This is a genomic window from Streptomyces sp. NPDC007901 (assembly GCF_042959465.1).
In the GTDB taxonomy this organism is placed as follows: Bacteria; Actinomycetota; Actinomycetes; order Streptomycetales; family Streptomycetaceae; genus Streptomyces.
Genome location: NZ_JBIBKW010000028.1, coordinates 1 through 57,445 on the forward strand (window position 1 = coordinate 1; position 57,445 = coordinate 57,445).

The 57,445-nt window shown below is 68.4% G+C and carries 49 protein-coding genes (1 of these 49 cut by a window edge); 18 read left to right on the top strand and 31 right to left on the bottom strand.

The features are described 5' to 3' along the window. On the bottom strand, positions 1 to 292 hold a 292-nt coding region (locus tag ACFZDK_RS48570), incomplete at its 3' end, for an FAD-dependent monooxygenase (protein WP_390983770.1). 203 nt (positions 293 to 495) lie between these two features. Beyond that, positions 496 to 657, bottom strand: coding sequence for an FAD-dependent monooxygenase (locus ACFZDK_RS48575; protein ID WP_390034269.1), 162 nt, complete (start codon positions 655 to 657; stop codon positions 496 to 498). 111 nt (positions 658 to 768) lie between these two features. Between ACFZDK_RS48575 and ACFZDK_RS48580 the strand changes: the two genes are divergently transcribed. Together ACFZDK_RS48580 and ACFZDK_RS48585 are read left to right on the top strand one after the other, a co-directional pair. After that, positions 769 to 1,044, top strand: coding sequence for a hypothetical protein (locus tag ACFZDK_RS48580; protein WP_390983772.1), 276 nt, complete (start codon positions 769 to 771; stop codon positions 1,042 to 1,044). Positions 1,045 to 1,085: 41 nt separating this feature from the next. After that, positions 1,086 to 2,003: an LLM class flavin-dependent oxidoreductase gene (locus ACFZDK_RS48585; RefSeq protein WP_390983774.1), complete on the top strand. Its 918-nt coding sequence runs from the start codon at positions 1,086 to 1,088 to the stop codon at positions 2,001 to 2,003. Between the two features lie 31 nt (positions 2,004 to 2,034). Here the strand turns inward: ACFZDK_RS48585 and ACFZDK_RS48590 are convergent, their stop codons facing one another. From ACFZDK_RS48590 to ACFZDK_RS48615, 6 genes are all read right to left on the bottom strand, one after another. Further along, positions 2,035 to 2,667: a CoA transferase subunit B gene (locus ACFZDK_RS48590; protein ID WP_390034272.1), complete on the bottom strand. Its 633-nt coding sequence runs from the start codon at positions 2,665 to 2,667 to the stop codon at positions 2,035 to 2,037. Between the two features lie 132 nt (positions 2,668 to 2,799). Beyond that, entirely contained in the window at positions 2,800 to 3,570 is a 771-nt protein-coding gene (locus ACFZDK_RS48595; protein ID WP_390035163.1) for a CoA transferase subunit A, read from the bottom strand. A 158-nt stretch (positions 3,571 to 3,728) separates the two neighbouring features. After that, positions 3,729 to 4,490 (bottom strand): enoyl-CoA hydratase-related protein, encoded by a 762-nt coding sequence (locus ACFZDK_RS48600; protein ID WP_390983778.1) that lies wholly within the window; start codon positions 4,488 to 4,490, stop codon positions 3,729 to 3,731. 56 nt (positions 4,491 to 4,546) lie between these two features. Next, complete coding sequence (locus ACFZDK_RS48605) at positions 4,547 to 5,833, bottom strand: DUF3500 domain-containing protein (RefSeq protein ID WP_390983780.1); 1,287 nt, start codon at positions 5,831 to 5,833, stop codon at positions 4,547 to 4,549. Positions 5,834 to 5,862: 29 nt separating this feature from the next. Then, a complete protein-coding gene (locus ACFZDK_RS48610; protein ID WP_390983783.1) occupies positions 5,863 to 7,149 on the bottom strand; it encodes an aldolase/citrate lyase family protein in 1,287 nt (428 codons plus the stop codon). Further along, the gene (locus tag ACFZDK_RS48615; RefSeq protein ID WP_390983787.1) at positions 7,146 to 8,108 is read right to left on the bottom strand and encodes a hypothetical protein; all 963 of its coding nucleotides are present in this window, start codon (positions 8,106 to 8,108) and stop codon (positions 7,146 to 7,148) included. Before ACFZDK_RS48615 ends, ACFZDK_RS48610 begins: the two co-directional genes overlap by 4 nt. 82 nt (positions 8,109 to 8,190) lie before the next feature. On the opposite strand from ACFZDK_RS48615, the gene ACFZDK_RS48620 reads away from it, so the two are divergent. The 3 genes from ACFZDK_RS48620 to ACFZDK_RS48630 all read left to right on the top strand — a co-directional run bounded on the left by ACFZDK_RS48620 (position 8,191) and on the right by ACFZDK_RS48630 (position 11,193). Beyond that, entirely contained in the window at positions 8,191 to 8,319 is a 129-nt protein-coding gene (locus ACFZDK_RS48620; protein WP_390983790.1) for a hypothetical protein, read from the top strand. Between the two features lie 184 nt (positions 8,320 to 8,503). Then, positions 8,504 to 10,453: a CocE/NonD family hydrolase gene (locus tag ACFZDK_RS48625; RefSeq protein ID WP_390983793.1), complete on the top strand. Its 1,950-nt coding sequence runs from the start codon at positions 8,504 to 8,506 to the stop codon at positions 10,451 to 10,453. Between the two features lie 197 nt (positions 10,454 to 10,650). After that, positions 10,651 to 11,193, top strand: a complete 543-nt coding sequence (locus ACFZDK_RS48630; protein ID WP_390034278.1) for a cupin domain-containing protein — start codon at positions 10,651 to 10,653, stop codon at positions 11,191 to 11,193. A gap of 193 nt (positions 11,194 to 11,386) precedes the next feature. Here the strand turns inward: ACFZDK_RS48630 and ACFZDK_RS48635 are convergent, their stop codons facing one another. Both ACFZDK_RS48635 and ACFZDK_RS48640 read right to left on the bottom strand, forming a co-directional pair. Further along, entirely contained in the window at positions 11,387 to 12,136 is a 750-nt protein-coding gene (locus tag ACFZDK_RS48635) for a helix-turn-helix transcriptional regulator (RefSeq protein WP_390034279.1), read from the bottom strand. Between the two features lie 629 nt (positions 12,137 to 12,765). After that, positions 12,766 to 13,680: a LysR substrate-binding domain-containing protein gene (locus ACFZDK_RS48640; RefSeq protein WP_390983798.1), complete on the bottom strand. Its 915-nt coding sequence runs from the start codon at positions 13,678 to 13,680 to the stop codon at positions 12,766 to 12,768. 151 nt (positions 13,681 to 13,831) lie between these two features. Here ACFZDK_RS48640 and ACFZDK_RS48645 point away from each other — a divergent pair, with 151 nt between their 5' ends. From ACFZDK_RS48645 to ACFZDK_RS48655, 3 genes are all read left to right on the top strand, one after another. After that, a complete protein-coding gene (locus tag ACFZDK_RS48645; protein ID WP_390983800.1) occupies positions 13,832 to 14,773 on the top strand; it encodes a VOC family protein in 942 nt (313 codons plus the stop codon). A 203-nt stretch (positions 14,774 to 14,976) separates the two neighbouring features. Further along, a complete protein-coding gene (locus ACFZDK_RS48650; protein WP_390983802.1) occupies positions 14,977 to 16,125 on the top strand; it encodes an alpha/beta fold hydrolase in 1,149 nt (382 codons plus the stop codon). 174 nt (positions 16,126 to 16,299) lie between these two features. Next, complete coding sequence (locus tag ACFZDK_RS48655; protein WP_390034283.1) at positions 16,300 to 17,604, top strand: FAD-dependent oxidoreductase; 1,305 nt, start codon at positions 16,300 to 16,302, stop codon at positions 17,602 to 17,604. Positions 17,605 to 17,928: 324 nt separating this feature from the next. Here the strand turns inward: ACFZDK_RS48655 and ACFZDK_RS48660 are convergent, their stop codons facing one another. Next, complete coding sequence (locus tag ACFZDK_RS48660) at positions 17,929 to 18,558, bottom strand: helix-turn-helix transcriptional regulator (RefSeq protein ID WP_390983805.1); 630 nt, start codon at positions 18,556 to 18,558, stop codon at positions 17,929 to 17,931. Positions 18,559 to 19,226: 668 nt separating this feature from the next. On the opposite strand from ACFZDK_RS48660, the gene ACFZDK_RS48665 reads away from it, so the two are divergent. Further along, positions 19,227 to 21,596, top strand: coding sequence for a putative Ig domain-containing protein (locus ACFZDK_RS48665; protein ID WP_390983808.1), 2,370 nt, complete (start codon positions 19,227 to 19,229; stop codon positions 21,594 to 21,596). A gap of 382 nt (positions 21,597 to 21,978) precedes the next feature. On the opposite strand, the gene ACFZDK_RS48670 is transcribed toward ACFZDK_RS48665, so the two are convergent. The 5 genes from ACFZDK_RS48670 to ACFZDK_RS48690 all read right to left on the bottom strand — a co-directional run bounded on the left by ACFZDK_RS48670 (position 21,979) and on the right by ACFZDK_RS48690 (position 27,774). Then, positions 21,979 to 23,001, bottom strand: a complete 1,023-nt coding sequence (locus ACFZDK_RS48670) for a branched-chain amino acid ABC transporter permease (protein ID WP_390983810.1) — start codon at positions 22,999 to 23,001, stop codon at positions 21,979 to 21,981. Next, positions 22,998 to 23,861 carry a branched-chain amino acid ABC transporter permease gene (locus ACFZDK_RS48675; protein WP_330351202.1) on the bottom strand — a complete coding sequence of 288 codons (864 nt, stop codon included), beginning with the start codon at positions 23,859 to 23,861 and terminating at the stop codon, positions 22,998 to 23,000. Before ACFZDK_RS48675 ends, ACFZDK_RS48670 begins: the two co-directional genes overlap by 4 nt. Before the next feature lie 55 nt (positions 23,862 to 23,916). Further along, positions 23,917 to 25,119 carry an ABC transporter substrate-binding protein gene (locus ACFZDK_RS48680; RefSeq protein WP_390983814.1) on the bottom strand — a complete coding sequence of 401 codons (1,203 nt, stop codon included), beginning with the start codon at positions 25,117 to 25,119 and terminating at the stop codon, positions 23,917 to 23,919. Beyond that, the gene (locus ACFZDK_RS48685) at positions 25,116 to 26,663 is read right to left on the bottom strand and encodes an ATP-binding cassette domain-containing protein (protein WP_390034289.1); all 1,548 of its coding nucleotides are present in this window, start codon (positions 26,661 to 26,663) and stop codon (positions 25,116 to 25,118) included. The genes ACFZDK_RS48680 and ACFZDK_RS48685 overlap by 4 nt, the downstream gene beginning before the upstream one ends. 610 nt (positions 26,664 to 27,273) lie before the next feature. Beyond that, a complete protein-coding gene (locus tag ACFZDK_RS48690) occupies positions 27,274 to 27,774 on the bottom strand; it encodes a MarR family transcriptional regulator (protein WP_390983817.1) in 501 nt (166 codons plus the stop codon). Positions 27,775 to 27,919: 145 nt separating this feature from the next. Here ACFZDK_RS48690 and ACFZDK_RS48695 point away from each other — a divergent pair, with 145 nt between their 5' ends. Further along, entirely contained in the window at positions 27,920 to 28,828 is a 909-nt protein-coding gene (locus ACFZDK_RS48695; RefSeq protein ID WP_390983820.1) for an ester cyclase, read from the top strand. Positions 28,829 to 28,893: 65 nt separating this feature from the next. Here the strand turns inward: ACFZDK_RS48695 and ACFZDK_RS48700 are convergent, their stop codons facing one another. Then, positions 28,894 to 29,763, bottom strand: coding sequence for a MarR family transcriptional regulator (locus ACFZDK_RS48700; protein WP_390983822.1), 870 nt, complete (start codon positions 29,761 to 29,763; stop codon positions 28,894 to 28,896). A 183-nt stretch (positions 29,764 to 29,946) separates the two neighbouring features. Here ACFZDK_RS48700 and ACFZDK_RS48705 point away from each other — a divergent pair, with 183 nt between their 5' ends. Continuing rightward, complete coding sequence (locus ACFZDK_RS48705; RefSeq protein WP_390983825.1) at positions 29,947 to 31,104, top strand: ABC transporter substrate-binding protein; 1,158 nt, start codon at positions 29,947 to 29,949, stop codon at positions 31,102 to 31,104. A gap of 315 nt (positions 31,105 to 31,419) precedes the next feature. On the opposite strand, the gene ACFZDK_RS48710 is transcribed toward ACFZDK_RS48705, so the two are convergent. The 6 genes from ACFZDK_RS48710 to ACFZDK_RS48735 form a co-directional block, all read right to left on the bottom strand. Then, a complete protein-coding gene (locus ACFZDK_RS48710; RefSeq protein WP_330351195.1) occupies positions 31,420 to 31,920 on the bottom strand; it encodes a VOC family protein in 501 nt (166 codons plus the stop codon). A gap of 67 nt (positions 31,921 to 31,987) precedes the next feature. Then, entirely contained in the window at positions 31,988 to 33,670 is a 1,683-nt protein-coding gene (locus ACFZDK_RS48715; RefSeq protein ID WP_390983829.1) for a thiamine pyrophosphate-binding protein, read from the bottom strand. Positions 33,671 to 33,708: 38 nt separating this feature from the next. Then, positions 33,709 to 34,473 (bottom strand): SDR family oxidoreductase, encoded by a 765-nt coding sequence (locus tag ACFZDK_RS48720; RefSeq protein ID WP_390983832.1) that lies wholly within the window; start codon positions 34,471 to 34,473, stop codon positions 33,709 to 33,711. Next, positions 34,470 to 35,351 (bottom strand): SDR family NAD(P)-dependent oxidoreductase, encoded by an 882-nt coding sequence (locus ACFZDK_RS48725; RefSeq protein WP_390983836.1) that lies wholly within the window; start codon positions 35,349 to 35,351, stop codon positions 34,470 to 34,472. Before ACFZDK_RS48725 ends, ACFZDK_RS48720 begins: the two co-directional genes overlap by 4 nt. Before the next feature lie 55 nt (positions 35,352 to 35,406). Further along, positions 35,407 to 36,942 carry a carotenoid oxygenase family protein gene (locus ACFZDK_RS48730; protein ID WP_390983839.1) on the bottom strand — a complete coding sequence of 512 codons (1,536 nt, stop codon included), beginning with the start codon at positions 36,940 to 36,942 and terminating at the stop codon, positions 35,407 to 35,409. A gap of 33 nt (positions 36,943 to 36,975) precedes the next feature. Then, entirely contained in the window at positions 36,976 to 38,445 is a 1,470-nt protein-coding gene (locus ACFZDK_RS48735) for an aldehyde dehydrogenase family protein (protein ID WP_390983842.1), read from the bottom strand. 561 nt (positions 38,446 to 39,006) lie between these two features. Here ACFZDK_RS48735 and ACFZDK_RS48740 point away from each other — a divergent pair. The 4 genes from ACFZDK_RS48740 (at position 39,007) to ACFZDK_RS48755 (ending at position 42,927) form a co-directional block, all read left to right on the top strand. After that, on the top strand, positions 39,007 to 39,501 hold the full coding sequence (locus ACFZDK_RS48740) for a VOC family protein (protein WP_390983845.1): 495 nt from the start codon (positions 39,007 to 39,009) through the stop codon (positions 39,499 to 39,501). Between the two features lie 50 nt (positions 39,502 to 39,551). Continuing rightward, positions 39,552 to 41,240: a bifunctional 3-(3-hydroxy-phenyl)propionate/3-hydroxycinnamic acid hydroxylase gene (locus ACFZDK_RS48745; RefSeq protein WP_390983848.1), complete on the top strand. Its 1,689-nt coding sequence runs from the start codon at positions 39,552 to 39,554 to the stop codon at positions 41,238 to 41,240. Further along, positions 41,237 to 42,076: a fumarylacetoacetate hydrolase family protein gene (locus ACFZDK_RS48750; protein WP_390983851.1), complete on the top strand. Its 840-nt coding sequence runs from the start codon at positions 41,237 to 41,239 to the stop codon at positions 42,074 to 42,076. The genes ACFZDK_RS48745 and ACFZDK_RS48750 overlap by 4 nt, the downstream gene beginning before the upstream one ends. A gap of 65 nt (positions 42,077 to 42,141) precedes the next feature. Next, positions 42,142 to 42,927 (top strand): IclR family transcriptional regulator C-terminal domain-containing protein, encoded by a 786-nt coding sequence (locus ACFZDK_RS48755; protein ID WP_390983854.1) that lies wholly within the window; start codon positions 42,142 to 42,144, stop codon positions 42,925 to 42,927. Between the two features lie 706 nt (positions 42,928 to 43,633). Here the strand turns inward: ACFZDK_RS48755 and ACFZDK_RS48760 are convergent. Then, on the bottom strand, positions 43,634 to 44,083 hold the full coding sequence (locus ACFZDK_RS48760; protein WP_390983857.1) for a DUF6069 family protein: 450 nt from the start codon (positions 44,081 to 44,083) through the stop codon (positions 43,634 to 43,636). A gap of 305 nt (positions 44,084 to 44,388) precedes the next feature. Here ACFZDK_RS48760 and ACFZDK_RS48765 point away from each other — a divergent pair, with 305 nt between their 5' ends. The 3 genes from ACFZDK_RS48765 (at position 44,389) to ACFZDK_RS48775 (ending at position 49,625) form a co-directional block, all read left to right on the top strand. Continuing rightward, positions 44,389 to 45,606, top strand: coding sequence for a histidine kinase (locus ACFZDK_RS48765; protein ID WP_390983861.1), 1,218 nt, complete (start codon positions 44,389 to 44,391; stop codon positions 45,604 to 45,606). Next, entirely contained in the window at positions 45,603 to 46,277 is a 675-nt protein-coding gene (locus tag ACFZDK_RS48770; RefSeq protein ID WP_390983864.1) for a response regulator, read from the top strand. Before ACFZDK_RS48765 ends, ACFZDK_RS48770 begins: the two co-directional genes overlap by 4 nt. Positions 46,278 to 46,421: 144 nt before the next feature. Then, positions 46,422 to 49,625, top strand: coding sequence for an efflux RND transporter permease subunit (locus ACFZDK_RS48775; RefSeq protein WP_390983867.1), 3,204 nt, complete (start codon positions 46,422 to 46,424; stop codon positions 49,623 to 49,625). Between the two features lie 360 nt (positions 49,626 to 49,985). On the opposite strand, the gene ACFZDK_RS48780 is transcribed toward ACFZDK_RS48775, so the two are convergent. From ACFZDK_RS48780 to ACFZDK_RS48810, 7 genes are all read right to left on the bottom strand, one after another. Beyond that, positions 49,986 to 50,762 carry an HAD-IA family hydrolase gene (locus tag ACFZDK_RS48780; RefSeq protein ID WP_390983870.1) on the bottom strand — a complete coding sequence of 259 codons (777 nt, stop codon included), beginning with the start codon at positions 50,760 to 50,762 and terminating at the stop codon, positions 49,986 to 49,988. Further along, positions 50,759 to 51,637: a class II fructose-bisphosphate aldolase gene (locus tag ACFZDK_RS48785; RefSeq protein WP_390983872.1), complete on the bottom strand. Its 879-nt coding sequence runs from the start codon at positions 51,635 to 51,637 to the stop codon at positions 50,759 to 50,761. Before ACFZDK_RS48785 ends, ACFZDK_RS48780 begins: the two co-directional genes overlap by 4 nt. A 49-nt stretch (positions 51,638 to 51,686) precedes the next feature. Further along, positions 51,687 to 53,573: a propionyl-CoA synthetase gene (locus ACFZDK_RS48790; protein WP_390034310.1), complete on the bottom strand. Its 1,887-nt coding sequence runs from the start codon at positions 53,571 to 53,573 to the stop codon at positions 51,687 to 51,689. A gap of 39 nt (positions 53,574 to 53,612) precedes the next feature. Then, positions 53,613 to 53,987, bottom strand: coding sequence for a DUF779 domain-containing protein (locus ACFZDK_RS48795; protein WP_390034311.1), 375 nt, complete (start codon positions 53,985 to 53,987; stop codon positions 53,613 to 53,615). Between the two features lie 2 nt (positions 53,988 to 53,989). Continuing rightward, entirely contained in the window at positions 53,990 to 55,513 is a 1,524-nt protein-coding gene (locus ACFZDK_RS48800; RefSeq protein WP_390034312.1) for an aldehyde dehydrogenase family protein, read from the bottom strand. Between the two features lie 87 nt (positions 55,514 to 55,600). Then, on the bottom strand, positions 55,601 to 56,689 hold the full coding sequence (locus tag ACFZDK_RS48805; RefSeq protein ID WP_390983877.1) for a hypothetical protein: 1,089 nt from the start codon (positions 56,687 to 56,689) through the stop codon (positions 55,601 to 55,603). Between the two features lie 49 nt (positions 56,690 to 56,738). Next, on the bottom strand, positions 56,739 to 57,445 hold the end of the coding sequence (locus ACFZDK_RS48810) for an FGGY family carbohydrate kinase (protein WP_390983880.1). It continues 856 nt past the right edge of the window; the window shows 707 of its 1,563 coding nt (coding positions 857-1,563); its start codon lies off the right edge, out of view — the gene reads right to left on this strand; its stop codon occupies positions 56,739 to 56,741.

Below are 57,445 nucleotides of genomic sequence, written 5' to 3' on the forward strand. Positions count from 1 at the left end.
GCCCGAGCAGGGAAGGGGGCTCGATCTCGTGCAGGACCTTTCCGGCGGTATCGCAGTTGCGAATACCCCGCATGGGATAGCCGGCGTCTATGCATTGCTGCGCCAGGCCGATCGTGTCCAGCGCCCGCAGCGCCGGACCCGTCAGACTCAGCCCCCAGCCGACGGCTGGCCAGCCATGCTGCTGTTCGACGACCTCGACCGCATGCCCTCGCCGACACAGCGCGACAGCCGCGGTGAGCCCACCGATACCACCGCCGACGATCAGGACGCTGCGCCGTTGCTGCTTCATCATCTGCTTCCTCGGTAGGTCAGAGGGCCTGAAGCTGCTCGCCGACGTGAGCAGCCCATTCCCCTAGCGGCCGGAACGCGCCGTCCCCCCGGGCGCTTTCCCGTGTTTCGGTGACGAGTTCCTCGGTCGGCCGGGGTGCTTCTGGCGCAAGGCCGGCAGATCCACGGATCGTCGAGGTCGTAGTCCAGCGGCGTGTTCGCACGTGTTTACGGACCGATCCGGGCGTCGAAGTGCACCGCTCGCGGCAGCGGACAGACGTCCGTCGCGTTCTCCACGACGAGCGTGCGCACTCCGACCCGGCCCGCGGTGTTCACGACCATCGCACCGACCGGTCCCAAGCCGACAACAAGAACGTCGTGGGTCTGCATGACTCGAAGAATGCTCCTGCTGAACCACAGACGTCAAGGTTGACATGTTATTTATGACACCATAGGTTCGGCCCTACGCCGCCATCCATGTGCGGCCGAGGGAGCCTGAGCGTGAAGCTCGCCAGTCACATCCGCGACGACGGGGCCACTGTCGCGGTCGTGACCGATTCCGGCCTCGTCCCCCTGACGGATCTGAGCGCCGACGTGCCGACACCCCTGGCCGAGGTCGAATTCCTTCCGGTCGTCCCGGGTCCCCACGCGATCTGGCGCGCGGCGCTGACCTACCCGATCCGCGTGTCTCTCGCGACTCTCGGGCGTGCGAGCACCGGCCCATTCGGCCCCACCTTCACTGAAACCACCTGCGCGGGAGTACCTCCACTGACATGAACACACGGATATCGCGTCCCACAGAGCCCAGGCTGGTCGTCATGCTCAGCGAGTCGTGGACCTTGGCGCAACCGCGCGACCTACGTTCCCTGGTCGACCTGAGTGTCGTGATCGAGCGGGCAGGAGCTCACGGGGTACTTGTCGGCGAGCACGTGGTCATGGGTCCCGATGCCGGACGCAACGGTGTGCCGGCCAACCCTCGGGACTTCTTTCGCAACGGCAACCAGCGCCCCGCCGATGCACACCCGAGCAGCCTTGAGCTGCTCAGCGCCATGGCCGCTGTGACGACCCACCTGGTTCTGCATGCGGTTGCCCTGCTCAGCCCACTGCGCCATCCGCTCGTCCTCGGCAAGCAGTTGGCCACGCTCGACTTGATCTCCCAAGGGCGTCTCGTCTTCATGCCCTCAACGAGCTGGCAGCGGGAGGAGTACGCGGCGCTAGCTGTCGACTTCGAGAAGCGCGGTGAGATCCTCGACGAGCAGCTTGAGGTCTGGCGCGGTGCCTGGCGCGACGACGTCCTCAATCACCGCGGCACCCACTACGAATTCCGCGACGTCTACTTCGAACCCAAGCCCTGGCGACCTGACGGCCCACTGCTGTGGATCGGAGGGTCGCGACTGCACCGGCGAGCGATACGGCGAGCCGTCCGCTACGCCGACGGCGTCTTCCCCGGCAAAGTTCCCACAGACGAAGAGCTCGACCTCCTCTCGTGGGCGCTTGCCCAAGAGGGGCGACGTCTCGAGGACATTGATCTGTGCATGTGGTTGGGAGCGGAAACGCCGTTCCCCGACGACGGCGGCCCGAAACCGTTGGGCCCCGCGCTTGATGCGGCCGCTCCGCATTTCAGCCGGGGCATAGGCACGTTCGTGATGAAGGCATCTCAGTACATAGATCACGTCGATCAGCTCGGGGACCTGGTGGCCGAGGCCCAGACAGGGTTGCGTGAACGTCTCCGGTGACCGACACTGTGCCCGCCGCCGGTGAAGCGGGTCAGCGGCGGAGCAGGTCGGGCTCAGTCTTCTTCCGGAGCTCGTCCTCGGTGACGTCCGGCGCCAGCTCGACGAGTTCCAGGCCGTCCGGGGTGACATCGAGGACGCAGAGGTCCGTGATGACGCGCTGCACGACGCGGCGGCCGGTGTACGGCAACGAGCATTGACGGACGATCTTCTGGGAGCCGTCCTTGGCAAGGTGTGTCATCAGCACGACGACTCGGTCGGCACCATGTACCAGGTCCATCGCCCCACCCATGCCCTTGATCATCTTCCCGGGAATCATCCAGTTCGCGATGTCACCGGACGCCGAGACCTGCATCGCACCCAGGATCGCGACGTCGACCTTGCCTCCGCGGATCATCGCGAACGACGTCGCGGAGTCGAAGAACGACGCTCCGCGGCGTACGGTCACCGTCTCCTTGCTCGCGTTGATCAGGTCGGGGTCCTCGTCGCCCTCGAACGGGTACGTACCGAACCCGAGGATTCCGTTCTCCGACTGCAACACCACCTCGACGTCATCCGGAATGTGGTTCGGTACCAGCGTCGGCAGGCCGACGCCCAGGTTCACATACGATCCGTCACGTAGCTCCGCGGCTGCCCGCGCTGCCATCTGTTCATGCGTCCACGCCACCCGTACAGCTCCTCGTAGTAGTCAGGTTCGGGGCCCAGCCTCGCTCCACGCGCCCACAGGGTGAGGCCGCGCTGCAGGACACCGGCAGATGAAGGGCCGGCAGGGAGGTCCCGTCCCACCTCGGTGAGTCCGTCAACGAACCAGTACGGTCCTCTTCTCGATCCGCTTGTCGGCGGCCTGCTCCGGCGTCAGCGGCACCACCCGCTGCACGAAAATCCCGGGGGTGTGCACGTGGTCGGGGTCGATCTCGCCGGGCTCCACGAGCTCCTCGACCTCAGCGATGGTGACGTGTCCGCACATCGCGGCGGGCGGGTTGAAATTCCGTGCGGAGCTTCGGTAGACGAGGTTGCCATGCCGGTCGCCTTTCCAGGCCCGTACCAGCGCGAAGTCCGCGACAATGGCCTTCTCCAGAACGAACTCGACGTCTCCGTCGCGGGTCTCGAAGACGCTCACCGCCTTCCTCGGCGACTGCTTGACCACGTTGCCGCTCGCGTCATAGCGCCACGGCAGACCGCCGTCCGCGACCTGCGTCCCCACGCCCGTGCGCGTGTAGAACGCAGCGATGCCCGACCCTCCCGCACGCATGCGCTCCGCCAGCGTGCCCTGCGGAGTCAGTTCGACCTCGAGCTCCCCGGCGAGATACTGCCGGGCGAACTCCTTGTTCTCGCCGATGTAGGAGGCGATCACCCGGCGCACCCGGCGCGCCGACAGCAGCCTGCCCAGGCCCCAGTCGTCGACGCCGCCGTTGTTCGACACCAACTCAAGGCCCCTGGTACCCGCATCCAGCACCGCCTGGATCAGCACCGAGGGGATCCCGCACAGTCCGAACCCGCCCACGGCCAGTGTCGCCCCGTCCGGGATGTCCGCCACGGCATCGTCAGCCGACCCCACAACCTTGTTCATCATCTCCTCCTCTTGACTTCGCTCTTCACGCCGGCTCCGCGGTCCGGCCGCGCCACGCTCCGCACAAGCGGACCAGGTGGGCCTGATCCCGAAGGCGGAGAATCCCGTCCCACAGGTTCATCTCGAGGCCGATCCAGGCTGCACAGGCACGCGAGTCGTCACGTCGGCCGCCGGCTCAAGAGGAAGTCGCGAATCGCCTCGACGAAGTCGTTGTAGGCCACCGTGGGTCCGGCAGTCGTCGCATCAGCTCCAGCGGCTACACGTGCCGGCTCGACCTGACTCAGCGCGCTCTTCGCCGCCGAGATCGCACCCGCTGGTGCGGCGGCGATCTGGGTGGCGATCGTCGTCGCCGTCGCGAACGCCGTCCCGGCCGGCACGACACGCGTCACGAGCCCAACGTTGACCGCCTCTTCGGCGGTCAGCAGACGGCCGGTCAGGTAGAGGTCCGCCGCCATCGCCTTCCCTGCCCGACGAGAGACCCTTGCGACGAATGCCTCCGACGCTTGAATCCCGAACCGGGCCACAGGCATTCCGATGCGCGCCGCCTCGGACAGGACGACGAGGTCGCACGCCAGCGCCAGCTGACATCCCGCCCCCGCCGCCATGTCCTCGACGGCCGCGATCACGGGCACCGAGGACCGCTCGATCGCCTGGAAACAGGTCTCCATGTCTCTGAAGGTCTGCTCGACCTCTTCGAAACTCGCGTCCACCCAGTCGTTCATGTCCGAACCGGCGCTGAAGGTGTCACCTCGGCCTCGCACGACGATCGCAGCAACGCCCGGTTCGGTCGGCAACCATGCGACGAGACCCGCCAGAACGTGCCAGTCCCGCGCGCCCAACGCGTTGCGCCGGGTCCCGTCACCGATCTCGATGACCGCGACCTTCCCGTGAAGACCATGGCTGACGCGCTCGGTCGCCACCCTCTCGTTTCCTTTCCGTACGCTTCTACTTGCCGGGTAGTCCCCGCCCGTGCTGGTCAGCGCTCGTGGTGCGCCATGCGGCCACCGTGGTGATGCTCGTAGTGCTGGGCCAGCAGGTTCATGGCGTAGTCGTTGCCGTTCGGCTCCCGGACGATGGTGTGCACGTGGAACCGGGCAGCTTCTTCGTTGCCCAGGAAGACACCGGGGTGGTTGTCGTACTCCACCAGGAGAACAGGCGAGTGCACGCGGTAGTAGAACGGCGCGACATCGTCGTGTCCCCCACGCCAGACGAAATGAGTTTCGTCGAGGTGCCCAACGACCTGGTCCAGCTTGGCGGCGGCGTGCACCTGCGGCATCCGGTCGAGGTAGACGCGCAGCAGGTCGACGAGCAGATCCTTCTGGTCCTTCGTCAAGCGGCTGACTTTGATGCCCTCCGGCGGTAGCACGAGGTTGTCGCACCCCGCACCACCGACGTGCCGGCCGTTCCACGGCCCGGCGAGCTCGGCAGGCAGGTCCTCCGGCAACAGGGTGGCGCTGAGCAGGAACTCCTGCTCCTGGTCGGCCGTGAGCGCTCGCCGGAACTCCAGTCCTCGCTGCGTCTCGTCATCCAGGGCTCGCACACCCTTGTGCGGGCCCGCGACGGCGACCGTGGGCTCGGCGCCGATGAAAACCGGTGCGAAGACAACTTGACTGTCGACGAAGACGCAGTGCAGGTCGAGATGGTGCCCCATCAGCTGCCAGCCCCACGGCGCACCCGAGTCCGGCTCCCCGAACACCGTGAACCAGTAGTTGAACTCCGTCAGGGTGTCGCGATAGTCGTCGACAAGCTCACCCAGTGCCGCGTTCAGTTTCATGGCCGCCCGCACGGACGAGTAGCCCTCGGGGCTCAGGCTCGCCTCGATGACACGAAGCGCGAGGGCGCGCCGCTCGTCGTTGAACCTTTCCAACCGCATGCCCTTCGGTGTCCAGGTCGGCACCGCGTTGGTCCACAGCCTCCACTCCGGCGAGTCCATCGGCAGCTGTCCGATCAGACGCTCGTGCGGCTGCAACGCGTTGAGGTAGGTCATCGCGGCAGCGACAGCAAGGGTGGGGCGCAGGCCGGTGTCGGTGGGCGTGTAGAGGCCTTGTCTCGGCGTGCCGCTCTCGGTGATCCCGACGAATGGCTCGCGGTAGTGCCGTTCACCCGCCGACAGCTCGAACGCCGGCACGGCCGGCAGCAGATCGGCGTAGAGGATCGAGTCCACGATGGGCAGCTCGCCTTTTTGCGTACGCAGCGGGAAGCTCGCTGGGGTCGGGTCCGTCCGGACAGAGTCCGCGAGTTCCTCGACTTGGTGTTCGCTCATGGCGGTTCCTCCGGTGTTCCCGTTCGCGGCTACTCGGTCGGCACCGCAAGCGCGGCGTCCTCGGGCATGAACTGCGGTTGGATGTGGCGGGCTTGGATCAGCCAGCGGCCGTCGACGCGGACAAAGGTGTCTTCGACGTCGGCGACAAGAGCCGGGCTTGTGCGCCGTCGCGGCGCCCGGCCATCTTCTGCGAACAGCAGCAGCGAGGACAGCGCGCGAGCGGAGTTGCCGTCGAAATCGAGCAGATGCAGGTTGGTGACGCAGTGCCGAGAGACCCGCGGGCCGCGGGCACTGCGGTTGGCATAGAGGTTGTCGATCTCCGTCGTTCCCGTCACGGTCGCGCGGGAGATCGTCAGGGTCGCGTCGCCGGTGAAGTACCTCGACACGCCAGAACCATCGGTGGCGTCGATTTCGTACCACACCGCAGTCACCAACGCCATCAACTCGTCGCGGACCACGCGCATCGAGACCGCCGGCGCGGCCGCGCCGCTGGTGCGAGCGTCGCCGGCTGCTGGATACGGCACGTGCGTCTCGTGTTTGTCCTGAGCCGGGGCAGGTGTCTCGGTTGAGTGCCCGGTGCCGCGCACGGCCGCGGCCGCGGCTGTGGCGCCGGCGCGCAGGAAACTGAGATCGGTGCTGATCGTGATCAGGCTGTATCCGCGGGTGAGGCGGTCCGCTGCGTCGGCGCCGCTGTATGCGGCTCCGCCGAGCGCGATCCCCTTGTCACGGCAGATGGCTTCGGCGCTCTCGATCCCGCGGCGCAGGCCGGGATCGTCGAGACCGCCGCCACTGGACACGGCGAGATCCACTTCACCTATGAAGATCATGTCGATGCCGGGCACCGCCGCGATGGAATCGATGGCTGCGAGCGCGGCGCCGCTCTCGACCTGAGCGATGAGTGTGATCTGGTCGCCGCCTCGGAGGTAATCAGCCAGCCCGGCGGTCCCCCACGAGCCGGCCCGCCCGGACGGGCTCGCCCCACGACGCCCCACTGGCGGGAACCTGACGGCCTGGACGGCAGCCTGCGCGCCTGCGACGTCCTCGACGCGGGGCACGACGACGCCGGCTGCTCCCGCGTCCAACACCGGTTGGACGTGGGCGGCGGTCGCTTCAGGGACACGCACGAACGGTCGCAGCCCAGATGCTCGGGCCGACCCGACCATCTGGGAGACGGTCTCGATGTTGAGCGTCGCATGTTCGAGGTCGATGATCACGAAGTCCAGGCCGGCCGTGGCCAGGAGCTCGACGACCTCGACGGCGGGCAGTTTCACCCAGGTACCGATGAGGGGTGTGGTCCTGTTGCGGGCAGTGTTCATGCCGGTGGGCGCTTCTGGGTGTCGTCCGCGGGCACGTCGTCGGCAGCGGCGTAGTCCGCCGCGTTGAGGACCCAGCCCTGGTCGAGGAAGTCACGGCGCGGTGGCGCGAAGATGTCGAGCAGCTGGTGCAGCCCGTCCCCGACGGCCTGGGTCGTGTGGATGAGCGGCGGGGGAATGACGGTGATCGATGGGCTTTCCACTTGGATGTGTTCATCTGGCCGCCAGTCGGCCAACCGCGACGTCCATGTGGTGCGCAGGTGGTGCACGTACGTTCCGGCGAGGGTGACCGAGCACTGTTCGAAGTCATCGTGCCAGTGGGGTGAGAGACGGTCGGGGTCGCGGGGCTGATGCTCGTCCGGGAACCAGTTGATCATCAGCGACGAGGACCGCAGTATTCGCCCGAGACGACCCGGCTCAGGTTCGACGTCGTCCAATCTGTGGACGCGCATGCGCTCGGACAGAGGTCTGCCCGGTGTGCCCGGGAGCGCCACCAACGGATTCGCGGCTCGGTAGTCGTCGGCGTTGCGTGCCGCGGCAGCCAGTCCTGCGCGGCCGGCCGCAAAAATCCGGACCACCCTCCCGTCGGTGTGGGCCGTCAGGGTGCTGTCGCCCGGCGGGACGATGACGACCGTTGAGGCTGCGGCGTGGACGGTCTCGTCGTCGGTGTCGTGACCGGCGTGACTGACCGAGACGGTTCCGGCGCACACCACGACGATGTGTTCGTCATCGCCTCCTTCCACCGCGAGCCGTTCACCCGCCCGCACATCGGTGAGGGCGACAACGAAGTTCTGGCCGCGCACGACCCAGGTCCGGCCGCCCAGCGGCAGCTCTGCGTCCGGTTTCTCGGCGACGAGATCAAGCACAGTGGCGGCCCGAGCCCTCGACCGCGGTGCTGCCGGGACCGCCTGAGCGCTGGTCAGCGCGGCGCGGGGATCGCCGGCCGGGTACATCGAGCTCACGGTTGGCCTTTCTGCTGGTCTTCGAACGTTCCGCTTCGAACGTTCCGCCGGGACTTCACGGAATGTGCCGATGGGGTCGGGCGTGGCGGACGACCTGGGTCAGGACGTGGCGCTGCGCCAACCGCCACGGGGTCCGGCCTTCGACGACATCTCCGACGTTGGCGGGCGGGTCGTGATGTCGCCGGGTTATGCCGACAGCGCGCCGCAGTAAGGAAATACCTGCGGACAGAGGCCCGGCATGCCGCGCTCGCGCTCCCTCTCCGTTCGTCGCATCAACATACGGATGCGTGGGGCAGTGGAACGCTACGGCGCCACCGCCATCATGTCAATGCTTTAGTGTCATAACATACATGTCTGCTCCTGAGATCTGCGCGCCTGCCATGAGACCACGAACCTTGCATACGACATTGACATGTAAATACTGCCATGATTGCCTTGACGTCCGCCCCGTCCCGCCACCAGCACTCATGGATCCGCCACGGCTTGGAGACGCCACGAGCCGAGATGCCCACAAGGAGAGCAAGTCGATGAGCGAACTCGTCCCGAGTCCGGAGCTTCCCGGCAGCCATCGTCGAGAGGCGACGCACTCAGGCCTGGTCAGCGAAACCGATGTTTACGTAACCATGCGTGACGGCGTTCGGCTGTGCGTCGACGTGTACCGGCCTGAGACCGACGAGCCGCTACCGGCCCTGCTGGCCTTCTCCATCTACAACAAGGAGCTCGCCACACCGGAAGCGACCAGCCTTCCGCCCCAGCCCGCCTGGTCCCCGCTCTGGATGGGGCCGACCGAAGCCGGCGACACCCGCTTTCTCACCTCGCGCGGGTACGTCCACGTGGTCGGGATGCCGCGCGGCGTCGGAAAATCCGGGGGTGGCGGCTCGCGTGAGTTCGACTCCTACGATCTGATCGAGTGGATCGCCGCCCAACCCTGGTGCGACGGCAACGTCGGCATGGTCGGTATCTCCGGTTTCGGCGCCGAACAGATGCACGTCGCTCGGCAGAACCCGCCCAGCCTCAAAGCAATCTTTCCCTACGACCCCCGCGGCGCCTACGGAACGCTGGGCGGTTTCCGCGAGGAGCACCCCGGTGGCGTGCTCAGCCTGTTCCGTTACCTGGTCGGGCACTTCGGCGTCTTCCACCAGAACAAGGGCGCGCCCACGCAGCTTCCGCCGGCCCGGGACGCCCTGTGGCGGACGGCGATGGCAAATCCGGACTACCGGATGTACGGCCACATCCTCAACGTGCTGAGCATGAAGGGCCAGCACATGCCGGCCATCTTCGAAACCCTGATCAACCCCTTCGAGGAGCCCGGCACCGTCGAACGCAGCGAGGCGGAGTTCGACACCATCAAGATTCCCGTCTACACCGGCGCCGGCTGGTACGGCTACACCTACAAGACGCACCTGCAAGGCGCCCAGAGCTACTGGCGGCACCTGAAGGACATCCCGAAGAAGCTCCTCTTCCTCGGACACGCGCACCTTGAGCGTCCCTTCCACGGCCTGCACCACGAGATCGTGCGGTGGTACGACCACTGGCTCAAGGGCATCGATACCGGCATCCTGGACGAACCGCCGGTCAGGTACTGGGTCAGCGGCGCCAACGAATGGCGCACCGGCACCGACTGGCCACTGCCCGAGACCGAGTGGACCAAGCTGTACCTCACCAGCTGGGAACGGTTGCGCAGCCAGGAGTTCACCCCGGGCTCGGCCGACGACCTGATCCCCCCTGACTCGTTCGTTCAGATGCCGCTGACCCACACGCGCGACGTGGCGAAGCTTCGCTTCATGACCGACCCACTCCCCCACGACGTGCTGATCGCCGGCCCGTCAAAGCTCAAGCTGTGGGCGGCGATCGATCAGGAGGACACCAACTGGATCATCGTCCTCAAGGACGTGGGGCCGGACCCGTCGGTGCGCACGGCTCGAGAGGGCGAGTTCGACATTCCCCAGGGCCTGCCCGAGCGGGAGCTGACCCGCGGGTGGCTGAAGGCGACGAACCGGGCGCTGGACGCCGAGCGGAGCACACCCTGGAAGCCGTTTCACAAGCTCACTCGGGACGCGGCCCAGCCGGTGGTCCCCGGTGAGGTCGTCGAGTACGACATCGAGATCCTCGCGACCGCGAACCTCTTCCGAGCCGGTCACCGCATCTGCGTCGAAATCACGAGCATGGACCGCCCGACCGGGGTCGCGGGTGCCACCGATGTGGAGTACGTGCCGTATCACATCTGCAGCTCGAAGACGACCTTGCACCACGTCTTCCACAACACCCAGTACCCCTCCCACCTGCTCTTGCCGGTCGTCCCCACGGTGCCCGGCCCTCAGGAGTCCAGCTCGGGGCCGGCCTGAGCCGAGCAGCCGGCAGACCCCGGGAACCGAAGACATGAGCCGGCCTATGAGGTGCTCCTGAGCCGCGATGCCTGCTCGCACAAGCGAGATGCCGCTGAGCAATACGGTGCAGGGGGCCCGCGCCGGCACCGCCAGCCCCCTCCCAGAGCATCCCGTCAAACCCATCAGAACACCGATCATCCCGAACAGGAGAGCTCATGGCAGAGAATCTCGTCGCCTCTCTGGACCTCACGCCGGCCTCGACCACCCGCAAGATCAGGCGGGTCGTGACCGGGACCAACGGCGCAGGAGAGTCTGTGGTGGTGATCGACGGCATCAGTCCGCACACCAGTTGCCAGGCCGGCAGCGACCAGTTCGTCGTCACCCAACTCTGGCGCACGACCGAGACTCCGGCCGACAACAGCCAGCCGGCGGTCGACCTTCCGTCCGAACCCCTGCCGGTAACACCCCCGCAGCACGGTTCGGTGTTCCGTACCGTGGAGTTCCCGCCTGACTCCCTCTGGCGCGCGCCGGGCCCCGAGGGGGAGGAAATGGCTCGCCGGCAGATCCATGCCACGGACTCCATCGACTACTGCATCGTTCTCAGCGGCGAGATCTGGGCGATGCTCGACGCCCAGGAGACGAAGCTGTCCGCCGGTGACGTTCTCGTCCAACGAGGAACCAACCACGCGTGGTCCAACCGCTCCAACGAGCCATGCCTCGTCGCGTTCGTGCTGATCGGCGGCAACGCCGTCGGATGACCGCGTTCGCACACCTGGGTCTCGCCCGTCCGCCGAACCATGTGCCGAAGACCGAAAACGACCGGCCAAGACCGTGCGTCAAGTGCGACCCCTCCAGTGCCCAAGGAACCAGCGGTGACCTCGGCAGTCGCCTGATGCGGGGTGACGGATGCAGCCGACCCTGAACCCGCCTGCCTATCTTGCTCAGGCGGGGTCAGGCTCGTGCAACCCGTGCGGATGCCGCATCCATTGCCGGCTCGACGTCGTCTCCGTACCGTCGCTCGTACTCGTCGAGAGCCCTGAGGGCGCGTTGAGCCCAAGCGATCTCGAGCTCGGCCCGCTCGACATCGCCGTCGTAGGCGAACTCCCGAAGAAGGATGGTCAGCTCCTGCTGGCGCGGCGACCTGCCTTCGAGCCTCTTCTGTACCCGCTCGTGGGAACCAGCCGAAATCGCCTCCCGAACCGCCCGAACACGGTCCCGGAGCTGCACATAGTGGTCGAGATGCGCCCGCAGGTGGCGTTTGACCACCGCTACCGACGCCAGGTCGGAGAAGATCAACTGGATGCGCTCGGGATCGCGGTTCGGGCGGTAGTCCGGCCCGCCGGTCACCCATGAGACCAAAGCCTTGAGCCCCTCATCAGTGATCGAATAGATCCGCTTCTCGAGCTTCTCGCCGACGGTGGTCAGCGAGCCGGCGATCAAGCCGGCCTCCTCTAGGCGCTTCAGCTCCGGGTAGATCTGACTGTGCGACGCCGACCAGAACCAGCCCAGTCCCAGGCCGAACTGGCGGGCGAGGTCATAGCCCGACGAGGGGGCGGTTGAGAGCGAGCCGAGTATCGTGTATCGGAGAGACACATGTTCGACGTTACACGATTCGAAGCCCTTCACTCCAGACGCAAGACGCTGGACGCGCACCGGAGAAACCACCGCGGCGGTCAGTCGACGCCAGAGCAAGCCGCGCACACGGTATCCGCAGGACGGCGCACGAAGGTGGGGCTCGATGATTGGCCTGATGATCCGGACTCGTACAGGTGCCGTGCTGTGCGAGAGTGCCGGTTGACGTGCACGAATTCCCTATGGTCGAGGGCCAGGCCGGCACAGGGCGCAAACGCTTGCGCGGCGTCCGCCGTCGCCGGCCCGCTCCTCCGGCCAGGCGCAGCCCGAAACATGCCTTGGCCGCCCGTCCTGCGGCCCCCGGATCAGGCGGAGCTGCGAAGAACCCGCCAACGGCCGACGCTGCAACGATCCTGTCTTGCTCAACATGCATATCTCGACATGTAACTAATGTAGTGAAACCGGCGAGGTGATCCGTGTATGTACCGTGGCCGACGAGCCTATGCGGGACGTGCCGACACCGATGCCGCCAGATGCAGGTGTCGCTGCGGCGGCGAGGCCCTGGTAGACCTCGTCCGGCCCGCCGGCAGCACTCGCATCTCCCGGCATCCTCGTCGACCACCACAGACGACAGCTGGCCAAAGGCCGTCGAGAACGCGCTGCAATCACACAACTGTCCCTCCTTCCAGCCGTGTGCGACTGCCCGTCCCCTGACTGATCGGCGCGGGGGGGGCAGACGGGCGCCGATCCCGGGAAGCTCAGGACGAGGTTTCGGGGGCGAGGTCAAGCAGGCACTGCCGGAGCCAGCGGTGCCCAGAGTCCTGTTCGGTGCGTTTCGTCCAAGCCATGATCTGGGTGATCGGTTGCATCTGGGGCGGTGGCGGCTCGAGGAGGCGGATGCCGGCCGGTTCGGCGACCTGCCGCCCCAAAGAGTCGACCACGAGTGTGACGAGGCGGGTTCCCTTGAGGAGGAAGGGCGCCAGCAAGGATCCGGCTGTGATCGTCACGTTGTGCGGGATGCCCAGGAAGTCGAGCTGACTCTCGGCCAGCGACCGAGCGTTCGCCGAGGAGGTGGCAAGATACGGCAGCGCACTGAACTGCTCCCGAGTGATGCTGTCAGCGACGTCTGGGTGATCACGATCGACCGCGAGCACGAGCCTGTCTTTGAACAACACCTGGGTCAGGAAGTCACGGCTTTGGTGCTGAAGGACCTCTCGCGGGATCAGTAGCAGGTCGACGTTCTCGCGGCGGAGCTGATCGGCGGGATCGTCACTGGTCGGACGCAAGAGCAACCGAACCCCCGGTGCCTCGTGAGCGAGCCGACTGACGAGCGGCCGCAGGAAAGTCACGGTGATGTAGTCGTCGGCCATGATGGTGAAGGTCCGCTTGGCCGTTCCGGGGTTGAAGGTCTCGCGCAACGAGAGCACGTCGTTGATCTCGACGAGGATGTCGCGTACGCGGGGCGCGAGCACTTCCGCGAACGGCGTCGGCACCAGGCCGCGACCATCCCGCACCATCACCGGGTCGTTCAGGGCCTTCCGGAGTCGCGCGAGTGTTGAACTCATCGCCGATTGCCCGATCGAGAGTCGCTCAGCGGCCCGGGTCACACTGCGTTCAGTCATCAGCGTGTCGAACGCCACCAGCAGGTTGAGGTCGATGCGGCGCAGATCCATGCCGGGACGATACATCACTGAGATCAATCCCAACTATCGGTGGAGATTGATTGTGAATGTTCAAATAGTGACATATCTTTCTGGACATGGTTGCGGCGCCCGGGACAGGCGACGTCGAGACTCGGGCGCGCTGGATTCAAAGGAGAATCACGTGGTCAAACCACTCATCACTCATCTGCGGCATGTGGGGATCGCGATGCCCGATCTCGACCGCCAGCTCGCCTTCTACCGGGACACGTGGGGCTTGACCCACGTCGAGTCCGACACCGGTGTGCACTTCCTCGCCGCCGAGGGCTCTCCTGAGAATTACATCGTGCGGCTGCGCAAGGACGACCAGAAGCGCATGGATCTGGTCGCCTTCGGTGCGGCGAACGCGGCCGACGTGGACACGCTCTGCAACCAGCTTCGTGCGGACGGCGTCCAGATCATCCACGAGCCGACCCGTGTGGACACTCCCGGCGGGGGCTACGGCTTCCGGTTCTTCGACTGCGACGGCCGGGTCGTCGAGGTGTCCGCCGACGTCGCCACGCGGGAGTTCCGCAGCATCGAGGAGCGTGAGCTGGTTCCGGTCCGGCTTTCGCACTTCGTGATCAACTCGAACAATCCCGAAGCCACGGTCGACTGGTACGTCAAGCACCTCGGCTTCAAGCTGTCCGACACACTCTGCCTCGGCGCGCGCGGCGGCTTCATGTGGTTCATGCGGTGCAACGACTGGCACCACTCCCTGGCCATCGCACGCGGGCCGCACACGGCGATCAACCACATCTCCTTCGAGCTCCGCGGCCTTGACGAGTTCATGCGGGGCACTGGGCGCCTGCTGCGCCAGGGCACGCAGATGATCTGGGGGCCCGGCCGCCACAAAGCGGGGGACAACACCTTTTCCTACTTCTTCGACCGAGTGGGCAACTGCGTCGAGATCACCACCGAGCTCGAGGAGGTCGACTGGGACAAGTGGCACCCCTCCGTCTACGACATCACCACCAATGCCGACTACAGCGATCAGTGGGGCACGGCGAACCCGATGAACGAGTTCGTCTCCAAGCAGCAGTTCAACGATCCGGACCGTGGCGTCTTTGTCGCGCCCCCGCTCTGACAACGAGATGGGCGATGACGTCCTGTGAGTACAAGACGCGGACGTTCGCTGCGCCCAGCGACGTTCTGCTTCGACGAGTTCGAGAAGAGCACGCAGAACGAGCTCATCCCGGTCGGGATCGTCAACAGCGATGCCCGGTCGGGCGATCGTGGCCGGCCAAGGCCCGTTCAACCGACACGTGATCAAGGCGCCGGAGGTCTGAAATGTTCCGCTACTTTCCCACCAATTACGTGTGGAGCCTGTCGGTCAGCATCGCCATGAACTGTGGCGGTCAGATCGGCGAGGTCGACCAGATCAGCGCGCCCCTGGCCGACATCGCCAAAGAGGGAGACGACGCCGGCACCGAGAAGCTCTTCTGGTCCTGGGTGAACTTCGCCGACTCCCTCGCAGAACGCGCTGAGAAGGAAGTCGCCGCACAGCACCCGCTTTCCGCCGGCCCGCTCTACCACCGCGCCTCGGTCTACTACTTCGTCGCGGAGCGGATGCAGAGCCGTGACTTCGGCCCCCGCAAGGAGGCGTACCGGAAGTCCGTTGAGGCGATGAAGGCAGCGATCGAGCACAACCGGTACCGGGCCGAGTACGTCGAGATTCCCTATGAGGACGCCTCCTTCCCCGCGATCTTCACCTGGCCCGAAGGGAATCCCCCCGAGGGTGGCTGGCCGGTGATGGTCTACTGCAACGGCCTGGACTCCATGAAGGAGTTGCTCTTCACCAGCGGCCTGCCGACCGAGTTGTCACGCCGTGGGGTGGCGACGCTCTGCGTCGATCAGCCCGGTACGGGAGCCGCGCTCCGCGAGCGCGACATGCACGCCATCCACGACTCGGAGCGGTGGGCGGGAGCCGCGATCGACTACCTGGAGACCCGGCCCGATGTGAACGCGGAGCGCATCGGCATGAGCGGTGTCTCGCTCGGCGGTTACTACGCACCGCGTGCGGCCGCCTTCGAGAAGCGTTTCAAGCTCTGTGCGGTCTGGGGCGCCAACTACAACTGGGGCGAACTGCAGAAACGTCGTCTCCAGCGTGAGGGCGAGAACCCGGTGCCGCACTACTGGGACCACGTCCAGTGGGTGTTCGGCAAGGAGAGCCGGGACGAGTTCATGGCCTTCGCCCCGAGCATGACCCTGGAGGGCGTGGTCGAGGAGATCACGGTCCCCTTCCTGGTCACCCACGGCGAGGACGACCGACAGATCCCGATGGAGTTCGCGACACCGGAGTACGAGAACGCCGTGAACAGTCCCGACCGCCACTGGAAGTTGTTCAGCACGGTCGAGGGCGGCTCATCGCACGCCGGCTCTGACAACGAGTCCGTTCCGGCGAACTACATCGCCGACTGGGTCAGCGACCGCCTTTGATTCGGCATGCCCGAGCACTGACGTGAGCACCAGCACCCACCGAGTGGCCGTCGTGACCGGCGCTGCCAAGGGCATCGGAGAGCCGAGACATGGTCCATGCTCAGTCCGCGGACGCGGCTCGCCACCTCCTTCGGCCGTATCCGCCGCTAGAAAGAGAGTCTGAGATCCCCTGACATGAACGCCAAGACAACCGGGACGACACGAGCCGAGGAAGCAAAGGTGGGCAAGCGGGTCGCCATCATCGGGGCGGGGCCCGGTGGCCTCTCCGCTGCAATCGCCTTCCAGCAGGCAGGTTTCCATGTGCGGATCTTCGAGCGCCACTCCAAGGTCAAGGGCCTGGGCGGAGCGATCATCCTCAATGCCATCGCCCTCAACATCATGCGCTCCTACGCCGCCGACATCAGCGACACCTTCACCGGCCACAACCAGAAGTTCCGGAGCCACGACGGGCGCTACAAGCGTGTCGTCTTCCCCGAGGACCACGATCTGCTCAGGCAGGCCGGGGCGACCGGGTGGGCCTCCGGGATGATCCGGTCGGAGCTCTACGACAGGCTCGTCGGAGCGGTCAAGGAGGGGTCGATCGTCCCGAACCACGAGCTCACCGCATTCGAGGACCGTGGCAAGGACGTGCTGCTTCACTTCGCCAACGGGCAGGACTATGTCGCGGACATTCTCGTCGGCGCCGACGGCATCGACTCGTTGGTCCGGCAGAAGTTGTTCGGAGAGGGGCCCGCCAAGCACCTCGGCATCGCGGTCTGGCTCGGCTGGACCGACGGCGCCGAGATCGACCGCGACATGCAGTACATGCGCCACTCGGACAAGCACCAGTTCGGGTATGCGCCCCTCAAGTTCCAGGGGGCGGACTGTGTCGAGTGGTGGTTCGTCGAGCCCTGCACCGAGACACAGCCCATGCCAGACGATGTCCGCTCCTACATCGGTGAGCGCATCGCCGACTTCGAGAGTCCCGTCGACAAGATCTTCGCAGCGACCGAGCTCGATGAAGCACACATCTTCCGCTGGGTGGTCAAGTGGCGAGACCCGTTGAAGACGTGGACCCGCGGCCGAGTGACCTTGCTGGGTGATGCCGGCCACCCCACCTCGCCTTACGCCAGTTACGGAGCGGGCATGGCGCTCGAGGACGGCTTCTTCCTCGGCAGGTACTTCAACGGCGTCGACCTCTCCGACTCCGCGCAGGTCGCCGACGCGTTTGCGAAGTACGAGGACCAGCGCCTGAAGTACACCAACAAGGTTACTGCCAACGCGCGCCGGACCGGTTGGATCTTCCACAATGCCCCTTGGCTCGTGCGCCGAATCCGTGACTTCCTGCTCAACCACACGCCGATTCCCAACAAGGTGATCGGGGACCAGTACACCAAGGAGGGCTACGCCCTCTGGCATGCCCTCATCGAGACCGGAGCGATCTCCGCTCACGACTCGCAGCCGACCGGGGAGAAGTCCGAGAACGACCACGTCGCCTGACGGGTCGCCCAGTACGCGGACACCGAGCTCGACAGTGGCGTAGAAGCCGGCTTTGACCCGGGCCGCGGGTACGGGGCGGCGATGGCGACCTGCGGCCCTCGCCCGCGCCGCCATCGCAGGCCCGGTGGAAGACCGGGATGCCGCCGTCGCGGTGACGGCCACGGCGTGGGATGCCTCAGATTGACCCCGGTCCTTGGGATGACCGCATCTGACGTGTGCCGCCTCACGCTCCGCCGAGGAGTCCAAGCACACCTGCTCGAACTCCTCGGCATCGAAACCCGGCACGGCCCCGCCGGCGAGAGACCTCATACGCCATGCGCGAAGTCACCGGCTAGAGGTCGTATCCACCGTGCTCTCCGCGTCGTCTCCGTAACGTCGCTCGTACTCATCGAGTGCTCGGAGGGCACGTTGAGCCCAGGCGATCTCCAGCTCGGCGCGTTCGACATCGCCGTCGTAAGCGAACTCCCGAAGGAGGATGGTGAGCTCTCTTTGACGTGGTGACTTGCCTTGCAGCCGCTTCTGCACCCGCTCGTGCTCACCCTCGGTGATGGCCTCCCGAACCGGTCGCACGCGGTCGCGGCGCTGGATGAAGTGGTCGCGGTGCGCCCTCAAGTGGCGTCTGATCGCCTCCACGGAGGCCAGGTCGGAGAAAATCAGCTGTAGCCGTTCGGGGTCACGGTTGGGACGGTAGTGGGGTCGGTCCGTGACCCATGAAAGGAGTTCGTCGAGTCCCTTCTCGGTGATCGAGTAGACCCGCTTCTCCAACTTCTCCCCCACTGTGGTGAGCGATCCGTCAATCAGGCCGGCCTCCTCCAGGCGCTTGAGCTCTGGATAGATCTGGCTGTGTGAGGCCGACCAGAACCAGCCCAGCCCCAAGCTGAATTGGCGGGCGAGATCGTACCCGGACGAGGGTGCCGAGGTGAGGGACCCGAGGATCGCATAGCGAAGAGACACATGTACAAGGTTACACATGTCATCCTTGCACCGATCGCCATGCAGGTTCGCTCTCGACCCGAAGATTTCCCGTGATGACCGTCGACCAGCCGCCGTCGACGACGAGATTTCACGCCGGTGATGCGGAACGCCTCGTTCGATGCGAGGAAACGGCCGCGTCGACCACCTCGTCGGTCAGGCCGACCCCGCCGCGAGGGATGTGGCGGGCGATCACGCCTCCTCCGTGACGTCCAGCGGGCCGGGGCCAGGACCGTTCCGTCCACCTCGGCGACCAGCCGCCGAGTCCTTTCTGGCCAGATCCGGACGGCTCCCAGCGACTTCCCAGCTTCCTTCCCGCGTTGATGCGGCTCTCTGAATGTCCCCTCCCCGGCCGTCCTCTCGAAGCGTGGGGACAACCGCGTCGCGTGGATTCCGGCTCACCGAGCGCATTCGCAACGACCATCGAAGTCAACGTAGGACAAAGGACGCTGAGAGCCTGTCAGGCCACGGAACCAGTGCCTCCAATCATGTACGAACCGTGATGGAGATCGCCTTGTACGGACAGCCGGGTGGCCGTATTGTCCCGAATCGGATTGCTGTGCGAGGCCGCCGACGCATCGTGCCCGTGCCCAGCCCGCACGGCTCGAACTGTTCTCGTGGGGGGACCAGTCGTGAGTGGTGCACATCGTTTGTGGGAGAGATCCGTTTCGCCGAGACGCCGGGCCGCCCGGCCCTTCGCCAGGGCGGCCACCGTCGTCACCGCCGTGCTGGCGGTTCTGCTCGCGCTGTGCGGTTCAGCCACGGCCGCTCCGGCCGCGGCAGCCGGGGACAGCATCGGCAGCGCCGGCCTGCTGACCGGGACCGTCACCGGGAACCTGGTGAACGGTTCCAATGACTGGTGGGTGATCTACGCCGCCTCGCCGGGCGCCGCGGTGACCGCCACGGTGCGCAGCACCGCCGCCTCGAACGCCTCCTGCGCGGGCCTCCAGGCCGTGCTCTACAACGCGGACGGCACCCGGAGCGGCCAGCTCAACTCCACGGGCGGGATCAGCGCCGGCACCTCCGCCCAGCTCGCGGGACGGCAACTGGGCGCGGACCGCTACTACGTGGCGGTCACCACCTGGGGCTGCACCTCGGTGGCCCCCTACAGCCTGGAACTCACCGCCGGCGGGGGCCCGGCGCTCGACCCGCCCGCCCTGCACGTCCAGGCGGGGCGCTCGATCGGCTCCGCCTGGCCCCCGCTGCAGGGCGGCAACTCCTACGGCGGCACCTTGAGCGGCAACGGCAGCCAGGACTGGTACGTCCTCTACAAGAAGGCCGACAGCAACCTGGCGACACTGCGGGTGCAGAACACCACCGCCGACACCACCATCGCCTGCGGCGGCATCACCGCGAACGTCTACGGATCGACGGGCACCGGCAACCCGGTGCAGTCGGCGTCCATGCCCGCCGACGGAGCGGTCACCTTCACCCTGCCCGCGACCGAGGCCGGCGACGCCCAGGGACGATACTTCGTGGACCTGGTGCCGTGGGGCTGCAACACCGGCGGCCAGACCTACACGGTGGAGCCCGAGTCCGCCGCCGAGTGGGCCGCCCCGGCCGCGGTGCCGGGCGGCACGGCCGTGGCGGGCACCACGATCGGCTCCGCCTGGCCCCCGCTGCACGGCGGCACGCTCTACGGCGGCACGGTCGACGGCGGCGGCACCGAGGACTGGCTGGTGCTGTACAAGAAGCAGGACTCCGCCACCGCGACCGTCCGGGTGCAGAACACCACGGTGGACGGCTCCGCCGCCTGCGGGGGCCTCACCGCCACGCTGTACGGGTCCGCGGGCACCGTTAACTCGGTGCAGTCGGCGTCGCTGCCCGCCAACGCCACCACCACGTTCACCGTCCCCGGCAACGAGGCCGGTGACGCCCAGGGGCGGTACTTCGTGGACCTGGTGCCGTGGGGCTGCAACACCGGCGGCCAGACCTACACGGTGGAGGCCGAGTCCGCCGCCGAGTGGGCCGTCCCGGCACGGACACCGACCGCCGAGGCCCGTGCCGCCGGCAGCGCAGCCGCCGCCTGGCCGCCGCTGCCGGGCGGTGTCGCCTCCACGCAGCACCTGGCCTCCGGCAGCGGCCAGGACTGGTACGTCCTCTACAAGAAGTCCGACGCGGTCACCGCGACGGTCCGGGTACAGAACATCACCGTGAAGGGCTCGCTGCCCTGCGACGGACTGACGGCCACCCTGTGGGGGGCGACCGGCACCCAGCAGATCAGCTCGGCCTCCCTGCCCGCCAACAGCACCCACGGCTTCGTCCTGCCCGGGCAGGAGACCGGCAGCAGCGCCGGCCGCTACTACGTCGAGATCACCCCGTGGGGCTGCAACAGCCTCGGCCAGGGCTACACCATCGAGCCGGAAGCGGCGGGCGAGTTCAACGCGGCCTCCCACACCCTGCCCGTCGGCCCGAACCGCACGGCCGCGGCGGGCCCGCTGGCGGGCAGCACCAACTACACCACCTCGCTGACCTCGGCGACGGCCCAGCAGTGGGCCTACTTCCACGCCAACAGCGCGGGTTCGCTGCTGGTCCAGAACACCACCACCGGCACCGGCGGCTGCCGGACCCTGCACGTCGCGCTCGCCCATACCGGTTCCACCACGCTGACCGCCACCCCGGCACCCGGCGCCGTGGCCGAGCTCTCCGTCCACGCCGCCGGCGACTACGCCGTCGAGCTGACCACCGGCGGCTGCACGGCCTCACCCGCCATCGGGGCGCTGCTGGAGCTGTCCGGCAGCTTCCGCGGCCCGGTGCTCAGCCTCTCCCCGACCACCCTCAAGACGGCGGCGGTCAACAAGAGCTACAGCACCACGGTCAAGGCGTCCGGCGGCAAGGCCCCGTACACCTACACCGCCGCCACCGCCCTGCCGCCCGGCCTCACCCTGAAGCGCACGACCGGTGCCATCACCGGCACGCCGACCAAGTCCGGCAGCTACACCTTCATGCTCGCTGTCGCCGACGCCACCACACCCACCCATGCCACGCTCACGGTGAAGATCTCCCTCAAGGTCGCCTGACCCCCACCACGTCCGCCGCTCGCCCCGCGAGCGGCGGACGACGGCCGTCCACCACCGAGCGGTACCGGCCGACACCGCACGACACTCATCGCACCTCCCCATCCCTTGAACACAGGACCGAGTGGGGGCGACGAGTCGCCCTGGTCGTTGTAAAGAGCAGGCCGGTGGCCCGCCCGGCCCCGGCACCCGCCCCTCGGCGCCGGGGAACCGGCGGAGTGCAGTCGAGCGCAGCCACCGTTGTGGTCAGCCGTCCCCCGCGATCCGGTGGGGTGTCGTCGTCACGACGCCGACGCCGTCGCGACGAGCACTTCGACAGTGGCGAAGCCGAGGCCGCCGCCACGGTGACCAGGAGAAAGTCCGTCTCCGTATGCCTCGGACGCCGTCATGCGTGCTCCAGAGTCCGGGTGTTGGTATCGGAGCCGGTGTCCGCTGCGGCCGGCGGGACCCGGCGGCGGGCGGCCGGAAGCCGCACCGCCCGGCAGATCAGCGGCCAGGCTCCCTGGGGGGCGAAGCGCACGATGAGGATCAGCAGGATGCCCTCGATGACCAGGGAGAGCGTCTGCTGGTCCTGGAGCAGGCGGGTCAGCCCGTAGTAGACGACGCCCACGCCGACTACCGGTCCGAGTACCGTGCCCGCGCCGCCGACCACGGACATGAGGACGGCGTTCAGGCTCCAGTTGACACTGGCCACGCCGTCCGGGGAGATGACGACGAACTGGAACGCGATCACCGCTCCGGCCAGGCCGGTGAGTGCGCTGGTGGGCACCAACGCGGCAAGCCGGTGCCGGTAGACGGGGACGCCGAGCCCGGCGGCGGCCGGTTCGTTGTCGCGTACGGCGGCGAGGCGCAGGCCGAAGGCGCTGTGGCGGACGTAGAGGGTGAGGGCCATGGACAGGGCGGCGACGACGACCGCGATCTGGTACAGGTTGCCGCCGCTGGGGATCCTCTCCGTGGGCAGGGTCAGGCCGCTGGCGCCGCCGGCCCAGTTCCAGTTGCTGAGGAGGGCCTGGACGGCGATGGAGATGGCCAGTGTGCCCACGGCGAAGTAGTCGCCGCGCAGGCGCAGGAGCGGTACGGCGAGCAGGAGGGCGAGCAGCATCGCGCCGACGCCCGCGCCGAGCAGGGCCACCGGCCAGGGCAGGTCCGTGTGGACGAGGAGGAGAGCGGTGGTGTAGCCGCCGGTCGCCATGAAGGCGGCGGCGCCGAGGGAGATCTGGCCGCTGAAGCCGGCGAGCACGTTCCAGGCCTGGGCGATCGCGAGATACGTCAGCAGGGTGACGCCCAGGTCCAGTTGCCCGAGGCCGAGCATCGGGGCGAGGGCGAAGGCGATGACCGTGAGCAGGGCGAGGGTGGCCGCGGGCCACAGGCCCGCCGGTTTCCCTCGTGGTATCGGCCGGGTTTTCATCCGGTGGCCGCCTTTCGGAACAGGCCTTGGGGGCGTACGGCGAGGACGAGGAAGAAGGCGAGGTAGACGACGACGTCGCGCATGCCGCCGCCGAACAGTCCCACGCTGACCGACTGCAGGACGCCGAGGGCGATGCCGGCGAGGAAGACGCCGCCGACGCTGCCGATGCCCGCCAGTGCCATCACGGCCATTCCGGTCAGCAGCAACGGCATCCCGCTGGTGGGAGTGAAACTCTGGGCGACGCCGGTCAGGACTCCGCCGGCCGCGGCCAGGGCAGCGGCGCCGGCGAAGGTCATGGCGTAGACCGTCGGCACGTTGATGCCGAGCACGGCGGCCGTGGCCGGGTCAGCCGAAGCCGCTCTGACCGCGCTGCCGGCGCGCGTGCGGGTCAGGATCAGGTGGGTGGCAGCGCACAGGAGGCTGGTCAGCGCGAAGGCGATCAGATAGATCGTCTGGATGCGTACGCCGAGGATCGAGATGCCGGAGTCGGCGTAGGGGGCGGAAAGGCTCTTGGGGTGGGTGCCGAAAGCGCCCTGGAAAAGTGCCTGGGCGAGCAGGGACAACCCGAAGGTACCCACCAGCGGTGCGGTGTTGCTCCCCTTGAGGAGCGGTGTGAGCAGGTACCGCTGGAGCGGGTAGGCGATCAGGGCGACGCCCGCCATGGCGAGCGGCAGGGCCAGCAGCGGGTCCCAGCCGGCTCCGGCCACGAGCAGGGAGGCAAGATAGGCGCCGCCGATGACGAGTTCGCCGTGCGCCAGGTTCATCAGACCGAGGACGCCGAAGACCAGGGAGATACCCAGTCCGATCAGGGCGTACAGGCCGCCGGCGAGGATACCGGCGGCCAGGACGTCGAGGCTCACGATGTGCTCCGTTCGCTCACGCTCGCAGGGTGTCGTATCGAGTCCATGCCGGGCCTCAGTTGAGTCCGGACAGCGGGCCGAGCGGCTTCGCGCCCTTGGCCGGCCAGACCTGCTTGATGGCCCCGTTGTTCCACTGGCCGATGAAGGTCGGCGTGGCGCTCTTGTTGTCCACGAACTTCACGGGGCCCTGGGCTGAGACAGTGGTGCTCTTGGCCAGTGCCTTGTTGACAGCCTCGTGGTCGGTGCTTCCGGCGGTCTTGATGGCGTCGAGAAGGATGGTCGCCTCGTGCAGGCCGAGGGCGACCGAGCCGAGGTCGGTGAGGTTGGTGTACTTCTTGCCGTACTTGCTGACGATGAGGCCGGTGTCCGGAAGCCCGGCCGAGTTGGACCAGTTCAGCTGGACGAGGGTGCCGTTGCCCAGCTTGCCGAGAGAGCCCCAGCCAGGCGTCTGGGCGCAGTTCAGGCCGATGGCGACCTTCGCCTTGTAGGCGAGCGCCTTCATCTGCTTCCACATGGCGAAGCAGTCCTGCGGGGCCATGGAAGCGATCAGCACCTGCGAGCCCGAGGACTTCCCGGAGTTGATGACGTCGGAGAAGTCCGTGGTGCCGGCGGGCACGGCTTTGGTGGCGGAGATGGTGAAGCCGGCCTTCTTGCCGGCCGTCCCCCACATCTTCCCGGCCGAGATGCCCTGGGCGTCGTTGCTGGTGACGATCAACGTCTTCTTGTTGGTCTTCGCTCCGGCGGCGACCGTGTAGAAGCCCTTGGCGCCGTCGGCGAGCGACTGGAAGGAGTCCCAGGTGTAGCCCTTGCCCTTGGGCAGCAGTTCGATGGGCAGGGCGCCCATCACCAGCGGCACCTTCAGCGCGTCGGCCTGGCCCTGCATGTCGATGTTCTGCTGGCAGCACGATCCCAGCAGCCCCACGGCCTTGTCGCTGAGCACCAGGGAACGGACCTGCTGGACCATGGTGTTGGTGTCGCTGCGGTTGTCGAGGATTTTCAGCTCGACCTTCCGCTTCTTCCCGCCCACCTCGAGCCCGCCCTTGGCGTTCACCTGCTGCACCGCCAGGAGGTAGCCGTCGCGGATCTGCTTGTTCACGAAGGCGCCGGACAGCTGGATGCTGGTCCCGATGACGATGGGGCCATCACCGTTGTCGGAGCCGCCGCTGCTCGTCGAGGCGTTGCCCGCACAGCCCGCCGTGAGGGCGAGGACCGCTGTGGTGCTGATCGCGAGGGTGCGGCGGGAGCTGGGTCTGGTCACGAGGACTCTCCTTCGGTGGTGCTGAGCGGAGTGGGAGTGGGAGGAGAAGAAGGGGACAGGGGTACGGCGTTCGCGGCGTTGTCGTCGGCGGTGCCGAAGTAGGCGGCGTCCAGGGCCTCGTCGCTGAGCAGGCCGGCCGGGTCACCGCTGTAGGAGATGCGGCCGCGGGACAGCACGACCGCGTGGTCGGCGATGCCCAGCGCTCGTTTGACGTTCTGTTCGACCAGTACGATGGCGACGCCCTGGGAGTTGATCTCGTCCAGTGCCCCGTAGAGGGCGTCGATGGCCACGGGCGCGAGGCCGAGTGAGATCTCGTCGCAGATCAGCACCTGTGGGTCGGCCATCAGGGCGCGTCCCACGGCCAGCATCTGCTGCTGGCCGCCGGACATGGTCGTGGCCTGCTGCGTGGCACGCTCGGCCAGCACCGGGAAGATGGCATGGACCCGCTCCATACGGGCCCGCACCTCGTCCTTGCCCAGCGCGAGCGGAGCGCCGAGCATCAGATTCTCGGCAACGGTGAGACCGGGGAAGATGCGGCGGCCTTCCTGGCAGTACGCGATCCCCAGGCGCGCCCGGTCGTGGGTGGGCATACCCGTGATGTCCTTGCCGAAGGCGTGCACCGAACCCGATCTCGCCTCGACAGTGCCCATGATCGTGGCACACAGCGTCGACTTGCCGGCACCGTTGGCACCCAGGACGGTCACGATCTGCCCCGCATCGACGCGCATCGTGAAGTCCCGCAGGGCGACCATGTCGCCGTAGGCCGCACTGACCGTGTCCAACGCGAGCACGGCACCGGTGTCGGAGGTCGAGACGGCGGCCGGGGTGCGGGTGGGCGGCGCCTGGGTCTTGTCGCCGTCGCCGAGGTAGACGGCCCGCACCTCCTCGTTGGCGGCGATCTCGGCCGGTGTGCCCTCGGCCAGGGGCCGGCCCCAGTTGAGCACCAGCACGCGGTCGACGAGCTCCCGTACGACCCGCTCGATGTGCTCGACCAGGAGCATGGTGATTCCCCGGTCGTGAACCTGGCGGATCAGGTCAATGGCCTCGTCCAGTTCGCGGCCGACGAGCCCGGCCGCGACCTCGTCGAACATCAGCACCCGGGGACGGGTGGCGAGGGCCCGGGCCACCTCCAGCCGCTTGAGGTCCAGGACCCGCAGCGAGTCGGCCGGACGGGACGCCTTGGTGTCCAGCCGGCACAGAGCGAGGATCTCGTCGATCTCACCGGAATGCAGGTGCGGCCGGCCCGCCATGGCTCCGATGCGCACGTTCTCCTGGACAGTGAGACCGTGGAAGGGCCGCGGGACCTGATGCGCCAACGCGACACCACTGCGGGTGATGCGGTGCGCCGGCATCCGGTCCAGCCGCCGCTCCCCCAGCCAGATCTCTCCCTCGGTGGGGCGGTGCACGCCGGCGATCAGCTTCAGCAGTGTGCTCTTGCCCGCGCCGTTGGGCCCGATGACGGCGACCGCCTCTCCGGACGCCACCGAGAGGTCGACGCCGTCGAGAGCCGTTACGCCGCCGAAACGCTTGGCGAGTCCTCGCACCTGGAGAGGGGCTCCGGGCAAGGCACCCGGCCGGGCTGCGGGCGAAGCCGCGCCTTGAGGTTCTGCCCGTGGTGGGGGCGACGCACCGGCATCACCGCCCCCCATGTGGGGGGTCGTTTCAGCATCCAGTCTGTTCACGCCGTGACTCCTCACCGCCGCGCCGGGAATGCCCGGTGATGTCACGCGACGAGTGGTTGACCGTAACTGGCCGGAAGCGTACGGTCCTCCATGTCGAAACGCTAGTCCTAAAACGTGGGACATTCCGAGACGGCTCATGACGCTCACGGGACCGCGGGACGGATGACGCCGCATGCGAACACCAACAGCGAGGCCGGGCACGCAACGCACGCCGATCGGCAGCCGGAGGCCGACGGGCTACTCGCACCTCACCTACCGCCACACGAGGCCTGACCCTGGTCGTGGGCACAGGGACGACTATCCGCGACGGCGCGCGCGCCGCTCGCCATACCGCCGCCGGGCCCCCGGGCGGTGCGGCGACCGCACCACACCCCTATGAGCCCCTAGGGCACGAGCGGCCGCGCGGCCACGCCCGAACACCCGGCATCATCCGGCTGATGAGTCCGGATTATCAGGATCAAGGTCCGGAATATCAGAGAGTAGGTGTCCCACCCTCATGATCGCGCAGCTCCTTCATGCCGACGGCCACCTGTTCGAGCCGCTCGGCCCCCAGCGGTTCGAGGACGTACCGGCGGAGACTGTCGAGGTGCACCCTGAGCGCACGGTCCAGCACACGCGCGCCCTGCGGGGTGAGCCCGGCCAGTGTGACTCGGCGATCAGTGGGGCTCGGCCGCCGCTCGATCAGGCCCCTGGCAACCAGCCGGTCGGCCATCTTGGTGAACCCACCGCTGGAGAAGGCGACTTCCTTGGCGAGGCGGGTGAGCGGGAGCTCACGGCCGGGCGTCCGTGAGAGCCTCAGCAGGACTTCGAACCACGGTCCGGGCAGATCCGCGACCTCGCGCAGGTCCGCATCGATACGCCCATGGGCGCGGCTGAAACCCTCCAGGATGAGCCCCCACCAGGTCACCAGCGTCTCGTCGTCGACGGACACCGTCCGCCCACGCCCCTCCAGGTGGCGACCTGACGTGCCCACGCCTCACTCCCTCCGTCAGCGTGGCGTACGCCGAGCATGCCGGGGTAGCGCCACCCGGCGCACTTTACCTTGCGCGAGAAAATCTTGCGAGCAAGACGATTCCTACATATCTTTCTAGCGAGATACTTTCTTGAGAGAGGAACTCATGAGACCACTCACAAGGACACTGGCCGGCGCTCTCGCGCTGTCCACCGTCCTGCTCGTCGGCGAACCCGCCATGGCGGCGTCCCGACCGGCCGTAACGGCAGCCCGGGCAGAGGCGTCACAGATCTCCCGCAGCAAGGCGCTGGTCACGGACTTCACGCAGCGGCTGTACAACCGGCATGACCTGTCCGCCATCGACGCCTACCTCGATGCGGACTTCACCCAGCACGATCCCCGCATCGCCGACGGGCCGACAGGACTGCGCGCCTACCTGACCGCGCAGAACGCGGCCCACCCCGACGCGTACCTCTCGGTCAAGCGCGTCATCGCGGAGGGCGACCTCGTCGCTGTCCACAGCAACCTGGTCCTCGACCCGGGGACCAGGGGCTACTCCGTCCTCGACCTGTACCGCCTGTCCGGCGGCAAGATCGTCGAGCACTGGGACACGACCCAGGAAATTCCGGCGACGACGGTCAGCGGCAACGACATGTTCTCGACCCTCAGCTCCCCCCAGGTGAGCCGACCGGACCCGAGCGCGCCCACCGCGCTCAACAAGCAACTCGTCACGGACATGTACAAGCAGGTGTTCGTGGAGAAGGACGTCACCGCGTTCGACCGCTCTGTCGTCGACCCCTATTACCAGCACAACCCCGGCTTCGCCAACGGCATCCAGGCGGCCAAGGACGGGATCTCCGGGATGTTCTCGGCTTTCCCCGGCTTCCACTCCGACACCTACCGGGTCATAGCCGAAGGCGACCTGGTCGTGCTCCAGTCCCGCGGCACCTTCACGTCGGACATGGCCCAGGGTGTCTTCGACATCTACCGGGTGCGGAACGGCAAGGTCGTGGAGCACTGGGACATCGTCCAGAACGTGCCCTCCACCTCCTCCAACGACAACTCCATGTTCTGACCCCGACGCCGCCCACTTCGGGTTCGCCCACACGCGTGACCGCGTTCGGCCGGGGACCGTGGGGATCATCCGCGGGGGTCGGGTTCGGGTGGGGGCCAGCGTTCGCGCAGGCGGCGGTAGCGGGTCTGGGCTTGGCGGCGGTCGGGCATGTCGAGCGCGGCGGCGATCTGTTCCCAGGTCTGGCCTCCGGCGCGGGCACGGTCGATGAGTTCGAGCTCGGCGAGGTCGATCTCACGGCGGGCTTCGGACAGCAGGGAGAGACCGTCGGTGGGGTCCGGCGGGTCGGCGGCCGGGGTCGCGTGGTGGGGCGGCCGTGTGCCGGCGCGGTCGGTCGCGCAGGCGAGCAGCCGGGTGAGCGCGACCGTCGGGGTGGGCTCGCGCCGTGCCGTGCTGTGGTGGTCGGGCCCGTCGGCCGACGTAACGTCATCAATTTGAGGACGTTCGGCAGCGTCGCCACCCTGCCGACCGAGTATCCGCTCGCGCTCGCGGAGCGCGGAGGGCAGCAGCGCCGCGCAGATGCCTTCCAGCTCGTCCAGCTGCCGGGGGCTGAGCGCGTCGATGACCGCCCTGCGCACGGTCCCCACGTGCCCAGGGGCCAGGGCGGCGAGTTTCGCGTAGCCCGCCTCGGTCAGGACGGCGAGGTTGCCGCGTCCGTCCTCGGCGGCGCGCTCGCGGCGCACCCACCCCCGGCGTTCCAGGCCGACCATCATGTGCGAGAGTCGCGACTGCGAGCCGCGCGCCATATGCGCCAGCTCACTCATGCGCATGCGGCGTCCCGGCGCCTCGGAGAGCACAGCCAGTACCCCGTAGCCGAACTGCGTGAGCCCACCGTCGCGTTGCAGCTGCGCCTCCACGGCGTCGGGCAGCACGGCCAGCACGGCCGCCAGCAGCCGCCACACCTGCAACTCGTGCCTGCTCAATCCCACCTCTGTCACACGCCGACAATACGAGACTCGCGCTCCCGCTCCAGTCCATGCTGATTGACTCTTCAAACAGATGGGCATAGCGTAGCGACCACAGCTTGAACCCTCAAGCAGATTCGCATTTCTGCCGCACGCCAACGCCGACTTGAGCCGGCGGGCCTGCGGCTGACGTTCCCACGGAGAGGATCCGCCCCCATGACTTCACTGAGCAGGCGACGGCTGATTGGAAGGGGCGCCGCACTCGGCGCGGCGGCACTGGCCGCCCCCATCGCCGCCGGTCCCGCGGCGGCGGCCACCGGGAGCGCAGACACGGTCAAGCCGTTCCCCGGCACTCCCGTGGAGGAGGAGACCAAGTCGCTCGACCAGCTGTACGCGGACGCCAGGCGCGAGGGCGGCAAACTGGTCATCTACGCCGGCGGCGACACCTCCGACCAGCAGGACGGCACCAAGCAGGCGTTCCTGGCGCAGTTCCCTGACATCGACCTGACCACGGTGGTCGACTACAGCAAGTACCACGACGTGCGCATCGACAACCAACTGGCCACCGACACCCTCGTCCCGGACGTGGTGCAGCTGCAGACCCTGCAGGACTTCACCCGCTGGAAGCAGCAGGGCGTGCTGCTGCCCTACAAGCCGGCCGGGTTCTCAAAGCTCTATGACGGCTTCCGTGACCCGGACGGGGCCTGGCTGGCCATCGCGGTCGGCGCCTTCAGCTACATGTACGACGCCTCCCTGGGCGCCCAGGGTCCCGCCACGCCCTACGAGCTGGCCGACACGCGCTGGCAGGGTGCGATCTCCTCCTCCTACCCGAACGACGATGACGCGATCCTGTTCCTGTACACGCTGTATGCCCAGGCCTACGGGTTTGACTGGTTGAGCCGGCTGGCCGCCCAGAAGATCGCGTTCGGCCGCGGCACCCCCACCCCCATCACCGCGGTCGTGAGCAAGCAGAAACAGGTCGGCATCGGAGGCTTCGGCTCACTGGCCCGTCAGCTCGCCCCCGGCGTCACGTGGGTCGTCGCGGACGGGCACCCGTTCATGTCCTGGGGCCAGCGCGCCGCGATCCTGCGCGGCGCCAAGCATCCCGCCGCCGCCAAGCTCTACCTGAACTGGTCCATTTCATCCGCTGTGCAGCAGACCTCCGTCAACGGCTGGTCCGTACGCACCGACGTCACCCCCACCGGCGGGCTCAAGCCGATCTGGCAGTACCGCAACGCCCACCTCGACGAATTCCCGCGCTTCATGGCCGACCGCGCCGAAGCCGAACGCTGGCGGCAGACCTTCACCCTCTACTTCGGCGAGGTCCAGGGCGCTCCCACCCCCGGCTGGCTGGGGCTGCACCCCGGCCAGTAGACGGCCCCGTTCCCGAAAACGCGTCCCCGGCCGGGGCCACCGCGGCCCGGCCGGGCACGGCGCCCGTTATGACCAGGCTCTCGCGACAGGCTGGCTCGCGCCGGAGCCGTTCTCCAGCTCCGAGCCGTGCGCTTCAACGGCGACTTCGACGCCTACGGGGCTGACGCGAACAGCTGAACACGCCCGCAACCACCAAGCAGCTCCGTCGCGGGAGACCGGTCCACGCAGAGGGACGGTAGCTTCACCGGGGCCGGCTGACCGGGCGGAAGCACAGGCCGCGACCCGGGCGCGCAACCCGAACGCCCGCCCGTCGTCTCACAGGGATGCCTTGTACATGGCGGTGAAGGTCGCGTTGAGACCCGGGCTCGACTCGATGAGCTCGGTCATGCCGGGCAGGACGTCGCGGGTGTCGAAATAGGCGACGCGCGAGTCGGGTCCGACGGACGCGCTGAACAGCGTTTCATAACCCTTCCGGTGCATTGCCTCCACTGCTTCGTCGAATGCGGTGGAGGCATAACCGAAGTGGTGGAAGCCGTACCCGCGCTGGCTGATCACGTCGCGATGTACCGACGGCAGCTCGTCTGCGGGCTGGATGAGCTCGTATTGCATGTGCCCGCCGAAGCCGAGCGCCACGTGTGCGCGTGCCTGCGACGGTGCGCCCCGGTAGCGGGGGTTCTCGCCGGCGAAGTCGCGCAGGACCGTCCAAGGTCCGACCCGGAAGCTGTCGCTGAACCGGGCCATCGCCGCGTCGAGATCCTCGACGACGAAGGCCATCTGGATGAGGCCGTCGGTCGGTTGGCCGAAGTCGAACAACATGGGCGTTCCCTCACAGTCGCTGAACAGTTGGATTGCCGGCATGGCGTGATCTGCCTCGGCAGTGCACTCAGAACGGGCTGCCGCCCATGATCACCCGTTCCTCCGGCGGGATCGGGTCGAGACTCACATGCACCTCGACGCACGACGGCCGCCCGCTCTTCAGAGCCTTGGCGAGGGCAGGCGCGAGTTCATCAAGGGTGCGCACCTGGTAGCCGTCCGCACCGAGCGCGATCGCGGCGGCGGCGTAGGAGCCGTTCTCCAGGCGGTTGTTGACGATCCGGTCCTTGCCGAGCAGGATCTCCTGCGCGTGCAGAGTGGCGCCCCAGGCCCGGTTGTTGAGTACGACGACGACCGTCCCGAGCCCCGCGCGCACCATCGAGTCGAACTCGCCGAGGCTGTAGCCGACCGACCCGTCACCGGTCACGAGAACGACGTTCGTGCCGGGTTCGACAGCTGCCTGGGCTCCCAGCGCGATGCCCATGCCGACTCCCATGGAGCCGAGATAGCCGTGGCAGAGGAACGCGGACACCGGTGCCTCGGAGATCGTCTCCGACAGCCAGAGGTAGGTGAGCGCGCCGTCGGCGACGACCACCGATGCATCGGGCACCGCCGCGGCGATGGCGCGTACGGCGTCGTAGGGATGAACGCGCTCGTCGTGGACGACCTGAGCGGCCACGGCTTCGCGCCGCCGCTGCAGGTGTGCCCGCAGGGTGTTGCGCCAGCCGGCCAGATCCGCCCCGGCGGCCCGCCTCGTGACGGGTTCCCGGTTGAGGTCCTGGAGTACCGGGAGCGGGTCGGCGGCGACCGACAGCGTGACCGGCTGCAGGTGTCCCAGTTCCGCGCCGGAAGGGTCGACCTGCACCACACGCGCGTCACGCGGTATCAGCGCGCCCGAGCCGTGCGCTGTGGTGAGACCGAACCGGAGTCCCGCCATGATCACCAGGTCGGGTTCGTCTCCGGGTGGCAGGCCGTACAACCCCTGCACCAGGCCGAAGTTCATGGGGCTGCGCGAGATCGCGCCGAGGCCCTCGTAGTCCGACATCAGGGGTACGCCGAGTCGCTCGGCGAAAGCCCGGAGCTCGCCGCCGGCGCCGGATCTCGGTACCTCGGACCCCGCGACGATCACCGGCCGCCGGGACTCCGCCAGCAGCCGGAGGATCTGATCCACCCCGGCCTGTGCGAGCCCCGGTCCGTGGTCGGCGCCGTGCAGGAGTTCCGTGGTCAGGTCGGGCATCTCGTCGAGCTGTTCGGTCAGCACGTCCCAGGGGATGTCCACCAGTACGGGTCCGCGTGGCGCGGACAGCGCGGTGCGGATGGCGCGAGCCAGGATGCGGGGAATCAGCGACGCGCGCGTCACCCGGTGCGCCCACTTGGTGACGGGTGTCGCGATCGCCACCTGGTCCAGCCCCGCCTGCAGAGTGTTGGTCTGGTCGCCCGCCAGCGGGCCGGACGCGGCGAGGTAGAGCACAGGAGTGCGATCGAGGTGTGCGTTGGCCATCGACGTGACGGCGTTGGTGAACCCGCCGCCGGCCGTCAGCAACGCGACACCGAGAGCGTTGCGTACGCGTGCGTAGCCTTCCGCCGCGTGGCCCGCGTTCATCTCGTGCCGCGTGTCCACGATGGGCAGCCGGTGGTCGAGCGCGGCCTGGTAGACGGAGTCGATGTGCGCGCCGTTGATGCCGAACATCCGGTCGACACCGGCCTGTTGGAGGAGACGGACGACGATGTCGCCGCCGGACACACGAGTCATGGAATGCTGCTTCCTCTCCAGACGCCGGAATCCCGACGTCAGACGCAGGTTTCGCCGCCGTCGACGGCCAGGACATGACCGGTCACGAAACTCGCCCGCGGGGAAGCGAGCCAGTACGCGGCTTCGGCGACCTCCCGCGGCCTCGCCACACGGCCGAGCGGAGTCCCGGCCGACACGGCGGCGGCGTCGAGGTTCGCGTGTTCCTCCAGGTGCCGCAGCATTCCGGTGCGGGTCAGGCCCGGGGCTATCGCGTTGACGCGGATCCCGTGGCGACCGTGCTCGGCGGCCGCGGACTTGGTCAGCCCGACGACGCCGTGCTTGAACGCGGAATACGCGGCGCCGCCACCGGGGTTGCCGACCAGGCCGGCGACCGACGAGGTGTTCACGATCGCGCCGTGCCCATGGGGCACCATGACGGCAAGTTCGTGTTTCATGCACAGCCACACGCCGCGCAGGTTCACCGACTCCGACAGCTCCCAGCTCTCACTGCTGAGCTGTTCGACCGGGCCCACGGGGGGCGCGATTCCGGCGTTGTTGAAGGCGGCGTCCAGCGTGCCGTAGGTGTCGATCGCCGCGGCGACCATGTTCTCGACCTCTTTCTCGACCGAGACATCCACCTGGACGAAGATCGCCTTGCCGCCCGCCGCGGTGATGGCGGCGACGGTGTCGGCGCCGGACTCGGAACGGTCCGCCGCGACAACCGCCGCACCACGCTCGGCGAACAGTTCCGCGGCCGCCCTTCCGATGCCCGAACCGGCACCGGTCACCAGCACGACCGACCTGTGCATGTCGTGCGCCGTCACCGCCCGGCCTCCGTCGCGGTCAGGATCTCGTCGTAGACCGGGTTGGCGAGGACCGTCCTCTCCACCGCGGCTCGGCGCGGGTCCCCCGAGTCGGTGGGTAGCGACGCGAGGATCGCGTCGAACCGCCGGGCGAGCAGTTCCCGATGCTCGGCATGCGTCAGCACGTAGAGCCTTTCCTCATGGATCGCCTGCAGGACCCGTTCGCCGACCTCCCGCGGCTGCATCGCCGTCTCGTGCAGGTCGGCCTCCGCGGCGGCGCCCGGCGCGTGCGTCCGTGGCTCGCCAGGGGGCGGCGGTCCCTTGTGGATGTTGGTTCGGACGATTCCCGGCGTCAGGACGGAGACGTTCACCGGGGTGTCCCTCAGTTCGGCCGCCAGCGCCTCCATCAGCCCCACCACACCGAATTTCGCGGCCACGTAAAGCGCCCCGGGGGTGCCGAGCAGACCTCCGATCGACGCGGTCGAGACGATGTGCCCCGGACGGCCGGAGGCCAGCATGCGCGGCAGGAAGGTGCGGATGCCGTTGAAGACGCCCGTGAGGTTGATGTCGAGCACCCAGTCCCACTGTTCGAAGGTCGCCTCGGCCAACGGCGCGAGGAATCCGACCCCCGCGTTGTTGACCAGCACGTCCACGCCGCCGTAGTCGCGGTCGAGACGGTCCGCGACGGCGTCGAACGCCGCACGGTCCCGTACGTCGAGCTGAATGGCCTCGGCCTTGCCGATGCTCGCGAGTTCACGCTGTGCGCTCGCGACCGTCTCCGCGACGACTCCGCAGATGACCACGTTCATTCCGGCCTGGCACAGGACCTGCGCGACGCCGAGGCCGATGCCGCTGTCCCCGCCGGTGATGAAGGCGGTCTTGCCCGCCAGATCTCGCATGATGGGTTTTCCTTTCCCCGTGGCAGGCCGCGGGTGTCTGCGCCGGCTCAGGCCGTCAGTCGTTGCCGCGGTGGGCGGCGATGGCCTGCTCCAGAGTGGCGTGGTCGGCCCAGCTGCCGTGGAAGCCGAAGGGCACCCGGCTGGGGAGCTTGACCCGGGCCAGCGGGGTGCGGCGCAGGTCGGCCGCGTCGTGGATGAGCAGTTCGGTGAGGTTGGTGGTGCGGTTCCACCACAGGGAGAGCAGGTAGCCGTCGTCCTCGCCGCGGGCGTTCTCTCGGGGGACGAAGATCGGTTCGCCGGGGCTGGTCAGGCCGTCGGGGCCTTCCACGACGGTGGTGTGGTCGAGCAGGTAGTCGTGGCGGGCCAGGCCGTCGGACATGATGTCGTCGGCCAGGCCACGCGTGGTGACGAAGTAGCCGTAGCGGGTCGGCCGGCCCGTGTACGCGTCGTTGATCTTCGGGAACTCGCCGAAGATTCCGCTGACCATCTCCTCCGTGGCCCGGCCGGTCGCCAGGTCCACGCACCACCGGTAGGGCTGGGCCGGGGGGAACCACTCGTGGGAGGTCACCGGCGTCCCGATGCGGTCGACGGGGGTGCCGAGCCGGCTGATGCGGTGGCCGTCGATGACCAGCCGGCCGTCCTGCTCGTAGGCGTTGAAGAAGTGGGTGTTGGCCCAGTGGCCGCCGAGCTCGTGCCAGGTGACCTCGTGGGTCTGACGGTTCATCAGGACGATCTGCACGCCGTGTTCGAGGGAGTTCTCGTCCCAGACCACGCCGGGCCTGCTCTGGGCCACCAGGTCGAACCGGAACTGGGCGGGCGTGACGAAGAAGATGGCGTAGGTGTCGCTGACGGCGAAGTCGTGCATGAGGACCGGGACGCCGATGTCGAAGGAGTGCGAGTCGATGATCTGGCCCGTCTTCACGTCGGCGCGGTACCAGGTGATCGTCGGTCCGACGGCGGCGAAGAACAGCATGTCGCCGGTGTCCGGGTCGGTCTTGTAGTGGCCGGTGCACAGGACGTCGATGCCGCTGTGGAAGTCGTACGTGTCCAGGGTGCGCAGGGTCTCGGGGTCCAGCGCGTGCGGAAGTCCGCCCTCGAAGTAGACGATCAGGTGGTCGTCGAAGAGGCCCGCGTTGATGTTGGCCACGTTCTTGGCGCGCGGGGCGCCCTCGGGCAGCCGGCCCGGGGTGCCGCCGTTGACGAAGCCGCTGTAGATCGCTTCCCCGGCCTCCACCTCGACCTTCATCGAGTCGGTCTCGACCCAGCGGGTCCGGTAGGCGGCCCTGCCCTCGCGCAGGTAGATGCCGCATACCATGCCGTCACCCTCCCACCAGTGGTAGCGGTCGGTGTTGCGTGGCTCGAAGCGGGGGTTGGAGGAGACGCGGAACAGCGCGCCCGCGAGGTCGGACGGTATCTCGCCGTCCACCTCCAGGTCGTACCCCTCGCTCTCCTCCGTCCAGGGGGCGAAGGGGCCGTTGAGGAACTTGTTGTCCGTGGACCATCCCGCTTCCGCGTGCGAGGACTCGGCGGCCTGTTCGGTCCGGCGGGGGACGACGGTCATCGGAGCGGGGGGCAAGGGTTTCGGGGCCATGGGGGTCTCCGTGTGGTTCTGTGAGGCGGGCCGTCAGAAGGGGTAGTGCGGGAGCTCGCCCCGGACGGTGACCCATTGCTGCTCGGTGAAGGCTTCGAGGTTGGCGGCGGCGCCGCCGTGCCGGGACCCGGTGCCGGAGTCGCCGACTCCGCCGAAGGGGATGACCGCCTCGTCGTTGACGGTCTGGTCGTTGATGTGGACCAGGCCGCTGGGCACGCGTTCCGCCAGGGCCAGGCCCTTCATGACGTCCCGGGTGAGGATGCCGAGGGACAGCCCGTACTCGGTCCCGGCGGCCAGGTGGGCCGCCTCGTCGAGGTCCTGGAAGGGGACGACGGGTGCCACCGGCCCGAAGATCTCCTGTGCGTAGGCGGGCGCGGTCAGCGGTACGTCGGTGAGCACGGTCGGCCGGTAGAAGAGGTCTTGGTAGGTGCCGCCCGCGGCCAGCCGGGCACCGGCCTCGACCGTCTCGGTGACGATGCGGTGGATGTTGTCGCGTTGTCCGGCGTCGATGACCGGGCCGAGGGCGACCTTCTCGGTGGTCGGGTCGCCGACGGTGAGCGCGTCGGCGTGCTGGGCGAGCAGGGCCGTGTACTCGTCGGCGACCGAGGCGTGGACGAGGTGGCGGCTGCTGGCCATGCAGATCTGGCCGGCGTGGACGAAGGATCCCCAGGCACCCACCGAGGCGGCCTTCTCCAGGTCGACGTCGTCCATGATGACGAGAGCGGAGTTCCCGCCCAGCTCCAGGTGGACCCGCTTGAGGTGCTGTGCGGCGGCGATACCGATGGCGCGCCCGGCCCGCGTGGAGCCGGTGAACGCGATCACGGGGATCCGCGGATGCTCCACCACAGCCGCGCCCACGTCCGCGCCGCCGGGCAGGACATGCAGCAGACCAGAAGGCAGGCCCGCCTCCTCGAAGACGCGGGCGAAGACCACGCCGCCGCTGATCGCGGTACGGGGGTCCGGCTTGAGGACGACCGCGTTGCCGAGGGCGAGAGCCGGGGCGACCGCTCGCATGGCCAGGATGACCGGCACGTTGAACGGGGCGATGACGCCGACCACCCCGACGGGATTGCGACGGGCGAACGACAGCCGCTGCTGCCCGGAACGCAGCAGCTCACCGTAGGGCGCCCCGGCGAGGGCGGCGGCCTCGTGGCATTCCTCGGCACCACCGCTGGAGACCTGCAGCGCGGCGAACGGCCGTATCGCGCCGGATTCCCGCATCAGCCAGGTCTCGATCTCCTGCTGGTGTTCCTCGAAGAGGCGCGCGGCGCGGCGCAGCACGGCGGCGCGGTCAGAGTACGGCCGGGCGGCCCATTCGCGCTGAGCCCGCACCGCCTTCTCCACCGCCTTGTCCACGTCGGCCGGGGAGGCGGAGCCGACGCGGCCCAGCGTCTTGCCGGTCGCGGGCTCGACGGCCAGGTACGGCTCGCCCGAACCGCTGATCCACTCACCCGAGCCCGAGAAGATGCGGCCCTCCCAGGTGCTGCTGTCCAAAAGCGTCATGGTGTCCCGTTCCACTTGGTGCGTTGTGTCGCGAAGGTTATGTGTCATGTCTCAAAGATGGCGAGGCAGGGCGTTTTCTGGCCTCGGTCCCGTTTCATCCGCGGACCACCTGGCGTAGATCCCGGACCCTGTCGCTGCCCGGTGATGACCGCTCCAGCCCGAGCACGGCATCGGCCGCCAGCACACCCGGATCGGCGGCGAAGAGCAGAACAGACCGCGAGGAAGATGAAGTCGACCTCGGCCTTCGGGGCGGCGGTGTCCGTGTCCTCTTGCGGCGCGGATGCAGACCCCCCGCACCGGCCGGTGCAGCTCGGCCTACATCCGAACGGGTCATGGGGCCCCCAGTAGCGGTGTGAGCGGTTCTCGCGAGCTCTCCGAACAACACGTACGTCCCGCATATCCGGACTCGACTAGCGTGATACAGGACGCTGCACTGAGAGAACGCACGACGTCAAGAGGCTTGACGCAGCAATTTCCACTTTCTCGTCGGTTGACGCAAGCACCTACATCGACCTACTGTCCCATAATACAAGACTTGAGTCCTGCAAAAGGAGACACCTCGTGGCGATCACCGGGTTGGGTCACACCGGCTTCTGGGTCGACGACCTGGAGAAGATGCGCGACTTCTACGAACGGGTGCTGGGGCTGACCGTCACGGACGAGGACGAGGAGAAGGGCATCGTGTTCTTCTCCGCGCGGCCGGCGGAGGAGCACCATGAGTTCGTCCTGCAGCGGGGCCGCACCGCCCCTGCCGGCGCCATGCTCACGCACCAGGTGTCATGGCGCGTGGACTCCCTGGAGACGATCATCGACTTCCACAGGCGCTTCCGCGCCGAGGGCATCCAGGTCCAGCAAGAGGTGACGCACGGCAACGCGATCGGGATCTACTTCTTCGACCCCGAGGGCAACCGCAACGAGGTCTACCTGCGCGTCGAGCGTGACGTCCGCCAGCCGTTCCGCAAGACACTCAACCTGGACCTCCCCCCGCAGGAGATCTTCGCCGAGGTCGAGCGGCTGCTCACCGAGGGCGGCCCGGCCTACCAGCCGGTGCAGTAGTCCGCACGACCGCAGGAAGGAACGTGCGGAGGAACCACGGAAGGCCCCTCATGACAGAACTCTCTGTACGGCAGCCCGCCGTGCTGATCGTCGGTGCCGGCCCGACCGGCCTGACAGCCGCCCATTTGCTGGGCTCCCGCGGCGTACGGGTGCTGCTGGTGGAACGCAACGCCACCACGAGCAACGACGCCAAGGCGATCAGTCTCGACGACGAGTCGCTGCGCACCTTGCAGTCGGCCGATGGCCTCGACGAGGCGGTCTACCCGATCCTCGTGCCGGGCACGGGAACCAGGTACTTCGGCGCCGACGGGCAGCCGCTCGTCCACGCTCGCGGCACCGGCGACCAGCGTCTCGGACATCCGTTCAAGAACCCCTTCGCCCAGCCGGACCTGGAACGCGTGCTGCGCGAGCAGCTGCGTCGCCTCCCCAACGTGGACGTCCGCTTCGACACCCGGCTGACAGACCTCACCGGGCACCCCGACCACGTGGACGTGTCGCTTCGCACGGGCGGGGGGGACGGGCCGGTCGAGGAGCTGGAGGTCTCCTACGTCCTCGGCTGCGACGGCGGCCGCAGCACCGTACGCGACCTGCTGTCCATCCGCATGCAGGGGCGCAGCTTCCCCGACGAGGTATGGCTGGTGGTCGACACCCTGGACGACACGCACGACCAGCGCTACGGCATGCACCACGGCAACCCGGAACGGCCTGTCGTCATCGTCCCCGGGCGGGAGGGACGCTGCCGCTACGAGTTCCGCATGAAGGCGGGCGAGTGCGAGGCAGGAACGCCACCTCCGTTCCCTCTGGTGCGCCGACTCCTCGAGCCCTACCGGCAGATCACCCAAGAGCAGGTCGAGCGCGCCGTCGCCTACAGCTTCCACGCGCTGCTGGCCGAGCGGCTGCGCGACGGGCGCTGCTTCCTGCTCGGCGACGCTGCGCACATGATGCCGCCGTTCGCCGGGCAGGGTCTCAACTCGGGTGTGCGGGACGCGGCCAACCTCTGCTGGAAGGTCGCCGAAGTCCTGGCGGGCCGGGCCGACGATGCGCTGCTGGACACGTACGACACCGAGCGGCGCCCGCACGCCCGGGCGGTGATCGACCTGTCCGTACGGCTCGGCCGGATCGTCATGACCACCAGCCGCCCCCGCGCACTGCTGCGTGACCTGATGGTGCGCACAGCCATGCGCACACGGCCGGGACACCGCTACCTCACCGAGATGCGCTACCGCCCCGACACCCGGGTCAGATCGGGTGCCGTCATCCCTCTGGACGGTCCGGGCCGGGGACTCGTCGGCACGATGCTGCCGCAGCCGCGGGTGCTGCACGGACCGCATCACCGCGTCACCCGGCTCGACGACATCCTCGGGCAGGGCTGGAGCCTTCTCGGGATCGGCGTGACGGACGCCGACTGGGCGGCCGTCACCCGCGCCGGCCTCCCGGACGCCGCCGCGGTGGACGTCTTCCTGGACGACCGGGCACCGCGTGACCGAGCGGGCCGGGAGGGCATCGCCGACGCCGACGGCCGCCTCGAAGCCCTCTTCACCGGACTGGACGGGCGCGTCGTACTCGTACGCCCCGACCGCCTGGTGGCTGCTGTCTTCACCCCCGAGCGGGCCAAGCACGTCGCCGCGGAGCTGCGGCGCTTCACCGCCCACCCCATGACGGCCACCGTCCCTCCCGCGGCGACCGACCCCGCCCCCCATCCCCATGGTCAGCACGACCCCACAGGAGTATCCCGATGAGGCTCAGCACCGTCCGCGTCGCCGACGACCAGACCGCCGCCGCCCGGCTGGAAGGCGAGGAACTCGTCCTGCTGCCCTTCTCCGACGTCGGCGCGCTGCTCGCCGCCGGCGACGACTGGCCCGAGCGGGCGGTTGCCGCAGGCGGCAAGCGCGTCCCCCTGGCCGAGGCGTCGCTCGCCCCGCTCGTTCCCCACCCCAACAAGATCATCTGCCTGGGGCTCAACTACGCCACACACATCAAGGAGATGAGCCGCCCGACCCCCGCCCACCCCACCCTCTTCGCGAAGTACGACGGCTCCCTGATCGGCGCCCACGACGACATCCACATGCCACCGGTCAGCAACGACCTCGACTGGGAGGCGGAGTTGACAGTCGTCATCGGACGCGCGGGCCGCCATATACCGCGCGAGAAGGCCCTGAAGCACGTCGCCGGCTACACCGTCGCCAACGACGTCACCGTCCGCGACTGGCAGCACCGCACCCGCGAGTTCCTGTCCGGCAAGACCTTCGAGGCCACCACGCCCGTCGGACCGGCGCTCGTCACCGCCGACGAAGTCCCGCCCGGCGCCTCGGGGTTGACCATCTCCTGCAGCGTCGACGGCCACACCATGCAGAAGTCCAACACCGCCGACCTGCTCTTCGACGTCGCCGACACCATCGCCTACGTCAGCACCATCATCACCCTGGTGCCCGGCGACCTGATCCTCACCGGAACCCCGGGCGGCGTGGGCGCCGGCCGCGACCCGAAGGTGTTCCTGCGCCCCGGCCAGGAACTGGTGACGACCGTGGAGGGCCTGGGGGAACTACGCAACACCGTCACCAAGGACCAGCTGTAGACCGGGCAAGCGGGCAGCCGGGCGCGACTTCCTCCTACCCGCACTCACCCGCTACAGTGTCTCGCATGTCAGGAAACGCGTCCCCCAGCTATCGCGACCGCAACTCCACCGCCGACCGGGCGCTGGACATCCTGACCATGTTCGATGACGTCAATCTGGTCGTCTCAGGGTCGGCCGTAGCGGAGCGGCTCGGCGTCGCGCGCTCCACCGCGTACCGCTACCTGCAGAGCCTGGTCGCCGGACGCTTCCTCGAAGAGGCCCCCGGCGGTGGCTTCCGGCTCGGTCTGCGGGTGCTGGAGATCGCCCGGCTGGCCCGCCGCAGCTACGGTCTCTCCGAGATCGCCATGGCGCCGATGGAGGCGCTCGCCGAGGAGACGCACGAAACCGTACTGCTGACCCGCCGCACCGGCGACCTGGTGGTGTGCGTGGACCGCGCGGAAAGCACCCGCGCCGTACGGATCTCCTACGAACGCGGCAGCGCCCTGCCCATCAACGCCGGCGCCTCCGCCCTCGTCCTGCTGGCCTGGAGCCCCGACGACGAGGCCCGCCACCTGCTGGAGGCCACCGCGCTACGCCGGTTCACCTCGGCCACCCTCACCGACGTCGACGCGCTGATGGAACGCCTCGGCCGGATCCGCCGCCTCGGCTACTCGATCACCCGGGGCGAACTGGACCCCGACGTGGTGGGCATCGCCGCGCCCATCCGGGACGAGAACAAGCAGGTGGTGGCGGCGGTGAGCGTTGCCGCCCTCGCCTCCCGGGTCTACCCGGAGGCCGAGGCGGAGATCGCCCAGAAGGTCCTCGCCACGGCGGGCGAGATCAGCGAACGGATGGTCGTCGTCGCAGGCTGACACCGCCTGTGCGAGTAAGCATGGCCCTGGCGGGTGCCTGACGGTGCTGCGGGTGTCGCTGCCTTTGGGCCGTCGCCAGGACAAACGACAAGAACCGTCTGCCGAAATGCCAGGTGACGCGCCATGCTCTTTCTCACCGGCCCCCACGAACTCGCCGACGCCGTCGCCGCATTCGTGGGGGCACCCGTTTCCTCGGCCGAGAGACGTCAGGGGATGTCACCAACCGCGTACTCATCTGTCACGCCCAGTTGCGGATGGCGATGGCCCCGAGGGTGAGGCCGGTTGCCGTCTCGATGAGCGCGCGCCGCCCAGGGTGACATCAAGGACGCCGAGGTCGGTGATGATTCGGTGGACGCAGCGCTCGCCGGTGATGGGTGGGTTCATGCGGTGAGGATCTTGAGGCTGCCGCCCTTGCGTCATGTCATCAAAATGATGACAGACCGGCATCGTGGACGAGGTTTCATGGCGCCGAGCGGACCCTTGATCATCTTGCTGACCGCAGCAAAAGACGGCGGGACTTTACCCGGCATGGCGCCTCCATATGGCGGCGTGCGGAAGCAGGCATGTCGGTCACGGGCTGGAAAGATCACTGACGGCGTGAAGCCGCTCTGGTCATACACAGACGGCGGTGTCCCGGAACCTGGCCGGATCAGGCTGCGGGACACCGCTCACGGCAGCTCACGGGCCTCGGTGGCCCGCTGAGGCGTCAGCGGACCGGTAGCGGCAGGACGCGCCGGTAGCCGAAAACGGCCACTGCACCCACCACAACGTGCATCACCATCAGCGCCACGATGGCCAGCGGACCGCTGCCGGCCATGCCCCCGCCGAGCAGAGCCAGGTCGGGAATGAACGAGACGACCACGACAACGGGCGCCAGCCAGCGCAGCAGGCCCGTCGGATTCTTGGCCGCACGACGGATGATCGCCCAGCCGACGGCACCGAGGAGGACGCCGATCACGGTCAGCGGCACATAGGCGGACGGAGTCAGCGGGGCGAAGTCGTGCGACGCGCCGCCCGCATGCGCAACGAGGGCGACCACCGCGTTCCCCAGGGAGGCGGCGGCAGCAGCCGCGAGCAGCCCGCCGACCACGGTCAGGGCGATCGGGCGCTGGGCAGGTGCGGTGGACTCGACGGCATCGGAGACGGAACCAGGCACGGGGACCTCCTAGATGGGTTCGAGAAGCGAGCGCCGCCCTCTGGTGACGCTTGACGCTTCAAACACTCAGACAATACGGCGGACTGTTTGAAAGGGCAAACAGACGATCCAGGCCGGCCCCCATGACTTCCACCTGCTGGCTCACTCCCGAAAAGATGGGAGCCTGGATGAACTTGAGACTTCGTAACCGGGAGGGCCCACTACCTCAGGGACGTCCATACGGCCGGGCATACCGCGTCCGCAGTACATGGGCGCTGCCGCACACAGGTGACGTGTTCGGTCGAGCTCGTCCTTACGCTTGGGGCATGAGAGCCCTCGGTGCCCGCGGCGAGGTCCGCCTGCGTTCCTGGTGGCAGGAGTGCGTACTCGTCGTGCTGGTCTGTGTGGTCGCGGCGATGTCGATGAACCCGCCCGTCTCCGGCGACGCCGCGACACGCTTCACCCTGGCGGGCTTCATCCTGCCCGCCGCCGGCGGCGTATCACTGCTGTGCCGGAGGCGAGCACCGTGGTGGACGCTTGCTGCGCTCACCCTGGTGACCGTGGGCTCCCAGGCGGCCGGTCACGCCGCGCTCCCGTTCATACCCGCGCTCATCGTGGCCATGTACCACGTCGCGCGGTGTTTCGACCGCAAGCCCGCCTGGACCGCCGCTCTGGTCGTCATGGTCTGCCTGCTGACCGCATCGATGGCCTGGGGCAGCGGACCGCTGTTCGGGCCCCAACGGGTGGTTCCCCTGACCTGGGTAGGGTTGGCCACGGCCATCGGATACGCGGCGCGCATCCGGCACGCCTATGTGATCGCGCTGGAGGAGCGCGCGCTGCGGGCCGAGCGCACCCAGGAGGAGGAAGCGGAGCGACGGGTCGCGGAGGAACGTCTGCGCATCGCCCGTGAGCTGCACGACGTGGTCGCGCATGAGCTGACCCTGATCACCACCCAGGCCGGTGTCGCCCTCCACCTGGGCGAGCGAACCCCCACCCTGGCGACCGAGTCGCTGCGCAGTATCCGGGACGGTTCCAAGCAGGCGCTCGACGAGTTGCGCACCATGGTCGGCCTGCTGAGCAGGCCCGGGGACGACGCCGATCCGCTTCGCGACCCGGTGCCCGGGCTCGACCGCGTGGGCGAACTGGTCCAGTCGTTCGCCCACGCGGGGCTGAAGGTCGAGGTCGAGCGGGAGGGCGAGAGACAGCCCGTGCCCATGGCTGTGGACGTGGCCGCCTACCGCATCGTCCAGGAGGCGCTCACCAATGTCTGCAAGCACGCCGGAGCCGGAACAGCCCGCGTACGGCTGGGCTTCGCCCACGACAGCCTCCGCGTCACCGTGGAGAACGGCCCTCCCGCCGTGGTGTCGCCGGTTCTCCGCGGCCTGGACGCCGGCGGCACCGGGCGCGGTCTCATCAGCATCCGGGAGCGCAGCGCAGCGGTCGGCGGCCGGGCCACGATCGGCCCCGACTCGTCCGGGGGGTTCGTCGTGGAGGTCAGGCTGCCGTTGGGCCGCGCCCGTGACACCGGTCGGGAGGCGGAATGACGATCCGCGTCGTCCTCGCCGACGACCAGGCCCTGCTGCGCGGCACGCTGCGGCTCCTGGTGGACAACACGCCCGGCATGGAGGTGGTGGGCGAGGCCGCCAACGGCGCCGAGGCCGTCGAACTGGCACGTGAGCAGCGGGCCGACGTGGTGCTGATGGACATTCGGATGCCGGTGGTCGACGGCCTGGAGGCCACCCGGATACTCGCCTCGGACGAGCGGACCGTCGACGTCAAGGTGCTGATCCTGACCACTTTCGAGGTGGACGAGTACGTGGCGGAGGCGATCCGGGCCGGCGCCAGCGGATTCATCGGCAAGGGCACCGACCCGCAGGAGCTGGTGGACGCCATCGAGACGATCGCCAGAGGCGAAGCCCTGCTGTCCGCTACGGCGACCAGGGCGCTGATGGCCCGCTTCCAGCGGCACGTCGAGCCGGCCTGGAAACAGCAGACCGAGCGCCTGCACGTCCTCACACCTCGCGAGCAGGAGATCCTCACCCTGGTCGGCCGTGGGCTGACCAACGACGACATCTCCGGGCGGCTCCATCTGAGCCCGCACACGGTGAAGACACACATCAACCGGGCGATGACCAAACTCAAGGTCAGCGAGCGGGCGCAGCTCGTGGTCATCGCGTACGAGAGCGGACTGATCCGCCCGGGCGATGGGCCCTGAGGATGACGGGCTACCGCGTTCGCGGTAGCCGCGATGCACCGCAGTGCTCCGACGACAGGCGGCGCGGCGGACCGAAAGGCTGGGCCCGACGCGGCACGTGCACACCGACCGCGCCGCTCTAGCTCATCCCCGGAGGACCCTCGCATGTCTTGGCTGTCCAGGATCAGCCTCGCCAACAGAAAACTGGTGGCACTGATCACGATCATCGTCATCGGCGTGGGCGCGTACGGCGCCTCTGCGCTGAAACAGCAGTTGCTGCCCGACCTGTCCATCCCCACGGTCGCCGTGACCGCGACATATCAGGGTGCCTCGCCCGAGGTGGTGGAGAGCCAGGTCGTCAAGCCGATCGAAAGTGCCGTGCAGGGCGTCTCCTCGGTCAAGTCGGTGACCTCCACCTCGCAGCAGGGCTCGGCCCAGGTGTCCGTCGAGTTCAACTACGGTGCCGACCTCACCAGCAAGGCGAACGACGTACAGACGGCCCTCTCCAGAATCTCGTCCCAGCTGCCCAGCGGCGTCTCGCCCCAGGTGCAGACGGGCAGCACCGACGCCATGCCGACGATGACGCTGGCGGCGAGTTCCGACCAGAGTTCGCAGCAGCTGGCGAAGGCTCTCCAGGACACGGTCGAGCCGAAGCTGAAGCAGGTCTCCGGGGTCAACAAGGTCACTCTCTCCGGGGAGACCGACCGGCAGGTCGTCATCAACCCCGACGCCGGCAAGCTGAAGAAGCACGGCCTGACCACCCAGTCGATCAGCTCCGCGCTGAGCGCCGACAACTCCACCTCGGCCGCCGGATCGGTGACCTCGAACCACAAGACCGTCAGTGTCCAGGTCGGCGATTCGATCTCCGCCCTGCAGCAGATCGAGGACCTGTGGCTCAGCCCGTCCAGCTCGTCCACCGGTTCCTCGTCCATGGGCTCCGCACAGAGCGGGTTCGCGGGTTCGGCGAGCGGCAGCGGGACCACCACCACCTCGTCCGCGGCACCCGTGCAGCTGAAGGACGTGGCGTCGGTGTCGCTGCAGAGCGCCACCGTCACCTCCGTCACCCGCACCGACGGCCGGTCCAGCCTGGGCCTGTCCATCACGCTCAGCCAGGACGGCAGCTCCTCCTCCGTCTCCACGGGCGTCCGTGACAAGCTCTCCGACCTGGAGAAGACCCTCGGCCATCAGACGAAGCTGACCGTCATCTCGGACAACGGACCGCAGGTGCACAAGTCCGTGGTCGGCCTTCTCGAAGAGGGCGTGCTCGGCCTCTTCATGGCCATGATCGTGATCCTGATCTTCCTCCGGTCGGCCCGCTCCACGCTGGTCACGTCCGTGTCCATCCCGCTGTCGCTGCTGATCGCGATGATCGGGCTCTGGTGGCAGAGCTACTCGCTGAACATCCTCACCCTCGGGGCGCTCACGATGGCCGTCGGACGCGTCGTGGACGACTCGATCGTGGTGCTGGAGAACATCAAGCGCCACCTCGGCTACGGGGAGGAGAAGAAGCAGGCCGTCCTCACCGCGGTGCGCGAGGTCGCCACCGCGGTCACCGCCTCGACCATCACCACCGTCTCCGTCTTCATTCCCATTGGCCTGGTCAGCGGCCTGGTGGGACAGCTCTTCCGGCCGTTCTGCTTCACGGTGGTCGTCGCCATGCTGGCCTCGCTGCTGGTCTCGCTGACCATCGTGCCGGCGCTGGCCTACTGGTTCCTCAGGCCTCCCAAGGAGGCCGCGGGAACGAACCCGGAGGAGTTCCGCCGCCGGGCCGAAGCGGAGGAGCGCGACAGCCTGCTCTCCCGGCGCTACGTTCCCGTCGTCAACTGGGCCGTGAAGCACCGCAAGTCCGTGATCGCCATGGCCGTCGTCGTGTTCGTCGTCACCGTCAGCCTGCTCGGCACCCTGAAGACCAGCTTCCTCGGCAACGACAGCTCAAGCTCCCTGAGTCTGACCCAGACCCTGTCGGCGAACACCGACCTCGAGACCACCGACGCGGCGGCCAAGAAGGTCGAGAAGATCCTCGCGCACGAGGACGGCGTGTCCGCGTACCAGGTCACCATCGGTTCGCAGGGCGACTCCGCCATGTCGTTCGGCGGCGGTTCGAGCGGCAGCAACAGCGCCTCCTACACGCTGGCCCTCAAGAGCGGCACCGACTCCTCCGCCGTCGAGGACGATCTGAAGTCGAAATTCGACAAGCTCAGCGGCATCGGCGACATGTCGTTCACCCAGGCCGGTGTGGGCGGCTCCAGCAGCGACATCGAACTCACCCTCAAGGGCCAGGACGAAGCTGCCCTGAGCACCGCGAGTCAGCGCGTCGTGAAGGCGCTCGACAAGGTCGACCAGGTGACCGGGGTGACGAGCGACCTGGCCAAGGAGGCGCCCGAGATCTCGGTCAAGGCCAGGGGCGAGGCGGCCGCCGAGTACGGGGTCAGCGACTCCACACTGGCCTCGACCGTCAGCCAGGCTCTGCAGGGCACCACCGCCACCCGGGTGACCTTCGACGACACCCAGCACGACGTCGTCATCAAGAACGCCGACAACACCCCCGACACCGTCAGCGCCCTGAAGGCACTACAGGTCAGCACCTCGCAGGGTGAGGTCCGCCTGGGCAAGGTCGCCACCGTCACCCAGGTCGAGGCCCCCGTCAAGCGCACCCGCGTCGATGACAGCCAGGCCGTCACCATCTCGGCCACGCCCGTCGGTGACAACACGGGCGCGGCCAGCACCGCGGTCGAGAACGCCGTGAAGAAGGTCGACCTGCCCTCGGGCGTCACCTACTCCATGGGCGGGGTCACCTCCAGCCAGAGCGGCGCCTTCTCCTCGCTCATCCTGGCCATGGTGGCGGCGATCGCGCTCGTCTTCCTGGTGCTCGTGGCGGTCTTCCGCAGCATCCGGCAGACGCTGGTGCTGCTCGTGTCCGTCCCGTTCGCCTTCACCGGCGCCTTCCTCCTGCTCGCCGTGACCGGTACGCCGCTCGGGGTCGCCGCGCTGATCGGCCTGCTGATGCTCATCGGCATCGTGGTCACCAACGCGGTGGTGCTCGTGGACCTCGTCAACCAGTACCGCGAACAGGGCATGCCCGTCATCGAAGCCGTCCAGGAAGGCGGCCGGCGCAGGCTGCGGCCCATCCTCATGACCGCGCTGGCGACCATCTTCGCCCTCACCCCGATGGCCCTCGGCATCACCGACTCCGGCGGGTTCATCTCCCAGCCGCTCGCTGTGGTCGTCATCGGTGGGCTGGTCAGCTCCACGGCACTGACCCTCCTCCTGATCCCGACCCTCTACACCATGGTCGAGACCCGCCGCGAACGCCGCAAAGCCCGGCGCGCGGCTCCTGAACCGGCTCAGTCTCCAACCCTCGTGTCCTGATCCGACGTCTCCGGATCCCCCCTTTCGCCCACCGGCACCCGCGGGCGAAAGGGGGGACCTTGCGCTGTCGTGCCGTACCGGCTGGACAACGCCGAGTGGCGGGCTCGTTGCAGGGAAAGCCGGTTCGCCACCAGGGCGGACGGACACCCGCCTTCGATCTGGCTGCGGCTCCGCGACAGCCGGCGATCACCTTGCGGGTGCTCCCCGTGGCACGTCGCCCGGCCGATTCGCCGGTGGCAGTACGTGGGCCGAGCCTGCCGGGGCCATCAGGTGTGGGGAGGTCCGGGCCGACGCCCGGACGTCCTGAAGCAGGCGAGCCGTGTGCGCCTTCAGGCCCGCCCGGGCGCCTGCGCCGATTGCCTAGTCCTCGGCCAGGATCCTGTGGAGTGAGCGAACGTTGACCACGCCCTGGTCGTTGCGTACGTCTTTGCCCGCCAGGAAACGGGCCGGCGCTGCCGGTTCGCCGAGGTCGGAGAGGACCGTCCGGGCATCGGGGAAGGGGTCGTCGCCTGTGAAGTGGCTGGTGGTGACGAGGTGCGGGAGGCCCGCCCGGGCGGCGGCGAGCGCGCCGGACCGGGAGTCCTCGACGACGACTGCCTCCTCGGCCGAGCGGCCCAGTTCGCGCAGGGCCAGCAGGTAGATGTCCGGTGCGGGCTTCTTGGCGGGCACGATGTCCCCTGCGTAGACGCCGCTCATCCGGGCCCTGATGTCGGCGCCGACCACCGAGCGCAGCACCGCCTCGACGCTGTGCTGAGCCGAGGTGGAGGCCACGGCGACCTGCCAGCCGGCGTCGAGCGCCTCGGCGATCAGGCGCCGCACGCCCGGTCGGCCGGGCAGCGCGCCGTCGTCGACGAGCTGGATGTAGATCTGACTCTTGCGCCGGTGGATGGCGGCGACCTTGTCGGCCAACTCCTCACCAGGAGCGGCGAGTTCGATCTCGGGGTGATCGGCCAGGTACGCCATGAGGCGCTCCTTGCCTCCGCCGGTCTTCAGCAGCGCGGCGTACTCCCGCGCGGTCCACCGGAAGGGGGCACCGAACTCCGCGAACGCCTGGTTGAAGGCGACGAGATGCCCGTCGAGCTCGGTGTCGGCCAGCACTCCGTCGCAGTCGAGGATCAGGGCGCGGTCGGCACTCATGCGGACACCGCCTTCGCGGTCGCCGCGCCCCTGCTGCCGAACAGGTCGATGTGTTCCAGCGTCACCGCCGTGACCGCCGCGGAGATCTGGTCGAACATCTTGACCGGCTCCCACTTGCCGGTGGCCTCCGCGGTGGCGAGATGGGTCCGGGCCGCCTTCATGTAGGCGATCTTGAGGGCGGTGGAGATATTGATCTTTGATATGCCGGCGCCGACGAACCGGCGGAAGTCCGACGCGGCCAGCCCGGTGCCGCCGTGCAGCACGACCGGGAGATCGGTGAGCGCGCGCAGGCTCTCGACGCGGTGGAACTGCAGGACCGGTGCCGCGCTGTACAGGCCGTGCGCGGTGCCGAGTTGGGGGGCGATCATGTCGGTGCCGGTCTCGTGCGCAACCTCGACGAGTTGTCCGACCGAATAGGAGTGCTTCGCCTCGTCGGACCCGACCCCGTCCTCGACACCGATGATGTTCTCGATCTCGGACTCGACGCCGACGCCCGCCTCATGAGCCTCGGCCACCACCTCGGCGGTCTCCTTCCGAGCCTGTTCCAGGGAACGGTCCGACGCGTCGAAGAGGACCGATGTCCAACCGGCCCCGATCACCTGGGTGATCACTTCCCGGTCGGGGCAGTGGTCGAGATGGAGCGCGACGGGCACGCGCACGCTCTGCGCAGCCGACCGGGCGATCGCCGCCAGCAGGGTGAGGCCCACGCTCCTCACTGTCTTGACCGAGGTTTGCAGGATGATCGGCGACTGCGCCGCCTCGGCCGCCCGGACGACGGCCCGTGCGGAGAGATCGTCAACGATGTTGACGGCGGGGACCGCGTATCCGCCGTTCTGTGCCGCGGTCACCAGATCCACCGTGTTGGCCATCGCCATGGTGTGTCTTCCTTCTGCTGGGGTGCTTCGCTGATGGAGGTGCAAGTCGTCAGTTCGTGGGCGGCGGCGCCAGGACCCGCCTGAGGACATCCAGTACGCCGGGATCCTCGATGGTGGACGGTGTCGGTTCCACCCGGCCGTCGGCGATGGCCCGCAGCGACTTACGCAGGATCTTTCCGGAGCGGGTCTTCGGCAGGGCGTCCACGATCGACACCTCCTTGAACGCGGCCACGGGTCCGATGTCCCGTCGTACGGCCGCGATCAGTTCGGCGCGGAGCGTGTCGGCCTCGACGTCCGCGTCGGCCTTGAGGACCACCAGGCCGCGGGGCACCTGGCCCTTCAGGGCGTCGTGCACACCGATCACCGCGCACTCGGCGACCGCCGGGTGTTCCGCGAGGACCGCTTCCATGGAACCGGTGGACAGCCGGTGGCCGGCCACGTTGATCACGTCGTCGGTGCGGCCCATGACGAACAGGTAGCCGTCCTCGTCGGTGTATCCGCCGTCTCCGGTGCTGTAGTGGCCGGGGAAGCGGGACAGGTACGACTCGACGTAGCGGTCGTCGTCTCCCCAGAGAGTCAGCAGGGTGCCCGGGGGCAGGGGGAGCCTGATGCAGATGGCGCCCTCGGTGCGCGGCGGCAGGACCTCGCCGGAGGGGCTGAGGATCTCGACGTCGTATCCCGGCATCGGCACCGTCGGTGACCCGGGCTTGATCGGGAGTTCCTGAAGTCCTCGCGGGTTGGCCGCCACCGCCCACCCGGTCTCGGTCTGCCACCAGTGGTCAACCACCGGCACACCCAGGATCGACGACGCCCAGCGGTAGGTCTCCGGGTCGAGCCGCTCCCCCGCGAGGAACAGCGCCGTGAAACCGGAGAGGTCGTACTTGGCGACTTCGCCTCCCTGTGGGTCGAGCCTCTTGATCGCCCTGATTCCCGTGGGGGCCGTGAAGAGTGCCTTGACGCCGTACTGGGAGATCACGCGCCAGAAGGCTCCGGCATCCGGTGTGCCGACCGGCTTGCCCTCGTAGAGGACGGTGGTGGCACCGACCAGCAGGGGTCCGTAGACGATGTACGAGTGGCCGACGACCCAGCCGACGTCGGAGGCGCTCCACCACACGTCGCCGGGGCCGATGTCGTAGATGTTCTTCATCGACCAGGTCAGGGCCACGGCGTGGCCGCCGTTGTCGCGGACCACGCCCTTGGGCCGGCCGGTGGTGCCGGAGGTGTACAGCACGTACAGCGGGTCGGTGGCCGCCACGTCGACGCACGGGGCGGGACGGGCATTCGCCATCAGCGCGTCCCAGTCGTGGTCCCGCGGACCCAGGTCCGCGCGCAGGCGCTCACGCTGCAGCACCACGACGGAGGTGGGCGGGTGGTCCGAGGCGGCGATCGCCTCGTCCACGATCGGCTTGTAGGCGATCACCCGGCCGGGCTCGATCCCGCAGGAGGCGGTGACCAGGATCTTGGGAGCGGCGTCGGTGATGCGCGCGGCGAGTTCCCTGGGCGCGAACCCGCCGAAGACGACCGAGTGCACCGCGCCCAGCCGGGCGCAGGCGAGCATCGCGACGACCGCCTGCGGGATCATCGGCATGTAGACGACCACCCGGTCGCCCTTGCCGACACCTTGGTCGCGCAGGACTCCGGCGAACCGTGCGACCTCGTCCCGCAGTTCGGCGTAGGTGTATGCCGCGGTGGCGCCGGTGACGGGGGAATCGTAGAGGAGGGCCGGCCGTTCGCCGTGCCCGGCCTCGACGTGCCGGTCCAGCGCGTTGTAACAGGTGTTCAGCTCCCCGTCGGGGAACCAGCGGTGGAACGGCGGGCGGCCGTCGTCCAGCGCCCTTCGCGGTGTACGTGACCAGGTGACGGCGTGTGCGGCATCGAGCCAGAACCGCTGCGGGTCTTTGAGGCTTGCTGCGTAGCTGTCGGCATACGCGTCCATGAATGACTCCCTGTGCTGTCCGTGCTGCCCGTGCTGTCCTCAGTCCGGTGGGGCGAGCTCGTCGTCGGTGAGTACGCGCGAGCGGATCAGGAAGCGGACTCCCTTGGGGGCTTCCAGCGAGAATCCGCCGCCCCGGCCGGGGACCACGTCGATGGTCAGGTGCGTGTGCTTCCAGTATTCGAACTGCGCGGCCGACATCCACACCGGGATCGGGGTGTCGAGCCCGTCCACGTCGAGGTCGCCCAGGTGCACGTCCGAGAGACCGGTGCGGAACTCCCCGGCCGGGTAGCACATGGGTGCGCTCCCGTCGCAGCAGCCGCCGGACTGGTGGAACATCAACGGCCCGTGCTCGCCGGCCAGCTCCCGCAGGAGCCGGCCGGCGGCAGCGGTGAGATCGACTCTCCGGATCGGCATGATCAGAAGAAGCCCAGCGCGTTCGGCGAGTAGGAGGCGAGGACGTTCTTGGTCTGCTGGTAGTGCTCCAGCATCATCTTGTGCGTCTCGCGGCCGATGCCCGACTGCTTGTAGCCGCCGAAGGCGGCGTGCGCGGGGTAGGCGTGGTAACAGTTCGTCCACACCCGGCCGGCCTGGATCTCCCGGGCCGCGCGGTGGGCGGTGTTGTTGTCGCGCGTCCACACCCCCGCCCCGAGGCCGTACAGCGTGTCGTTGGCGGTCTTGACGGCGTCGGCGTAGTCGTCGAACCGGGTCACCGCGACGACCGGGCCGAAGATCTCCTCTTGGAAGACCCGCATCTTGTTGTCGCCCTCGAACACGGTCGGCTGGATGTAGTAACCCCCGGAGAGCTCTCCGCCGAGGTCGGCCTGCTCGCCGCCGGTGAGGACCTTGGCGCCCTCCTTCCGGCCGATGTCGATGTAGGAGAGGATCTTCTCGAACTGGTCGTTGGACGCCTGTGCGCCGATCATCGTCTCGGTGTCCAGGGGGTGGCCCTGCTGGATACGGCCGACCCGCTCGATCCCGTCGGCGAGGAACTGCTCGTACATCGAGGACTGGATCAGCGCTCGCGACGGGCAGGTGCACACCTCTCCCTGGTTCAGCGCGAACATCGCGAAGCCCTCGAGGGCCTTGTCGTAGAAGTCGTCCCGGGCGGCGGCCACGTCCGCGAAGAAGACGTTGGGGCTCTTGCCGCCGAGTTCCAGGGTGACCGGGATGATGTTCTCGCTGGCGTACTGCATGATGAGCCGGCCGGTGGTGGTCTCGCCCGTGAAGGCCACCTTGCGGATCCCCCTGTGCTGCGCGAGGGGCTTTCCGGCCTCGACGCCGAAGCCGGTGACCACGTTGAGCACGCCGGGCGGGAGCAGGTCGGCGATGAGGTCGAGCAGCACATGGATGGAGGCGGGGGTCTGCTCGGCCGGCTTCAGGACGACGGTGTTGCCGGCGGCCAGCGCGGGGGCGACCTTCCAGGTGGCCATGAGGATCGGGAAGTTCCAGGGGATGATCTGCGCCACCGGGCCCAGGGGCTCGTGGAAGTGGTAGGCCACCGTGTCGGCGTCGATCTGGGAGATCCCGCCCTCCTGCGCCCGGATCGCCGCGGCGAAATACCGGAAGTGGTCGATGGCCAGCGGGATGTCGGCGGCGAGGGTCTCGCGGACCGGCTTGCCGTTGTCCCAGGACTCGGCGACGGCCAGGGCTTCCAGGTGCTGCTCCATCCGGTCGGCGATCCGGTGGAGGATCAGCGCCCGTTCGGCCGGCGACGTGCGGCCCCAGGAGGCCGCGGCGCCCTCGGCCGCCGCGACCGCGCGGTCGACGTCGTCGGCGGTGCCGCGGGCGACCTCGGTGAAGACCGCGCCGGTGACCGGGGTGGGGTTCTCGAAGTACTCGCCCTTCGCCGGCGCGACGTACTCGCCGCCGATGAAGTGGTCGTAGCGCGGCTTGAACGCCACCACGCTCTGGGGTGCGCCGGGCGCTGCGTACTGGGGCATGGCACGGCCCTCCTGTCATGACTCTGGCACTCTGCGCGGGGCAGAGGGAAACGGGGGAATGGGTGGTGGTGCCCGGGGATCGGCCGGTCAGCCGACCGCGGGGACCTCGTCCGGGACGTCGCCGCCGCGCACGCTCTGCGCCTCGCCCGCGGCCGGTGCGAGCTTGCGGCTGATGTAGAGGGAATAGGCGACGGCGACGGCGATGACGACCGCCGGCAGGACGAAGCGGTCGTGGAACAGGCCCAGGTCCTTCATCGGGATGTTCACGACCACCGACGCGACGAAGATGACCGCGGCGGGTGCGTCGACGTAGCCGTGTCCGAAGTTGTTGATGGTGCGGGAGATGAACTCTCCGCCGAAGGCTCCGAGGATGCCGAAGGCGATGCCCCACAGGATGCTGATGCTGCTGTGGGTGACCGCGTAGCTCTGGACCACGGCCAGGCCGGCCACCATGCCCACGTGGTGGGTGACCGGGATCTGCAGTCCCGAGGCGAAGAAGAAGAAGGTGACGACGCCGATGGCCCAGGCGGGGATGATGGCCAGGCCGGCGGTGGCCGGGTTCTGCAGCATCATCCAGGCGATCCAGCCGGCCAGTCCCCCGGTGAAGATCCCCACCATGGTCAGGACGGGCGGCGTGCACTGCCAGGACAGCCAGACCGCCGGGCTGCGCACGCTGTAGCGGCCGCCGGCCGCCTTGACCTCGTCGGGCGTCCTGGCGAAGATCTCGCCGAAGCCGCGGCGGCCGAAGAGCTTGCCCATGACGCAGATCAGCGTCACCGTCAGGGCGATGCTGTCGACGCGGGAGCCGAAGGCGTCGGCGAACAGGCGCTGCAGGAAGTAGCCCAGGGTGCCGAACAGGCCGCCCACGACCATGGGCGAGACCCGACCGGTGCTGATGAGAGGGGTGAGGACGTTCTTGCCGGTCTCCTCCAGGTAACCGCGCCGGCCCGCGTAGGCGGCGGCCGCGACGGCGGGGCCGAAGGACACGTGCGGTCCGAGGTAGAGCCCGAACGCGTACACCCCGAGGAAGTCGACATGCCCTGCCTGGCCGGGGGCCACGAGCAGCGCGGCGAACGCGGCGAGTCCGGTGAGGGTGACGGCCCCCACGGCGCCCAGAGCGGCGGCGAAAGCGCCGGCGCAGAACGAGACCACGACACCGATGATCACTGTTTCCATGGATTCATCGCCCTTCAGGTGCGCTTCCTGATTCCGAGCGCGCTCGGAATCAGAACCCCTGCGCCGCGGCGACGGCCGGGTAGACCCGGGCGCTCAGGGCGTGGTAGGTGCCGTCGAAGATCCGGTACATGTCGTCGTAGACCTTGACGTTGGCCTCGACGGGCTCCCAGCGGCCGACCACGTGGACCATCTCGTCGACGGCTTCCTTCAGACTGCCGAAGACGCCGGCTCCGACCGCGCCGATCATCGCGGCGCCCAGGGCGGTGGCCTCCTTCGCCTTGACGGTCTCCACGGGCTTGCCGTACACGTCGGCGGAGATCTGGTTCCACAGCGGCGAGCGTGCGGCGCCGCCGGATATGCGGAAGAACTCGAAGTCGGGAAGACCGGCCTGGTTGATGGCGTCGATCATCGCGCGCATCTCGTAGCAGACGCCCTCCATCGCCGCCCGCACGATGTCGGACTTGTTGTGCCCGAACGTCATGCCGACGAAGGCGCCCCGGGCATCGGCGTTGTAGAAGGGGCAGGCCGCGCCGGCCAGCCACGGGACGAAGACGAGGCCCTGCGCGCCCGGACGGGACTGGGCCGCCTGCCGGGTCAGGAGGTCGTAGCAGTCGATGCCGGTCAGCTCCTGCGCGGTCATCTCCAGCTGGCCGAACGTCTGGCGCACCCACTTGAAGCTGCTGGCCGCCGCGCTCGCGTGTCCCTCGATCTCCCACTTGTGCAGGGCCGACCCGATCACGTGGGCCTTCCTGTTGG

What these genes read in the sequence shown, in the direction of transcription:
- ACFZDK_RS48575 (WP_390034269.1), bottom strand. Translation starts at nt 657, where the DNA reads ATGCAGACCCACGACGTTCTTGTTGTCGGCTTGGGACCGGTCGGTGCG.
- ACFZDK_RS48585 (WP_390983774.1), top strand. Translation starts at nt 1,086, where the DNA reads ATGCTCAGCGAGTCGTGGACCTTGGCGCAACCGCGCGACCTACGTTCC.
- ACFZDK_RS48595 (WP_390035163.1), bottom strand. Translation starts at nt 3,570, where the DNA reads ATGAACAAGGTTGTGGGGTCGGCTGACGATGCCGTGGCGGACATCCCG.
- ACFZDK_RS48605 (WP_390983780.1), bottom strand. Translation starts at nt 5,833, where the DNA reads ATGAGCGAACACCAAGTCGAGGAACTCGCGGACTCTGTCCGGACGGAC.
- ACFZDK_RS48610 (WP_390983783.1), bottom strand. Translation starts at nt 7,149, where the DNA reads ATGAACACTGCCCGCAACAGGACCACACCCCTCATCGGTACCTGGGTG.
- ACFZDK_RS48630 (WP_390034278.1), top strand. Translation starts at nt 10,651, where the DNA reads ATGGCAGAGAATCTCGTCGCCTCTCTGGACCTCACGCCGGCCTCGACC.
- ACFZDK_RS48640 (WP_390983798.1), bottom strand. Translation starts at nt 13,680, where the DNA reads ATGGATCTGCGCCGCATCGACCTCAACCTGCTGGTGGCGTTCGACACG.
- ACFZDK_RS48650 (WP_390983802.1), top strand. Translation starts at nt 14,977, where the DNA reads ATGTTCCGCTACTTTCCCACCAATTACGTGTGGAGCCTGTCGGTCAGC.
- ACFZDK_RS48655 (WP_390034283.1), top strand. Translation starts at nt 16,300, where the DNA reads ATGAACGCCAAGACAACCGGGACGACACGAGCCGAGGAAGCAAAGGTG.
- ACFZDK_RS48670 (WP_390983810.1), bottom strand. Translation starts at nt 23,001, where the DNA reads ATGAAAACCCGGCCGATACCACGAGGGAAACCGGCGGGCCTGTGGCCC.
- ACFZDK_RS48695 (WP_390983820.1), top strand. Translation starts at nt 27,920, where the DNA reads ATGAGACCACTCACAAGGACACTGGCCGGCGCTCTCGCGCTGTCCACC.
- ACFZDK_RS48705 (WP_390983825.1), top strand. Translation starts at nt 29,947, where the DNA reads ATGACTTCACTGAGCAGGCGACGGCTGATTGGAAGGGGCGCCGCACTC.
- ACFZDK_RS48710 (WP_330351195.1), bottom strand. Translation starts at nt 31,920, where the DNA reads ATGTTGTTCGACTTCGGCCAACCGACCGACGGCCTCATCCAGATGGCC.
- ACFZDK_RS48715 (WP_390983829.1), bottom strand. Translation starts at nt 33,670, where the DNA reads ATGACTCGTGTGTCCGGCGGCGACATCGTCGTCCGTCTCCTCCAACAG.
- ACFZDK_RS48725 (WP_390983836.1), bottom strand. Translation starts at nt 35,351, where the DNA reads ATGCGAGATCTGGCGGGCAAGACCGCCTTCATCACCGGCGGGGACAGC.
- ACFZDK_RS48730 (WP_390983839.1), bottom strand. Translation starts at nt 36,942, where the DNA reads ATGGCCCCGAAACCCTTGCCCCCCGCTCCGATGACCGTCGTCCCCCGC.
- ACFZDK_RS48735 (WP_390983842.1), bottom strand. Translation starts at nt 38,445, where the DNA reads ATGACGCTTTTGGACAGCAGCACCTGGGAGGGCCGCATCTTCTCGGGC.
- ACFZDK_RS48745 (WP_390983848.1), top strand. Translation starts at nt 39,552, where the DNA reads ATGACAGAACTCTCTGTACGGCAGCCCGCCGTGCTGATCGTCGGTGCC.
- ACFZDK_RS48750 (WP_390983851.1), top strand. Translation starts at nt 41,237, where the DNA reads ATGAGGCTCAGCACCGTCCGCGTCGCCGACGACCAGACCGCCGCCGCC.
- ACFZDK_RS48755 (WP_390983854.1), top strand. Translation starts at nt 42,142, where the DNA reads ATGTCAGGAAACGCGTCCCCCAGCTATCGCGACCGCAACTCCACCGCC.
- ACFZDK_RS48765 (WP_390983861.1), top strand. Translation starts at nt 44,389, where the DNA reads ATGAGAGCCCTCGGTGCCCGCGGCGAGGTCCGCCTGCGTTCCTGGTGG.
- ACFZDK_RS48770 (WP_390983864.1), top strand. Translation starts at nt 45,603, where the DNA reads ATGACGATCCGCGTCGTCCTCGCCGACGACCAGGCCCTGCTGCGCGGC.
- ACFZDK_RS48775 (WP_390983867.1), top strand. Translation starts at nt 46,422, where the DNA reads ATGTCTTGGCTGTCCAGGATCAGCCTCGCCAACAGAAAACTGGTGGCA.
- ACFZDK_RS48780 (WP_390983870.1), bottom strand. Translation starts at nt 50,762, where the DNA reads ATGAGTGCCGACCGCGCCCTGATCCTCGACTGCGACGGAGTGCTGGCC.
- ACFZDK_RS48785 (WP_390983872.1), bottom strand. Translation starts at nt 51,637, where the DNA reads ATGGCGATGGCCAACACGGTGGATCTGGTGACCGCGGCACAGAACGGC.
- ACFZDK_RS48790 (WP_390034310.1), bottom strand. Translation starts at nt 53,573, where the DNA reads ATGGACGCGTATGCCGACAGCTACGCAGCAAGCCTCAAAGACCCGCAG.
- ACFZDK_RS48795 (WP_390034311.1), bottom strand. Translation starts at nt 53,987, where the DNA reads ATGCCGATCCGGAGAGTCGATCTCACCGCTGCCGCCGGCCGGCTCCTG.
- ACFZDK_RS48800 (WP_390034312.1), bottom strand. Translation starts at nt 55,513, where the DNA reads ATGCCCCAGTACGCAGCGCCCGGCGCACCCCAGAGCGTGGTGGCGTTC.
- ACFZDK_RS48805 (WP_390983877.1), bottom strand. Translation starts at nt 56,689, where the DNA reads ATGGAAACAGTGATCATCGGTGTCGTGGTCTCGTTCTGCGCCGGCGCT.